Raw genomic sequence first — 57671 nt, forward strand, 5'->3', positions numbered from 1 at the left:
CGCACCGGCAGCATCAGGGAGCGGGCCATGCGCAGTCCGCCCGCCGCCCGCAGCCGCAGTGCCAGCCGCGCCGTGGCGCGCACGGGCGGGAACGGGGTGAACAGGGCCTCCAGGAGGCCGGGGCGCAGGTTCTGCCACACGTCGTGCAGCCGCCGCCACGCGGCTCCGTCGCCCGGCTCGACGGTGTCGAGGGACGCGGCGGTGATGTCGATGTTCCGGTCCAGGACGGCGCAGCTGCCGTCGGTGAGGGGGTGGGCCAGCACGCTGGGCGCGTGGCTCCAGCGCAGTCCGTGCTCCTCCGGGTGGAGCGCGGCCAGGACGGGCGAGGCGGCCGCGAGGGGGTAGAAGGAGCTGAACAGGTCGTTGACGAAGGCGGGGTCGACGCCCCGGTCGTGGCGCACGGCGCCGCCCGGTTCGGGCTGCTCCTCCAGCACCTCGACGCTCCATCCGGCGTCCGCGAGGATGTTGGCGGCGACCAGGCCGTTGGGGCCCGCGCCGATCACCACGGCGTCAGGCATGGCCTGCTCCGTCCGCCTCGGATCCCGAGGTCACCTGGCCCAGGGCGCGGCGGCCACTGCCCGGGGTCCGCGCCTCGGCCTCGCAGAGCTTGGCCAGGCGGGCCAGCATCGTACGGTGTCGCAGCTGGATCAGCGCCTCGAAGCCGACGTTGTGCAGCCGGCCGCCCGCGCCCCGCAGGGGATGCTCGTCCACGATCACCAGGCAGTGCTCGCCCCAGGGCCGCAGCTCGATCGCGATGCGGACCGTGCCCAGGACACCGGCGTGGGCCTCCAGCTCCAGCCGGGTGCCTTCCTCGCAGTAGCGGACGACCGTCTCGTTGTCCAGCCGCACCGGGCCGAGCCGGACCTCGTAGTGGATCGCCGCGCCGGTGCGCGGCCACTGTCCCCGCACGGGGTGGGACTCGGAGGTCCCGACCACCCACTCCGCGTAGCGGTCGCCGTCGGCGAGGACGTCCCACACGGCGCCCGGGCCGACTCGGATCAGGTGATGGCGAACGGCCACGGGTGCCTCCTGCTGCCTCGACCGGTAGTCCGTCGTCCACCCCGAGTGCCCCGCAACCCCTGGTTCAACAGCGCGGCGCCCCGGCGGCCCCGCCGCGGCTGCTGGTGCTGTCGGTTCTCGCGGGGGCCGCCGGACTCCTCATCGCCTGGTCCGAGCTGCCGGAGTGGACCCCGGGTGTGGCCGTCGTCCTGCTGCTGATCTTCGACGACGTGCTCCGTCGCTGGTCGAGGAAGCGAGAGCGGAGTCCCGGCGAGAAGGTCTGAGAGCGCTCTCAGAAGGGGCCCTTCCGCACCGCCACCTGTAACTCCCTCGCAGCTCACCGGCGTTCGAGCTGTGCACACACCACCGTCCCCGCACTTTTCCTGGCTTTACCTCTTGACGCCCTGGACGGCGTGGAGCACATTGGCGGCACTTTGAGAGCGCTCTCACCCCCCTTCCCCGAGAGGCCCCCACATGAGCGGAACCTCAAGCACCGCCCGCAGACCCCGCCCCTTCCGACGGGCGTTCGTCGCCGTCGTCAGCACGCTCGGCCTCGCGGCCGCCGCCTCCGCGGTCGCCACCCCGTCCGCGAACGCCTCCGCGCCGCCACCCCCGTCGGGCTGGACGCAGGTGTTCGTGGACGACTTCAACGGCGCCGCCGGCACCGGCGTCAACACCTCGAACTGGCAGTACGCGACCGGCAAGGGCTACCCGGGCGGCCCCGCCAACTGGGGCACCGGCGAGATCGAGACGATGACGAACAGCACGGCCAACGTCTCGCTCGACGGCAACGGCAACCTCCGGATCACGCCCCGGCGGGACGCCGCAGGCAACTGGACCTCCGGCCGCATCGAGACCAACCGCACCGACTTCCAGCCCCCGGCCGGCGGCACACTCCGCGTCGAGTCGCGCATCCAGGTTCCGAACGTCACCGGCGCCGCCGCCAAGGGCTACTGGCCGGCGTTCTGGATGCTGGGCGCCCCCTACCGCGGCAACTACTGGAACTGGCCCGCGGTCGGCGAGCTGGACATCATGGAGAACACCCAGGGCATGAACACGGTGTTCGCGACGATGCATTGCGGCACCTCCCCGGGCGGACCCTGCAACGAGACCAGCGGCATCGGCGGTTCGACGACCTGCCAGGGCACCTCCTGCCAGGCCGGCTTCCACACGTACCGGATGGAGTGGGACCGCTCGACGAGCGTCGAGGAGATCCGCTTCTACCTCGACGGCGTCAACTTCCACACCGTGCGCGCCAACCAGGTCGACGCGACGACCTGGAAGAACGCCACCGACCACGGCTTCTTCATCATCCTGAACGTGGCGATGGGCGGCGGCTTCCCGGACGCGTTCGGCGGCGGGCCGGACGCCGGGACGCAGCCCGGCCACGCGATGGTCGTCGACTACGTACAGGTGCTGTCGTCGGGCGGCGGCACCACTCCTCCCCCGACCGGCAACCGTGACGCCTACGGCACCATCCAGGCCGAGTCCTTCGACGGCCAGTCCGGCACCCTGACCGAGACGACCACCGACTCCGGCGGCGGCCAGAACATCGGCGCGCTGGCCAACGGCGACTGGCTGCAGTTCAAGGGCGTCAACTTCGGCTCCACGGCGGCCCGGCAGTTCAGCGCCCGGGTCGCGAGCGGCGCGGCGAACGGCGTCAGCGGGCTGGTCGAAGTGCGGCTGGACAGCCGGAGCAACGCCCCGATCGGGAGCTTCGCGGTGGGCAACACCGGCGGCTGGCAGTCCTGGCGGACCGTCCCGGCGAACATCGGTGGCGTGACCGGCACGCACGACGTGTATCTGACCTTCACCAGCGGGCAGCCGGCGGACTTCGTGAACGTCAACTGGTTCACCTTCGGGCGCTGACCCGGCCCGGGAAGGGGCTCCACGCGTGCGTGGGGCCCCTTTTCGCCGCCCTCAGCGCAACTCCGCGCGGAACGCCGCCGGGGTCTGGTCCGTGTGCTGGTGGAAGAACTTGGAGAAGTTGGCGGCGTCGGGGAAGCCGACCGCCACGCCGACCCGGCCGATCGGCAGTTCGGTGTGGGCGAGGAGCCGTTTGGCCTCCAGGACCACGCGCTTGTCGATGAAGGCCTTGGGCGTCTCGCCGGTCGCGGCGCGCACCGCGCGGACCAGGGTGCGGCGGGAGTAGCCGAGCGCGTCGGCGTAGGCGCTGACGCTGTGGTTGGTGGCGAAGTCCCGCTCCACGGCGTCCCGGAAGAGGGTGAAGGTGGAGTCGGTCCGCTGCCGCTGCGCCTCGGCCGAACTGGCCGCCAGGTGCGCGAGGCGCAGCAGGAACGCCGTCAGGGTGTGGCGCAGGACGGCGGTGTGCAGGCTGAGCGGGAGCGTGGCCGTGTCCTCGTACTCGCGCCGCAGCTGTGCGAGCGCGGCGTGCAGACCGGCGAGTTGGGCCGCGTCGGGGCGCAGCAGCGGCGGCAGGTCGTAGCGGTAGAGGCCGGTGGCCTCCACGGTCGAGCGGGGCAGGAAGCCGGGCTGCATGGTGAGCGCGGTTCCGCGGTACTCGCCGGTGCGCGAGAAGCGGTGGACCTGCCCCGGGCGGATCCACAGCAGGTCCCCGGCGCCGGCCTCGTACTCGGTGAAGTCGACCATGTGCCGGACCGGGCCCTCACCGAACAGCATCACGACGTGGAAGTCGATGCGGTGCACGCGCTCCAGCGGCGCGTCGGCGTGCCAGGTGCGGCCGGTGCCCATCGGGCCGACCTGCATGCCGACACCGCCGACGCTCAGCTCGACCGGGAAGGGGAACGTATCGATCCCGTCGCCGCCTTGGATGCTTCTGTCCGCCATGTCCGCCTCGTGCCGCCCGCTGGTGTCCCACTTTCACCACAGGCTGGCACACGCCGACCTTCCGCCGTAAAAGTCAGACTTTTAGTTTTGAACGCGTCAGACCAGCATCCCTGCTCCGATCGAGGACTTCTTGAAGATGAGCACGCAGACAGCGGACAGTTTCGAATGGACCGAACTCGACCGGCGTGCCGTCGACACCGCCCGTCTCCTGGCGGCCGACGCGGTCCAGCGGGCCGGCAACGGCCACCCCGGCACGGCGATGAGCCTGGCGCCGGCCGCCTACACGATCTTTCAGAAGGTGATGCGGCATGATCCCGCCGATCCCGAGTGGACCGGCCGTGACCGCTTCGTCCTGTCCCCCGGCCACACCTCGCTGACCCTGTACACGCAGCTGTACCTCGCGGGCTACGAGCTGGGTCTTGACGACCTGAAGGCGTTCCGCACGCACGGTTCCAAGACGCCCGGCCACCCCGAGTACGGGCACACCGCGGGGGTGGAGACCACCACGGGTCCGCTCGGCCAGGGCGTCGCGAACGCCGTCGGCATGGCGATGGCCGCCCGCTACGAGCGCGGCCTGTTCGACCCGGACGCCCCCGAGGGCGACTCCCCCTTCGACCACACGATCTGGGCGATCGTCTCGGACGGCGACCTCCAGGAGGGCGTCTCCGCGGAGGCCTCCTCTCTCGCCGGTCACCAGAAGCTCGGCAACCTGGTCTTCCTCTACGACGACAACCACATCTCCATCGAGGGCGACACCGCGACCGCGTTCTCCGAGGACGTGCTGAAGCGCTACGAGGCCTACGGCTGGCACGTGCAGCGGATCGAGCCGCAGGAGGACGGCGACGTCGACGTGCGGGCGCTGTACGCGGCGTTGCGCGCGGCTCGGTCCGAGACGGAACGCCCGTCCATCATCGCGATGCGCACGATCATCGCCTGGCCCGCCCCGAACGCGCGCAACACCGAGGCCTCCCACGGCTCGGCGCTGGGCGTGGACGAGGTCGCGGCCACCAAGCGCCTCCTCGGCTTCGACCCGGAGCGGTCCTTCGAGGTCGCCGACGAGGTGCTGGCCCACACCCGCCGGGCCCTGGACCGGGGCGCGGAGGCGCACACCGCCTGGGACAAGCGGATCGCCGCCTGGCGGGGCGACAACCCGGAGCGGGCCGCCACGTTCGACCGCGTCAGCAAGGGCGAGCTTCCCGAGGGCTGGCAGGACGCCCTGCCGGTGTTCGAGCCGGGCAAGGCCGTCGCCACCCGTGCCGCCTCCGGCAAGGTCCTCCAGGCGCTCGGCCCGGTCGTGCCCGAGCTGTGGGGCGGTTCCGCCGACCTGGCCGGCTCGAACAACACCACCATCGACAAGACCAGTTCGTTCCTTCCCGAGGGCAACCCGCTGCCGGAGGCCGACCCGTACGGCCGCACCGTCCACTTCGGCATCCGCGAGTTCTCCATGGCCGCGGAGATGAACGGCATCGCCCTGCACGGCAACACCCGGATCTACGGTGGCACCTTCCTGGTGTTCTCCGACTACATGCGCAACGCGGTGCGCATGTCCGCCCTGATGCAGCTGCCGGTGACGTACGTGTGGACGCACGACTCCATCGGCCTCGGCGAGGACGGCCCGACCCACCAGCCGGTGGAGCACCTGGCCGCGCTGCGGGCCATCCCGGGCCTGAACGTCGTACGCCCCGCCGACGCGAACGAGACCGCGGTCGTCTGGGCCGAGATCCTGAAGCGGCACAGCACCGCCCCCGCCCCGCACGGCCTCGCGCTCACCCGCCAGGGCGTGCCCACCTACGACCCGGACCCGGACGCGGCACGCGGCGGCTACGTGAGGTTCGAGGCGGAGGGCGGCACGCCCCAGGTGATCCTGATCGCCACGGGTTCCGAGGTGCACGTCGCCGCCGGGGCGCGCGAGCTCCTCCAAGCCGCCGGCGTGCCCACCCGCGTCGTGTCGATGCCGTCCGTGGAGTGGTTCGAGGAGCAGCCGCGTTCGTACCGCGACGCCGTGCTTCCGCCGTCCGTGCGGGCCCGGGTCGCCGTCGAGGCCGGGATCGGGCTGACCTGGCACCGGTTCGTCGGGGACGCGGGACGCATCGTCTCCCTGGAGCACTTCGGCGCCTCCGCCGACGCCGCAACCCTGTTCGCCGAGTACGGCTTCACCCCCGAGAACGTCGTCGCGGCCGCCCGGGAATCCCTCGCCGCCGCACGCGGTTGATCCGACCGCCCGAAGGAAGATGATCACTGTGACCGAAGCAACCGCGACCGCGGGAGCACTGGAGCGCCTGTCCGACGAGGGCGTGTCCATCTGGCTCGACGACCTGTCGCGCCGGCGGATCGAGTCCGGCAACCTGGCCGGGCTCGTCGCCACCAGGAACGTCGTCGGCGTCACCACCAACCCGTCCATCTTCCAGGCCGCCATCGGCTCCGGCGCGGGCTACGAGGAGCAGCTCGCCGACCTGGCGGTGCGCGGTGTGACCGTCGACGAGGCCGTCCGGATGATGACGACCGCCGACGTCCGGGCCGCCGCGGACGTCCTGCGCCCGGTGTACGGGGCGAGTGGCGGCCGGGACGGCCGGGTCTCCATCGAGGTCGACCCGCGCCTCGCCCACGACACGGCGGCGACCGTCGCCGAGGCCCGGCAGCTGGCCTGGCTGGTGGACCGCCCGAACGTGATGATCAAGATCCCGGCGACGAAGGCGGGCCTGCCGGCGATCACCGAGGTGATCGGCGCGGGTATCAGTGTCAACGTGACGCTGATCTTCTCGCTGGAGCGCTACCGCGAGGTGATGGACGCCTACCTCGCCGGCCTGGAGCGGGCGCGGGCGGCCGGCCTGGACGTGCGGGGCATTCACTCGGTCGCGTCGTTCTTCGTCTCCCGTGTGGACTCCGAGATCGACAAGCGGCTGACGCTGCTGGGCACGGACGAGGCCCTCGCCCTGAAGGGCCGGGCGGCCCTGGCCAACGCCCGGCTCGCCTACGAGGCGTACGAACAGGTCTTCGACGGGGGGCGCTGGCAGGCCCTGGAAGGCGCCGGAGCCAACCGGCAGCGCCCCCTTTGGGCCTCCACCGGTGTGAAGGACCCCGCCTACAAGGACACCCTGTACGTGGACGAACTGGTCGCCCCCGGCACGGTCAACACCATGCCGGAGGCCACGCTGAACGCCGTCGCCGACCACGGCGACGTCCGGGGCGACACCGTCACCGGCGGTTACGACCGGGCCCGCGCGGACCTGGCGGCCGTGGAACGGCTCGGCATTGCATACGACGAGGTGGTGCGGCAACTGGAGGACGAGGGCGTGGCCAAGTTCGAGGTGGCCTGGCAGGACCTGCTGGACGCGGTCACCAAGTCCCTGGACAGCAAGGGAGTTGACGCGGAATGAGCGAGGGCATCGAAGGCATCCCCCAGACGGCCGAACAGGAGACCAAGGGGACCAAGGAGGACAAGGAGGCCCGGGCGGCGCAGGAGGCGGCGGGGGTCGAGCAGACCGGGGTGAGCGGCACGGCGGAGGACGTCCCGTCCGCGGACCGCGCCGACGCCGACGCCGACTTCATCAACCCGCTGCGCGACGCGCAGGACCGCCGGCTGCCCAGGATCGCGGGCCCCTCCGGGCTGGTCATCTTCGGTGTCACCGGCGACCTGTCCCGCAAGAAGCTGATGCCGGCGGTGTACGACCTGGCCAACCGCGGCCTGCTGCCGCCGGGCTTCTCCCTGGTGGGCTTCGCCCGCCGGGACTGGGAGGACCAGGACTTCGCGCAGGTGGTGCACGACGCGGTCCGCGAGCACGCCAGGACCCCGTTCCGCGAGGAGGTCTGGCAGCAGCTCGCCGAGGGCATGCGGTTCATCCCCGGTGACTTCGACGACGACACGGCGTTCAAGCAGCTGCGCTCCGCCGTCGAGGAGCTGGACGCCTCCCGGGGCACCAGCGGCAACTACGCCTTCTACCTCTCGGTGCCGCCGAAGTTCTTCCCGAAGGTCGTCCAGCAGCTGAAGAAGCACAAGCTGGCGAGCGCCCCGGAGGGCTCCTGGCGCCGCGCGGTCATCGAGAAGCCGTTCGGGCACGACCTGAAGTCGGCCGAGGAGCTCAACGCGATCGTGCACGACGTGTTCGACCCGGAGCAGGTCTTCCGCATCGACCACTACCTCGGCAAGGAAACCGTCCAGAACCTTCTGGCGCTGCGCTTCGCCAACCAGATGTTCGAGCCGATCTGGAACCGGTCCTTCGTGGACCACGTGCAGATCACCATGGCCGAGGACATCGGCATCGGCGGCCGGGCCGGGTACTACGACGGCATCGGCGCAGCCCGTGACGTCATCCAGAACCACCTGCTCCAGCTGATGGCGCTCACCGCGATGGAGGAACCGGCCGCCTTCGACGCCGCCTCGCTGCTCACCGAGAAGCTGAAGGTCCTCAAGGCCGTGCGGCTGCCGCAGGACCTGGGGCAGGGCACCGTGCGCGGGCAGTACGCGGCGGCCTGGCAGGGCGGCACGAAGGTGCGCGGCTACCTGGAGGAGGACGGCATCGACCAGTCCTCCACGACCGACACCTATGCCGCGGTCCGGCTCCAGGTGGACAACCGCCGCTGGGCGGGCGTCCCCTTCTACCTGCGCACCGGCAAGCGGCTGGGCCGCCGGGTGACGGAGATCGCGGTGGTCTTCCAGCGGGCCCCGCACTCCCCCTTCGACTCCACCGCGACCGAGGAGCTGGGCTCCAACGCCATCGTGATCCGCGTCCAGCCGGACGAGGGCATGACGGTCCGCTTCGGCTCGAAGGTGCCGGGCACCTCGATGGAGATCCGGGACGTGACGATGGACTTCGCGTACGGCGAGTCCTTCACCGAGTCGAGCCCCGAGGCGTACGAACGGCTGATCCTTGACGTCCTCCTGGGCGACGCCAACCTGTTCCCCCGTCACCAGGAAGTGGAAGAGTCCTGGAAGATCCTCGACCCGATCGAGCAGTACTGGGCCACGCACGGCCGGCCCGCGCAGTACGCCTCGGGCAGCTGGGGACCCGAGGAAGCCGACGAGATGCTCGCACGAGACGGACGGAGCTGGCGCAGGCCATGAAGATCGACCTGACCGACACCACGGCAAGCAAGATCAACAAAGCGTTGGTGCAGGGCCGCCGCGCCATCGGCACGCCCGCCGTGGGCATGGTCCTGACGATGGTGATCGTCACGGACGAGGAGAACGCCTACGACGCGATCAAGGCGGCCGAGGAGGCCTCGCACGAGCACCCCTCACGAACCCTGGTCGTCATCAAGCGGCACGCCCGCACCCCGCGCGACCGCCAGTCCTCGCGCCTCGACGCCGAGGTCCGGGTGGGCGCCGACGCGGGCACCGGCGAGACGGTGATCCTGCGGACCTACGGCGAGGTGTCCGACCACGCCGACTCGGTGGTGCTGCCGCTGCTGCTGCCGGACGCGCCGGTGGTGGTGTGGTGGCCGGTGGACGCCCCCGAGGTGCCCTCCAAGGACCCGCTCGGGGCGCTGGCCCAGCGGCGGATCACCGACCTCTACGCCGTCGAGAACCCCCTGGAGACGCTTCAGGCCCGGGTCCGCTCCTACGCGCCCGGTGACACCGACCTCGCCTGGACCCGGCTGACGCCCTGGCGTTCGATGCTGGCGGCGGCGCTGGACCAGGCCCGGGCGCGGATCACCTCGGCGGCGGTGGAGGCCGAGGCCGAGAACCCGGCCGCCGAGCTGCTGGCCCGCTGGCTGGAGGCGCGGCTGCACGTCCGGGTGGACCGCGTGGTCACCGCCGGGCCGGTGGTGACGGCCGTGCGCCTGGGCACGGAGCACGGGGAGATCGTCATCGACCGCCCCGAAGGACCGCTGGCCACGCTGACCCTGCCGGGCCAGCCGTCGCGCACCCTGGCGCTGAAGGTCCGTGCCACCTCCGAACTCATCGCCGAGGAGCTGCGGCGCCTCGACGCGGACGAGATGTACGCCATCGCCCTGAACGGCGCGGCGACCGAGGAGACCCCTGCCCATGTCTGACTCCCCCTCCGACACCCCCCGGCTCACCCGGCGGCCCGAGTGGACCGCCCTGGAGGACCACCGCAAGGACGCCCTGCCGCAGCCGGATCTGCGTGAGCTGTTCGCGGCGGACCCGGGGCGCGCCGAGCGCTACGTCGTGCACGTGGGCGACCTGCGGATCGACTACTCCAAGCACCTGGTCACCGACGAGACGCTGGCCCTGCTGCAGGAGCTGGCCGCCGCCACCGACGTCTTCGGGCTCCGGGACGCCATGTTCCGCGGCGAGCGGATCAACGTCACCGAGGACCGGGCCGTGCTGCACACCGCGCTGCGCGCACCGCGGGACGCGGTGATCGAGGTCGACGGCGAGGACGTCGTCCCGGGCGTGCACGCGGTGCTCGACAAGATGGCCGCGTTCGCCGATCGCGTCCGCTCCGGCGAGTGGACCGGCCACACCGGCAAGCGGATCCGCAACGTCGTGAACATCGGCATCGGCGGCTCCGACCTCGGCCCGGCGATGGCCTACGAGGCGCTGCGGCCGTTCACCGACCGGGAGCTGACGTTCCGTTTCGTGTCGAACGTGGACGGCTCCGACCTGCACGAGGCGGTGCGCGACCTGGACCCGGCGGAGACGCTGTTCATCGTCGCGTCCAAGACCTTCACCACGATCGAGACGATCACGAACGCCACGTCCGCCCGCTCCTGGCTGCTGGAAGGTCTCGGGGGCGACGAAAAGGCGGTGGCGAAGCACTTCGTCGCCCTGTCGACCAATGCGGAGAAGGTCGCCGGCTTCGGCATCGACGTCGACAACATGTTCGAGTTCTGGGACTGGGTCGGCGGCCGCTACTCGTACGACTCCGCGATCGGCCTGTCCCTGATGATCGCGATCGGCCCGGACCGCTTCCGGGAGATGCTCGACGGCTTCCGCATCGTCGACGAGCACTTCCGCAACGCCCCCGCCGAGGCCAACGCCCCGCTGCTCATGGGCCTGCTGGGCATCTGGTACGGCAACTTCCACGACGCCCAGTCGCACGCCGTCCTGCCCTACAGCCACTACCTGTCCAAGTTCACCGCCTACCTCCAGCAGCTCGACATGGAGTCCAACGGCAAGTCGGTGGACCGCGACGGGAACCCGGTGGACTGGCAGACCGGGCCGGTGGTGTGGGGCACGCCGGGCACCAACGGGCAGCACGCCTACTACCAGCTCATCCACCAGGGCACCAAGCTCATCCCGGCCGACCTCATCGGCTTCGCCCGGCCCGTCGCCGAGCTGAGCGACGAACTGAAGGCCCAGCACGACCTGCTGATGGCCAACCTGTTCGCGCAGGGGCAGGCGCTCGCCTTCGGCAAGACCGCCGAGGAGGTGCGGGCCGAGGGCGTGCCCGAGGAGCAGGTGCCGCACCGCACCTTCCGCGGCAACCACCCGACCACGACGATCCTGGCCACCGAGCTGACCCCGTCGGTCCTCGGGCAGCTGGTCGCCCTCTACGAGCACAAGGTGTTCGTGCAGGGCGCCGTCTGGAACATCGACTCCTTCGACCAGTGGGGCGTGGAGCTCGGCAAGGTCCTCGCCAAGCGCGTCGAACCCGCCCTGACCGAGGGCGCTGACGTCCCCGGTCTCGACCCGTCCACGGCCGCGCTGGTGGCCGCCTACCGCAATCTTCGGGAAGTGAACTGACATGCAGATCGGTCTTGTGGGTCTCGGCAAGATGGGCGGCAACATGCGCGAGCGCCTGCGCAACGCCGGCCACACCGTCATCGGCTACGACACCAACCCCGAGAAGTCCGACGTGGCCAGTCTGGCCGACCTCGTCAACCAGCTGGAGGCGCCGCGCACGGTCTGGGTCATGGTCCCGGCCGGCGAACCCACCCAGCACGTCATCGACCGGCTGGCGGACCTCCTCAAGCCCTACGACACGGTGGTCGACGGCGGCAACTCCCGCTGGACGGACGACGAGAAGCACGCCGAGGAGCTGAGCAAGCGCGGCATCGGCTTCGTCGACGCGGGCGTCTCCGGCGGCGTGTGGGGCCTGAAGAACGGCTACGCCCTGATGGTCGGCGGCGAGAAGGAGTACGTCGACCGGCTCCGGCCGATCTTCGAGGCGCTCAAGCCGGAGGGCCCGTACGGCTTCGTCCACGCGGGCAGGGTGGGCGCCGGGCACTTCGCGAAGATGGTCCACAACGGCATCGAGTACGCCATGATGCAGGCCTACGCCGAGGGCTGGGAGCTGCTGGAGGCCGTGGACTCGGTGGACAACGTCCGCGAGGTGTTCCGCTCCTGGCAGGACGGCACCGTCATCCGCTCCTGGCTGCTCGACCTGGCGGTGGACGCCCTGGACGAGGACGAGCACCTGGAGGAGCTCCGGGGCTACGCCCAGGACTCCGGTGAGGGACGCTGGACGGTGGAGGCCGCGATCGACAACTCCGTACCGCTGCCCGCGATCACCGCCTCCCTCTACTCCCGGTTCGCCTCCCGGCAGGACGACTCGCCGCAGATGAAGATGATCGCGGCGCTGCGCAACCAGTTCGGCGGCCATGCCGTCGAGTCCGCGAAGAAGGCGTAGGACGTGGGTGATCTGCTGCTGGTCCGCCACGGCGAGACGGAGTGGAGCCGGAGCGGACAGCACACCAGCTTCACCGACCTGCCCCTCACCCCGCGCGGTGAGGAGCAGGCCACGTCCCTCGCCCCGCTCCTGGCGGACCGTACCTTCGCGCTGGTCCTTACCAGCCCGCTCGCCCGCGCGGTGCGCACCGCCGAACTCGCGGGCCTGACCGGGACCGTGCGGGACGCGGACCTGCACGAGTGGTACTACGGCGCCTACGAGGGCGTCACCACCGAGGAGATCCACCGCACCCGGCCCGACTGGGACCTGTGGACCGACGGCGGGCCGGCCGGCCCCGACGGCCGGCCCGGCGAGTCGCCCGCGGAGGTCGGCGAGCGCGCCGACCGGGTGCTGAGCCGGGCGGAGAAGGCACTGCCCGAGGGCGATGTGATGCTGGTGGCGCACGGCCACTTCCTCCGCGTGCTGACCGCCCGGCGCCTGGGGCTGTCCCCGGCGGAGGGGCGGCTGTTCCGGCTGGAGACCGGGACGGTCTGCCGGCTGTCGACCGAGCACGGCCGGCCCGTGCTCGCGGAGTGGAACACCAGGGCGTAACCGGCCCCGGCCGGAGGTGAGTTGACAGCCTCCGGCCGGTCGCGTCAGAGTCCCGGCTGATGGAGATCACCGACATGACACCCGCCGAGGAGCGGGTGTGGCGTGCCTTTCCGCGCGGGCAGGACGTGGACTTCCGGGACCCGGCCGGCGAGGACCCGGCGCGGGGCGCGGACTGGGGCCCCGAACGAACCGTGCGCGCGTCCGTGGTGCGGGCACTGCTGCTGAACGCCCCGCAGGAGGACGGGGAGACGGCCGCCCTCAGGCTGGCGGGCGCAAGGATCACCGGGACGCTGAACCTCCAGTACGGCGAGATCGACCACGCCGTGCGCCTCAGCGACTGCTGGTTCGAGGACGTGCCCGTGCTGTACGCGGCGCGGCTGCGCCAGCTGAACCTGCGCGGCTCGGTCCTGCCCGGCCTGGACGCCGCCACCCTGCGCGTGGAGGGCGTCCTGCGCATGTCGGACTGCCTCTTCGACGGGCCCGTCAAGCTTGGTGGCGCGCAGATCTCCGGCGCCCTGTTCCTGGACGGGGCCGACATCGGCGAACCGGCCCCGGGCCAGCCGGCGCTCCAGCTCAACCACGTGACCATCGGGGACGGCCTGTCGGCGCCGGGCCTGCGGACACGCGGCGAGGTGCGGCTGAACGGCGCCTCGGTCGCCGGGACGATCGACCTCAACGAGACCCGGCTGGAGGCCGGTACCGGAGAGATCGCCCTCGACGCGGAGACGCTCACGGTGGAGGGCGACGTCCTCCTGCGCAGTGCGTCGGTGCTCGGCTGGATCGGCCTGCGCGGCGCCCGCGTCGCGGGACGGCTCAACCTGTCGCACGCCGGCCTGGTGAACCCCGGGGGCCCGGCGCTGCGCGCCGGCAGCTGTGTCATCGGGGAACTCTGGCTGCGGGAGAGCCCCCCGTTGCAGGGCACACTCAACCTGCGCCGCGCCCAGGTGGACGTCCTGTGGCTGGAGCCGGAGGTGATCCCGGAGCGGGTCCTGCTCGACGGCCTCGTCTACACCTCGCTCACCCCGCACGTGCCCGCCGGGCGCCGCCTGACGATGCTGGAGCGGGACGGCGAGGGCTATGTCCCGCACGCCTACGAGCAGTTGACCGCCGCCTACCGGCGGATCGGCGACGACCACGCCGCCCGGCTCGTCCAGCTCGCCAAGCAGCGCCGCCACCGCGGCACCCTGCCCTGGTACGGCCGGCTGTGGGGCTATGTGCAGGACGCCAGCGTCGGTTACGGCTTCCGCCCGCTGCGGGCGGCGGGCTGGCTGCTGTCGCTGCTCGTGATCGGCTCCCTCACCTTCGCGCTGCATCATCCCCGGCCGCTGAAGGCGGACGAGGCCCCGCAGTTCAACCCGGTGTTCTACACGCTCGACCTGCTGCTGCCCGTGATCTCCTTCGGGCAGGAGGGCGCGTTCGCGCCCGCCGACTGGTACCAGTGGCTGTCCTACGCCCTGGTCGTCACGGGCTGGACGCTGGCCACCACCGTCGTCACCGGCATCACCCGGACCGTCAGCCGCCAGTGAGGGCCCGCACCGCGTGCTGCGCGGCCAGCCGCACCGGGGCGTTGGCGGCGCCGTAGCCCCGGTAGCCGCCGTCGCGCTGGACCAGTTCGAAGAAGACCCGGCCGACCGTGCGCGTGTAGCAGTGGCGGAAGACGCCGTGGGCGTCACGGTCGTAGAGGATGCCGAGGTCGCGGTAGGTCTCCAGCTCGCCGTCGGCCAACTCGAAGCGGGCGGCGAGGTCGTCGTAGTAGTTCGCCGGGACCGGCAGCGGGCTGCCGCCCGCGTCCCGGAAGCGGCGGGCCGCCGCGACCACGTCGTCGGTGGCCAGGGCGATGTGCTGGGCGTGGACGGTGTCGTCCGTGGGGGCGGCGCCGACGGTGAGGGCGATCCGGACGCTGCCGCCGGGGCTGGTGACGGCGCGGCTGCGCAGCAGTCCGTAGGGGTCGGCGACGTCCACGCTGCCCTGGGCGTGCAGACCGAGCACCCCGCGGTGGAAGAGGGCCGCCTCGTCGAAGTGGTGCCAGGGCTGGGTGAGGGCGAGGTGGTCGATGCACTGGACGCCCGCCTGCCCGGGCGGCCGGCCCGTGTCCTCGAAGTCGGCCCGCCAGCCGGGCCGTTCCGGGCGTCCGGCGGCGCAGAAGAACAGCTCCGTGCCGTCGGGGGCGGCGACCGCGTCCAGCGGGGCGTCCCCGGGTGACCGGCGGCGCGGCAGTACGGGCGCGAGCAGCGCCTCGGCGCGCCGGGCCGCCGTGGCCGGGTCCGGTGACTCCAGGCCGATCGCGGCGAGCCGGGTGCCGTCCCGGCGGACGGCCGGCCCGGTGTTGACCAGGATCCGGGCGTCGCCCTGCTCCCACAGGGCGACGGGCTTGCCCCGGTGGCGTGCGGTGCGGGTGAAGCCGAGGGCGCCGAGCAGCGCGGCGAGGGGCTCGGCGTCGGGCGTGACCAGTTCGGCGAAGGCGACACCGGTGGGGACGACGGGGCCCGGCAGGGGCACCTCGCCCAGCTCCTCCTGGAGGAGCAGCAGGGAGCGCCGGGCGTCGACGGCGGTCGGTCCGGCCTCGGCCTGCCGGAACACGTCGTTGAAGACCTCCAGCGACAGCGGGCCGTCGTAGCCGGTGGCCAGCACGCGCCGCACCAGTCCCGCGACGTCGAAACCGCCCTGGCCGGGGAAACAGCGGTAGTGGCGGCTCCACTGGAGCACGTCCATGGCGAGCAGCGGGGCGTCGGCGAGCTGGAGGAAGAAGATCTTCTCGCCGGGGATGTCCGCGATGCCGTCGGTGCCGGTGCCGCGGGAGAGGATGTGGAAACTGTCCAGGCAGGTGCCGAGCGCCGGGTGCCCGGCCGCCTCGACGATGCGCCAGGCGTGGTCGTAGGTGCTGACGTGGCGCCCCCAGGCGAGGGCCTCGTAGGCCACCCGGACACCGGATTCCCGGGCCGCGTCGGCGAGCCGGCTCAGCTGCTCGGCGGCGAGGGCGTCGTCGTCCACCGCCTGCGGGGAGACGCTGGAGCAGACCAGGACCGTGTCGGCGCCGAGCCGGCGCATCAGCTCGAACTTGTGCCGGGCCCGCCGCAGGTTGCGGGCGAACTCGGCCTCGGGGACGGCCTCGATGTCCCGCATCGGCTGGTAGAGGTCGATCCGCAGACCGAGGTCGGCGCAACGGGCGCGGACGTCCTCGGGGGTGAGGGGGCTGGCCAGCAGGTCGTTCTCGAAGATCTCCACCCCGTCGAAGCCGGCCCGGGCGGCGGCGTCGAGTTTCTCGGTGAGGGAGCCGCTGAGGGAGACGGTGGCGATGGACGTACGCAACGTCGGTACCTCTCTCTAGTTCGAAGCCCCGACGGCCCCGGCCAGTCCGGTCAGGTCCGCCAGCATCCGCGCGGCGTCGGGTTCCCGGCCGGTGAAGAGGCGGAACGCGTCGGCGGCCTGGAAGGCGGCCATGCCCCCGCCGTCGAGGGTGGCGCAGCCCAGGGCCCGGGCGGTGCGCAGCAGCTCGGTCTCCAGGGGCCGGTAGACCACCTCGGCGACCCACAGACCGGAGTGGAGCAGCTCGGCGGGCAGGGGCAGACCGGGGTGGGCCGCCATGCCGGTGGGCGTGGCGTGGACGATGCCGTCGGCGTGCGCCAGCAGCTCGGCCTGCCGGTCCGGGGGCGCGGCGGCCGCGCGTCCCTCCCCGAAGGCGCGGTTCAGCGAACCGGCCAGGGCGGCGGCCCGCTCGGGCAGGGCGTCGACGACGGTGACACGCTCGGCGCCGAGGGTGAGCGTCGCATGGGCGACGGCGGCGCCCGCGCCACCGGCGCCCAGTTGCACGACCCGTTCCAGTGGCGCGTCGGGCAGCCCGCGTGCGAAGGAGGCGGCGAAGCCGGTGACGTCCGTGTTGTGGCCGACCGCGCGGCCGTCCTCGAAGACGACGGTGTTGACCGCGCCCAGCGCCTCGGCCTGCGGGGCGAGCGCGTCCAGGTGATCGATGACGAGCTGCTTGCAGGGGTGTGTGATGTTGAGTCCGTCGAAGCCCAGGTCGCGGGCGGCCCGCAGCAGATCGCCCACCGCCTCGGGCGGCACCCCGAGGGTGTCGATGTCGATCAGCCGGTAGACCAGGCGCAGGCCCTGCCGACCGGCCTCCCGCTCGTGCAGCGCCGGACTGAGCGACGGGCCGATGCCGGAACCGATCAGCCCGACGAGATACGACCTGCTGGGCACGCGCGCCTCCCGAGCGGCTCACTAATGTACGAACCAGTACGTTAGCTATATCAGCCGGGGACGAGCCCGGGAAGACCCCCACGGCCGGACGGGCCCCTGCTTCTAGAATCACCGGCACCGGCCCCTCCGCCCTAAGGAACCTGATGACCAGCGTCGAAGAACCGGCACGGCCTGGCGAGCGCATCCGTGACGCGGCCCGCACCCGGGCCGAGATCCTCGATGTCGCCACGCAGGAGTTCGCGCGGGCCGGCTACGACGGGGCCCGGGTGGACGAGATCGCCGCCCGCACCCGCACCACCAAGCGGATGATCTACTACTACTTCGGCGGCAAGGAGCAGCTGTTCACGGCCGTGCTGGAGCGCGCGTACGGCGTGATCCGGCAGGCCGAGCAGCAGCTCGACGTCGATCACCTGGACCCGGTGGCGGCCATCCGGCGCCTGGCCGAGCTGACCTTCGACCACCACGAGCAGCACCCCGACTTCATCCGCCTGGTCAGCATCGAGAACATCCACGGGGCACAGCACATCGCCGGCTCCGAGAAGCTCGGGAAGATGGGCTCCCCCGCCCTGGACGTGATCCGCCGGATCCTGGCGTCGGGCCAGGAGTCGGGGCTGTTCACGGCCGACGTCGACGCCGTCGACCTGCACGCGATGATCTCCTCGTTCTGCTTCTTCCGGGTCTCCAACCGGCACACCTTCGGCGCGCTGTTCGGCCGCGACCTGCTCGACCGGGGGCAGCGCGCGCACTACCGCGCCATGCTGGGCGACATGGTGATCGCGTACCTGACGGCGGAGCGGACGGCGGACTGAACGCCCGGAGCGCGACCCCTTGACACCGGCGGCGCTCGGGCGCAGCATCTCGGCCATCCCTACTAACTACCCAGTGGGTTAATTAGCCGCGATCCGGCTCGTCCCCCTTCTGCCCACCGTTCTCACTCCGCCCAGGGTGGAGTCCGCCAAGGAGCCGCCGTGTCCGTCCCCGCCATGCCCTCAGGGTCCGCCGCCCCGCCCGGTCAGCCCAGGAAAGCCGCGACCGCCGCCTGGATCGGCAGTGCCCTGGAGTACTACGACTTCTTCATCTACGGCAGCGCCGCCGCGCTGATCTTCCCGGAGGTGTTCTTCGACGAGTCCGACCCGGCCACGGCGACCCTGCTGTCGCTGGCCACGTTCGGTGTCGCGTACGCCGCCCGCCCGGTCGGCGCACTGGTGCTCGGGCACTTCGGCGACCGGGCCGGCCGCAAGAAGATCATGGTCTTCACGCTGATGCTGATGGGCCTGTCGACGTTCCTCATCGGCTGTCTGCCGACCCGGGACCAGGTCGGCGGCCTCGCCCCCGTGCTGCTGGTGCTGTGCCGGGTGCTGCAGGGCATCTCGGCGGCCGGTGAGCAGGCCAGCGCCAACTCCATGACGCTGGAACACGCGCCACCGGGCCGGCGCGGCTTCTTCACCAGCTTCACCCTCAGCGGCACCCAGGGCGGCCAGCTGCTCGCCACACTGGTGTTCATCCCGGTCGCCGCGATGCCCGAGGACCAGTTGCTGTCGTGGGGCTGGCGGCTGCCGTTCTGGCTGAGCGTCGCGGTCGCCGTCGTCGGCTGGGTCATCCGCCGCAAACTGGACGAGACACCGGCCTTCGCCCGGCAGGCCGCGGCGGAGGGTGTGGCCAGGATGCCGCTCGTGGTCCTGCTCCGCGAGCACTGGGCGGACGTGCTGCGGGTGATCGCGGCTGCGCTGGTCGCCTCGGTCAGCACGATCTTCACGGTGTGGGCGCTGGCGTACGCCACGAGCGACGCGGTCGGCATGTCGCGTACGGCCATGCTGTGGGTGGGCGCCCTGGCCAATGTCGTCGCGCTCGCCGCGATCCCGCTGTGGGCGACGCTGTCCGACCGGATCGGGCGCCGCCCGGTGTTCCTGATCGGCGCGGCCGGCAGCTCGGTGACGATGTTCCTGTACCTGTGGGCGGTCTCCACGGGCTCCTACCCGCTGACGTTCCTGACGGGCATCCTCTGCTTCGGCGTGGTCTACAGCGCCGCGAACGGTGTGTGGCCCGCTTTCTACGGCGAGATGTTCGCGACCCGGGTCCGGCTGTCCGGTGTGGCCGTTGGCACGCAGATCGGTTTCGCGGCGGCCGGGTTCGCGGTGACGTTCGCGGCGCAGATAGCGGGGCCGGGCGGTGACGACTGGTCGGCGGTCGCCTTGTTCACCGCGGCGCTGTGCGTGCCGCCGGTGATCGCGGCGGTGTCTGCGCGGGAGACCCACCGGGTTCCGACGGAGGCGTTGGGGGAACGCGCCGAACCCGGGGTCGCGCGGCCGGAGAAAGTGACGGCGTAGGGGCGGGTGCGGGTGCCTGTACAGGTGCGGGTGCGTGGGGGCTGGTCGCGCAGTTCCCCGCGCCCCTTGAGTGTTCTCGCCCGATCACGAACCCTTCCTGCACCACGATGGGGGTCTGAGGCGGCCCGGGCGGGGTATGCCGGATCTCATCTCGACCAGCGAGACGGGAGAAGAGCCATGGCACAGCTGCGACAAGAGGTCGATCCGGGCGAGGCCGGGCTGGATCCGCAGGTGCTGGGCCGTCTGGACCGGCACTTCGCCCGGCTGGTCGGCGACGGGCGTCTGCCCGGGTTCCTCGTCTCCGTCGCCCGGGCCGGCCGCGTCGCCCATCTGACGACGCACGGCCTGCGCGACATCGCGGCCGGGCTCCCGGTCGAGCCCGACACGCTCTGGCGGGTCTACTCCATGACGAAGCCGGTCACCGCGGTCGCCGCGCTGCTGCTGGTGGAGGAGGGCCGGCTCTCGCTGGACGACCCGGTCGCCGGCCACCTGCCCGCCTTCGCCGACCCCCGGGTCTACGTCGGCGGCTCCGGGGCGGACGTCGAGACCCGCCCGGCAGAAGGCCCGATACTCGTCCGGCATCTGATGACCCACACCTCGGGTCTGACCTTCGGCTTCTACCACTCCCACCCCGTCGACGCCCTGTACCGCGCGGCCGGCCTGGAGTCGTCGGTGCCGCCGGGCGCGGACCTGGCCGAGACCATCGAGGTGTACGCGAGCCTGCCGCTGCAGTTCGAGCCGGGCACCGAGTGGAACTACTCGGTGGCGAGCAACGTCCTGGGCCGGATCATCGAGGTCGTCTCCGGGCAGCCGCTGGACGTGTTCTGCGCCGAGCGGATCTTCGGGCCGCTCGGCATGACGGACGCGGGCTTCCACGTCACGCCGGCACAGGCGACCCGGCTGTCCGAGATGTACGGGGAGAAGGAGGGCGGCGGCATCGAGCCGGTCCCGGGGCTCCCGCTGCACGGCCGACCGCGGTTCCTGTCGGGCAGCGGCGGCATGGTGTGCTCGGCCCATGACTACCACCGCTTCATGGAGTTGCTGCGCCGCCGGGGCGAACTCGACGGTGTGCGGCTGCTCGCCCCGCGGACCGTGGAGCTCATGACCCGCAACCACCTGCCCGGCGGCGCCGACCTGCGCGCCTTCGGCAGCCGCCCCGCCCACGACGAGCCCGGCAACGAGGGGCTCGGCTTCGGCCTCAACTGCTCCGTGGTGATCGACCCGTCCCGCACCCCGGTGCCGTCCGGGCTCGGCGCCTTCGGCTGGAGCGGCGTGGCCACGACGACGTTCTGGGTGGACCCGGGCCGCGACCTGACGGTGCAGTTCATGACGCAGGTGCGGCCCAGGACCTCCCACACGGTCTTCAAGGACCTGAAGCGGCTGGTCCACGAGGCCCTGTCGGACTGATGCCCGCTACTGATCGACGCGCAGCGTGAACTCCACGCCTTCCCCGGCGAGTTCCCGCAGCCACTGCCCGGAGCGGGTGGCCGTCTCGGCTGCGCGGTTCAGGCCCGGAGGCAGGGAGCCGTCCAGGACGTGCCGGACGCCCAGCGCGAGGGTCCGCGAGACGCAGCGGGCCATCGCGCTCTCCTCGGCGTCGCCCACCAGGTCGAGGAGGTAACCGCCCTTCCACGACCGCCCCGACTCGGCGCGCACGTCCAGCGACACGGCGAGGACGACCCGGTCGTGGTCGTCCTCCGTGGTGGGGTAGGCGGCGGCCAGTTCCCCGGCGAGGGCGGCGATGCGCCCGTCGTCGCCGGTCTTGAGCTCCTCGAAGACGCCGTCCCAGGCGCGCAGCCAGCCCTCCAGACGCAGGGTGCCGCGCACGAACGTCCGCGCCGTCCAGGCGTCCGGCAGCCCGTACTGCGCGACGAACGGGACGCTGTCGCGGTTGGGATACACCTCGAAGGTCTCCCCCTCGACGACATGCCGCCGGGTCGCCTCCCAGGGTCGCTCGGCGACCGTCTGCGCACCGCCCTCGATGTAACGGGCCGGGGAGCGCAGGGCGCCCAGGACACCCGCGGGTGCCCAGCTGAAGCGGTACGTGAAGTCGTTGGGGACGGCGGGGACTCCGCCGCAGTACGACGTGAGGGTGTACGAGGCGGGCACCTCGTCGCCGATCGCCTCACGGGCCCGGGCGACCAGGTCGTGGGCGAACAGGTGGTCGATGCCCGGGTCGAGCCCGGCCTCGGTGAGGACGACGAGCCCGGCCTTCACCGCGTCGGGCACCTGCTCCAGCACGGCGTCCGACACATAGCTGGAGCACGCGAAGTGCGCTCCCCGCCGTACGCACTCGGCGAGCAGCGGGGCGTGCTCCGGCGCGGGCAGCATCGACACGACGACGTCGCCCGGCGCGAGTTCGGAGGCGAGCGCGGGCAGCGTGTACGCGCGGGGCTCGGCCCGCCCGGTGAGGCCCAGCCGGCCGAGGGCGTCCGCGGCACGGGCCTCGGTGCGGTGCCAGAGCCGGACGCGCCCGGCGGTGCCGCACAGCGCGGCGAGACCGCTGCCCGTGGACAGTCCGGCGCCGATCCAGTGGACGGTGCCGCTCGCCGCCGCCGGTTCATTCGCCATGGGGCTCCCCCTTGTCGAGGCCGTGTGCACGGGACGCTTCACGGAACCGCTCCAGGCAGCGCCCCCAGGCCCCGGAGACACCGAAGTCGAGCAGGTGGGGCAGCAGGGCGGCCGAGAAGTCGGCGCTGGACTCCCGGGGCAGCAGGGAGGGCAGGTTGTCGATGGCGATGAGGTCGAGCGGCGGCTCGTCGCACAGCCGGCGGACCGGCTCGTCCCAGTCGGTGGTCTCGTCGTACACCGGAAGGACGTTGAGCGGGGAACCGACGTCGCAGGTCACGTCGCACAGGGTGCGCAGGCGGCGGCCGGGGGTGTCGAGGTCCTGCTCGCGGAGGAAGGGCGGGACGGGGGTGGTGGCGAGCACCGCGTTCACCATCACGTCGTGCCCCAGCAGCGCGGGGCGGTCCAGGTCCCGGGTCTCGGCGAGGTCCCAGCAGGTCGGGTCGACGCCGGCGGTGGCGAAGGCCGCGCGGGCGCCCCGGCCGCTGCGGCCCAGGGCGCCGATGACGAGGCCGGTGAACCCGGCGTCGTGGGCGGCGGGTTCCAGCGTCGCGTCCAGTTCCTCCTTGGTGGTCGGCGTCAGCGGGGCCCGCAGCCGCCCCCGGTGCCGGAGCACGGCCAGGGCGGCGCCGAGATAGCCCGCCCAGAAGCCGAAGGCCGCGAGGCGCCGCCCGCTGTCGTCCACCAGGTACTCCAGGTCGAACAGCGCCCCGCCCCCGGCGGCGAACCGGCCCAGCAGCTCCGCCGCTCCCGGCTGCCCTTTGTAGGCGTGGCCGAAGAAGATGTGCCGGTGCGTCAGTCCGGAGGGTTCCCCGGGCAGTTCCTTCAGGCCGAGCACGACGGCGTCCCGCGGCGCCGCCGTCGCCCAGGAGCCCGCGCGGGCGACCCGGCAGCCGGCCGCCTCGTACTCCTCGATCGGGAAGATCCGCTGCGGGGACTCCTCGACGGTCAGTACCACTCCGTTCCCGACGAGCCGCCGGGCGTCGTCGGGCACGATCGGAGTGCGTCGCTCGGTCGTTCGGGCCTCGTGGCGCAGCCACAGATGGAGCTCGGTCATACCAGGTGGGCCTCCGGCGTGAGGCGTCGGCCGCTGCGGGCCGGCGCTTCTGGGGCGGACGTCCACGAAGCGTACGCGGCCCGCCTGCGGGTCGCGTACGGATTCGCCCAGGTCACGTCGGGGAACCCGGACCGGCCGAGGTGGTCAGGAGGAGCTGACCACCGCGTCCAGGTGCGGCAGGTGGTGGTCGAGGCGCTCCCGCTTGGTACGCAGGTAGGTGATGTTGTTCTCGCACGGCGGGATCAGCAGCGGGACCTGCTCGGCGACCTCGATGCCGTGGTCCACCAGCGCCTCGCGCTTGCGCGGGTTGTTGGACATCAGGCGCACCGACCGCACGCCGAGGTCCTCCAGGATCCGGGCGGCGACACCGTAGTCGCGGGCGTCGACCGGCAGGCCCAGGGCGAGGTTGGCCTCGACGGTGTCGAGACCCTCGGCCTGCAGGGCCATCGCGCGCAGCTTGGCGAGCAGGCCGATGCCGCGGCCTTCATGCCCTCTGAGGTAGACCACGACGCCCGCGCCCTCGGTGACGACCGCGCGCAGGGCGGCGTCGAGCTGGTCGCCGCACTCGCAGTGCTGGGAGCCGAAGGCGTCGCCCGTCAGGCACTCCGAGTGCAGTCGGATGAGGACGTCGTCCGTGCCGATCTCGCCATAGACCAGCGCGACCTGTTCGTCGCCGCGGTCGTGGTCCATGTAGCCGATCGCCTGGAATTTCCCGTACACAGTGGGCAAGGGGGCATTCACGACGCGTTCCACGCCGGTCCGCTGCGGTGCCTTCTTGCCGAGTACGCCAATGTTGTCTGTCATGATTCTCGAGTTCCTAAGCAGAGACGAAAGGCCGTGACGTTATGAGTGATCTGGTGCCGGCGGACACCACGGAAGACGTACGGACGCGGGGCGCCGGTGTCTCACGGCAGGTCGCGGTGCTTCCCGTGGGGAGCTTCGAGCAGCACGGTCCGTACCTTCCGCTGGCGACCGACACGCTCGTCGCCTGTGCCGTCGCGCGGGAGATAGCCGGCGCGTACCCGGTGCACCTCCTTCCTCCGGTGACGATCTCGTGCTCGCACGAGCACGCGGCCTGGCCGGGGACCGTCAGCATCTCCTCGGTGACCCTTCATGCGGTGGTACGGGACATTGCGGCTTCGCTGCGCCGGTCCGGGGTCGACACCCTGGTGGTGGTCAACGGGCACGGCGGCAACTACGTACTGGGCAACGTGGTTCAGGAGTCCTCCGCACGCGGCGAGCGGATGGCGCTCTTCCCGGCCGCGGAGGACTGGGAGGCGGCGCGCGAGCGGGCGGGGGTGGTCACCTCGCTGCTCACCGACATGCACGCGGGGGAAATCGAGACCTCCATCCTTCTGCACGCTCATCCTGAAATGCTCCGACCTGGTTATGAGAAAGCTGATTTCGTCGCTGACGACCGGCGTCATCTGCTCACCCTCGGCATGTCCGGCTATACCGATTCCGGTGTCATCGGTCGCCCTTCGCTGGGTTCGGCGGAAAAGGGGAAGGAACTGCTGGCGAGCTTGGCGGATTCCTTCGGGGCGTATTTCTCGATGCTGACCTCCGACGCGTAGTCACCCTGCGGCCCGGGAGCGGGTTCCGGGGCCTGCGCGGTTGCCCGGGGCCCGGCCCGCAGGCCCGCGTACCAGCGCGCGACGAGCACGATCAGGCCGGGCAGGCTGGCCACGAGGCTGAGCACCCCGTAGACGACCGCCACGGCCAGTCCCCGGCCCGCGCCCAGGCCCGCGGCGCCGAACGCCCAGGCGGTGACGCCCTCCCGGGGCCCCCAGCCGCCGACGTTCAGCGGCAGGCCCATCGCCAGCAGGGCGAGGACGGCGAGGGGCAGCAGGACGGCCACGGAGGCGGCGGTCCCGGCGACCCGGGCGGCGAGTACGAACATCGCGACGTAACCTGCCAGCACCACCACGGAGGAGACAACCACCCCGGGCCCGTTCCGGCGCGACAGCAGCCCTTCGCGGGCCTCGGCGAGGACCGCGCGCAGCCTGCGGCCCCGGGGAGAGGGCGCCGGGCGGTTCATGCGCAGGGCGAGGACGACGGCGAGCGCGCCCAGGGCGGCCAGGGCCGCGAGCGGGGCGATGTGCCGGGCCTCGGACAGCACCGGGGACGGCATGACCAGCAGGACGACGGCGCCGACCGCGAACAACGCGACCTGCCCGGCGGTCCGTTCGAGGACGACGGCCTTCACGCCCCGGCGCAGATCACCCTCGCTCTGCCCGTGCCGCACGGCCCGGTGCACATCGCCGAGGACGCCGCCGGGCAGGGCCGCGTTCAGGAACAGCGCACGGTAGTAGTCGGCGACGGCCGGCCCGAACGGCAGCCGGATCCTGAGCCCCCGGGCGACGATCGCCCACCGCCACGCGCTGAACACGGTGGTGACGAGCCCGATGCCGAGCGCGAGCAGCAGCGACACGGCGTCGATCCGCCGCAGCCCGTCCAGGAACACACCGGTACCGAGCCGCCAGAACAGCACCGCCAGGATGGCGACCCCGGCGATGGTGCCGAGATGCGTACGGACCGCGGGGGTGCCGAGCCGGGCGAGGGCGGTACGGATGGGGCCGCGGGAAGGGGTGACGGCACCGCCCGTGCCGGTGCCGTCTGTGCCGGTACCGATCGGACCGGCGCTGGTCGGGCCGGTGGCCTCCGGGCCCGTGCCGTCCAGGCCGGCGCCGGTCGGGCCGGTTCCGGCTGTGTCGGTGCCGTCCAGGACGGCGACACCCGGGCCCGCGGCATCCGGGCCGGTTGTGTTCGGGCCGGTCCCGTCCGGGCCGGTGGCCGGCGACGGGACCTCGGCCGGCCGGGCCGGGCCGGGCGGGTTCGAGGCGGCGGGGGCGCTTGTGTCACCCACGGCCGGGCGCGGCACGGCCGTGTCCGACCGGGCCGTGCCCGCCGCTCCGGGCACCGGCACCACACAGGTGCCGCCGCCGGTCGCGGGACGGCTCCCGGTGGGCGTTGTGCGCGGGCGCGTTCCCGTCGCCTGGGGGGTCATGACGCTCCGTCCACCGGGCGGGACAGGGCCAGGAGGTCGACGTGGTGGACGGTGACGCGCAGCTCGCCCGCGGCCAGTTCCGCCAGTCGCTTGCTCAGGTAGACGTCGGCTTCGGCCCGCAGCTCGGGGCGCTCCTCGACGGCGGCGCCGACCCAGCCGCGCAGCCACTGCTCGGTGAGCGCGGCCTGCTCGGGCCCGAGGCGCCAGGGGCTCGGGTGCAGCCGTACGGTCGCGCCCTGCTCGGAGAACGCCTCGGCCGCCGCCGTGACCGCGTCGGGGCCGAGCAGGCCGTCGCGGCGCTGGTGGTCGTTGAACGCCTGGGTGAGCTCCGCGTCCAGCGGGTGCGACGGGGTCAGTTCCACGCGCCCGGCGACGGACAGGGTCAGCAGGGCGGGGCAGCCGGCTCCGGCGCACGCGGCGGCGAAGGTGCCGATCTCCTCGCGAGTGAGGACGTCCAGCAGGGCGGACGCCGTGACCAGGGACGCGCCCTGCAGGGCGTCCGGGGTGAGACGGGCGATGTCACCGCGCCGTGTCTCCACGGAGACCCGGCTGCCGTCGGCGGCCGAGCGCGGGGAGGCGACGGCGGCGAAGTGCAGCAGGTAGGGGTCGCGGTCGTGCAGGACCCAGTGCTGGGCGCCGTCCAGGCGGGGCGCGAGCCAGCGGCCCATCGAGCCGGTGCCGCAGCCCAGGTCGTGGATGACGACGCCCGACCGGCCCGGCAGGTTGGCGAGCCGGATCCGCAGCGGGTCGAGCAGGTCGTGCGCCCGCGCGGCGGCATCGGCCGACTCCCGCAGCTCCAGCCACTCGGGGGCGTAGCGGGGCGGATCGTCCGGGCCCGCCTCACGCAGCTTGACCGTCGGCCGCGAACCGGGCTTGCCGCTGGGGCCGGCACCGGGGATGACGCCCCCGGAGGCCTGCCCCGGGCCGAATTCGACGCTGGAGCCCAGGCCCGGAGTCATGCCGTCCGTCACTGCCGTGACCTCCCTCGGCCCGGGCTGAGCCGGAATCGCCCCGCTCTGCTGGGTGGTCGTCGCCGGGTTCGTCATGCTGACCTCCGGGGTTCGGTCGGGAGTCGGCGCAGTACCGCCGCCAGGCTCTGTGCGGTCGTCGCCCAGCCGTCGAGGGCGGCGCGGCGGCTGCGGGCGGCGGCCTTCAGCCGGCGCCGCACGTCCGCCTCGCCGAACCAGCCGCGCAGTTCGGCGGCGAGGGCGGCGGGGTTCTCCGGCGGGACGAGAATGCCGGGGACGCCGCCGTCGGGCGCGCGGCCGACCGCCTCCGGCAGGCCGCCGACGTCCGTTGCCATGACCGGGATGCCGCGTGCCAGGGCCTCGGTCACCGCCATGCCGTACGTCTCGGCGTAGGAGGTGAGGACCATCAGGTCGGCGGTTGCGTAGCTGGCGTCGAGCGCGGGGCCGGATTTCGGTCCGGCCAGCTCCAGCCGGTCCTGCAGGCCGTGCCGGGCGATGAGGGACCGAAGATGGGCGACGTACTCCGGGTCCTGGGTGAGCGCGCCGACGCACACGCAGCTCCAGGGCAGTTCGCGGATCGCGGCCAGCGCCTCCACCAGCCGGTGCTGGCCCTTGCGCGGGGTCACGGCGGCCACGCACAGCAGGCGCGACACACCGTCGGTGCCTGGGGCGAGCGGCGCGATGTCGGCGCCGGGGGCCGCGACGTGGACCCGCTCGGGCGGCAGGCCGTGGTGGGAGACCAGGCGGCGGACCGCCCAGTCGCTGGTGCCGATCACCGCAGGCACCGCCCGCAGCACCGTCCGCTCCTTGGCGTCCAGTTCGGCCGCCACCGCCGCGTCCAGTCCCGTCTCGTCGCCGAGCGGGAGGTGGACGAGGACGGCCATGCGCAGCCGTTCCGCCTCGGGCACCACGATCTCCGGCACACCGCAGGCCACCAGCCCGTCGAGCAGGACGGCGGCCCCGTCGGGCAACGCGCTCAGGGTGCGGGCGAGTTCCGTGCGGGCGTCGGCCCCCGGCCGGGGCCAGTCACCGGCCACGGCGTGCTTGGTCACCTGCCAGCCGAAGCCGGGCAGGTCCAGGCACACCCGCCGGTCGTAGGCGTTGCCGCCGCTGGGCGCCGCCGGGTCGTCGACGCCGCCCGGCAGCACGAAGTGCACGGTGCGCAGGGACATGGGAATGATCTCGGCGTTCTTCAGGGAAGCGTGCTGCACGGGAACATAATTCAGCCGCGCCGGCGCCGGACCCATGTGTTCGGGCCGCTCGATGGTCGTGTCGGTCACAACGCACGCTCGTAACTCGCCCAGGCGATGTGCGACTCGTGCAGCGTGACGGTGAGGCCCGCGATGCCCTTGGCCCCCTCGCCCAGCGCCCCCTTGTGGATGCGCTCGGCGAGCCGGTCGGCGATGACCTTGGCGAGGAACTCCGTGGAGGTGTTGACTCCGGCGAAGTCGGGCTCGTTGTCGAGGTTGCGGTAGTTCAGCTCGCTGACGACCGCGCCCAGTTCCTGGGTGGCCAGCCCGATGTCGACGACGATGTTGTCCTCGTCCAGCTGCTCGCGCCGGAACGTGGCGTCCACGAGGAACGTGGCCCCGTGCAGGCGCTGGGCCGGTCCGAAGACGTCGCCACGGAAGCTGTGGGCGATCATGATGTGATCGCGGACGGTGATGCTGAACAACGGACGACCCTCCAGGTGCGGCGCGTCTGCTCCCCCGCTCTCGGTGCCGGGGATGCCGAGTAGTACGGCTCGTTGCCTTCCCCTGTTCAGCCGTCCGTACGTCTTTTCTCAGGTCAGGCGCTCTTGTCGTGGCGAACTCGTACCGGATGGAACGAATCGTCAGCCGATGCGTCAATCGCTCTCGTCGTAACGGACGCGGTGGCACAGCGCGGGGACTTCGCCGGAGACCAGCTTGGGCAGCACGTCCGGCAGGTCCTCGAAGGGGGACTCGCCCGTGATGAGGGCGTCGAGCGCGGGGTCGGCGAGCAGGTCCAGGGCGACCGCGAGCCGGTCGGCGTAGGTGCGGTTGGGGCGGGCCGGGGAGACGGTGCCGACCTGGCTGCTGCGGATGACGAGCCGCCGGGAGTGGAAGGCCTCACCGAGCGGGAGGCTGACCTGCCGGTCGCCGTACCAGCTGAGTTCGAGGACGGTCCCCTCGGCCGTGAGGAGTTCCAGGGACCTGGCGAGGCCCGCTTCCGTGGCGCTGGCGTGCACGACCAGGTCGCGGTCCCCGTCGGCCTCCTGCGGGGTGGCGAAGCCGACACCGAGCGCCTCGGCGATCTTCGCGCGGGACGGGTCGGCGTCGACGAGCTGGACGCGGACGCCGGGGAACCGGGCGAGGAGGGCGGCCACCGAGCAGCCGACCATGCCGCCCCCGACCACGGCGATCCGGTCGCCGACCAGGGGCGCGGCGTCCCACAGGGCGTTGACGGCGGTCTCCACGGTCCCGGCGAGCACGGCCCGTTCGGCGGGCACGGTGTCCGGGACGGGGGTGACCGCGGTGGCCGGCACGACGTAGCGCGTCTGGTGCGGGTAGAGGCAGAACACGGTGCGGCCGGTGAGTTCCCGGGGCCCTTCCTCCACCACGCCGACGTTGAGGTAGCCGTACTTCACCGGGGCCGGGAAGTCGCCCTCCTGGAACGGTGCGCGCATGGCGGTGTGCTGGCTGACGGGCACGCCGCCGCGGAAGACGAGTGTCTCGGTGCCGCGGCTCACGCCGGAGAACAGCGTACGGACCAGCACCTCGCCCTCGCCGGGCGCCGGCAGGGTGACGTCCCGGATCCCGCCTCGCCCAGGCGAGTCGATCCAGAACGCCCGTGCGGTGTGCTTCATCGAAGTCCTCCTGAACGATCGGGAAGCTGCTTGCGTACCGAGGGGTGCACAGGCCGCGCACAAGGTAGCGGCGTTGATCGACTCTGTCACACGGCCGGAGGGTGTTCGGTGGCCCTGAACAACACGTACGACGCGAGGCTCCAGCAGGAGACCGCCCTGGGGGCGGGAGTGCAGGTCCTGCTGCTGGCCCTGATCGGCACGGCGATCGGGATGGGGCCGGCGGGCTGGCTCACGGGCCTCGCGTTCGCGATCGCCACTTGGGCGGTGCTCTCGCGGGCCCTGCACCGTTCCCGGCTGCGCTCGTTCGGCGCTGCGAACCGTGTCACCCTCGGCCGGGCCACCCTCGTCGGCGGGGTCACGGCGCTGGTGGCCGACTCCTTCCAGAGCTCGCCGCCCGTGTCGCTGCTCGTCGGTATGACGGCGGTGGCGCTGATCCTCGACGGCGTCGACGGCAAGGTCGCCCGCCGCACCGGCACTTCGACGCCGCTGGGCGCGCGCTTCGACATGGAGGTCGACGCGTTCCTGATCCTGGTGCTGAGCGTGTACGTGTCGATGCAACTGGGCCCGTGGGTACTGCTGATCGGCGGCATGCGGTACGTCTTCGTCGCCGCGGCGCGGGTGTGGCCCTGGCTGACCGCCGCGCTCCCGCCGAGCACGGCCCGCAAGACGGTCGCCGCGCTCCAGGGTGTGCTCCTGCTGGTCGCCGGCGCTGATCTGCTGCCGTACGCGGGCAACTTCGGCGTGGCGGCCCTGGCGCTGGGCCTGCTGGTCTGGTCGTTCGGGCGTGACGTGCTGTGGCTGTACCGGACCTCGCGCGTCGAGGAGCCGGTGGCGCCCCGCCAGGTGCGGGAACTCGTCGCCGGCTGACGGCGGGCGGGGCGGGAGCGGTCAGTCGTCGAACCGCCCGCGCGCCCCCTCGATGTGACCGAGGTACCGGTGGGTCCAGCCGCACATCGCGTCGACCGTGGCGCGCAGGGCCCGGCCCGGCTCGGTCAGGGTGTACTCGACCCTGGGCGGCACGGTGGGGTGCACCTTCCGGTCGACCAGGCCGTTGCGCTCCAGCATCCGCAGGTTCTGGGTCAGCATCTTGTGGCTGACGCCCTCGACCTCGTCGCGTACTTCACTGAAGCGCAGGGTGCGTTCGCCGAGGGCCTCGATGATCAGAAGCGCCCATTTGTTGGCCACGTCGGAGAAGATCTCCCGCGCCAGGGAGTCCGCCCGCCGCAGGTCCGCGTTCTCCGGCAGGTCCCTCAACTGCTTGGTCACCATCTGGTTCCCCCGTTACCGAGAAGTGCGTTCTTCCAGGTCGGCGGTCACTCTCCTACGGTTTCCCAGTAACCGCAAGAGAGCGCGAGTTCGCGCTCGACGGAAGGACACCGACTGTGACCACCATCGACGTCTACGACCACGGCATCCCGGCCGAGAGCCACTTCGGCTACGCGCAGGCGATCAGGTCCGGCGATCTGATCCATGTCTCCGGGCAGCTCGCGTTCGACGAGGCCGGCGGCTTCCGCCCCGAGGACGACGTCACCGCCCAACTGGATCTGACCTACGCCAACCTCGACAGGGTCCTGGCCCACTACGGCGCGACGCGCAACCAGATCGTGTCCCAGACGCTGTACGCGGTGGACCTGGTGCGCAACGCCGAGGTCGTGGGGAAGGCGAACCGGGCGTACTTCGGCGCCCACCGCCCGGTCAGCACGGCCCTGGGCGTCACCGAACTGACGTTTCCCGGGCAGCTCGTCGAGATCAGCTGCGTGATCGACATGAAGCTGCCCGCCTGAACGGGCCGGTCAGCGACGCGTTCCGGTGCCGACCAGGGTCCGCTCGTACGGGTCGAGCAGCACGCCCCGCACCTTGGCCGAGACGCCGACGATGATCCGCTGGTGGGCCAGCGGCACGACCGCGTCCGTGCCGAGGATCGCCGCCTCGGCGGCCATGGCGGCGTCCTGCCGCTCTCCGGTGCCGTCGGTCCCGACGGCCTCGGCGACGGCCCGATCGGTCTTCTCGTCGCACAACCGGGCCAGGTTGTAGCCGCCGTCGCAGGTGTAGTCGCTGCCGAGGACTCCGACGGGGTCGCCGGTGTCCAGGAGGCTGTTGCGGGCGCCGATGAACGCGTCGAACTTCCCGGCGAGGGCGTCGCTCTCCAGCCGTGAGTACTCGCGCACCTCCAGCTTCACCGTGAATCCGGCCTTCCCGAGCTGCTGTTGCACGACCTGGGCGACCTCGGGGAGCTCGGGCCGGTTGTCGTAGGTGGCCAGGGTGATCGAGGTGCCGTCGGGCCGGGCGGGCTCGGCACGGCCGGCCGGCTTCACCTGCTTGCTCTCCGCCCAGGTGACGGCGGGTCCGAAGATTCCGGCGCCCGGGTCGGCGTACCCCTCGAAGACGCCCTTGACGAGGGCGGAGGGCGCGATCGCCGCGCGGGCGGCGGCGCGCATCTCCGGGTCCTTGAAAGGCCCGGACTCCGTGTTGAGCTGCAGGCTGGTGGTCCGGGTGGTGCCGGCTTCCCTGAGCGTCGCCTTGTCGAGGGTGGCGGCCTGGGCGGCGGGGATGGCCTCGGCGATGTCGACGTCGCCGGTGCGGACGGCGTTGGCGCGGGCGGTGCCGTCCTTGACGAAGCGCACGTCGATGCCGGTGGCGTGGGCGAGGCCGTCCCAGTAGTCGTCGTAGCGGTCGAGGGTGGCGGAGCCGCCGCCGTCGACCTCGGTGATCTCGAAGGGCCCGGTGGCGGTGCCGACCGGGGTGGGGTTGCCCTTCTTCCGGTACGCCTTCGGGGCGAGGATCGCCAGGCTCGGACCGGCCAGGCGCATGGGCAGGACGGGGTCGGGCTCGCGGGTGGTGATGCGGATGCCGCGCTCGCCGTCGGCCTGCGCGTCGAGGGTGACGCCCGCGAGGGCGGCGGGGGCGGGCTCGGCCTCGGTGGCGTGGGTGAGCGCGGCGGCCACGGCGGCGGGGGTGACGTCCGTGCCGTCCTGGAAGGTGGCCTCGCGCAGGGTGAACCGCCAGGTGCGGTCGTCCTCCCGGCGCCAGGACCGGGCGAGCGCGGGAACCGCGGCGCTGTTGGCGTCCAGGGCGGTGAGCCCTTCGGTGACGCCGAGGCGGCTGAGCAGTGTGGCATCGGCCCCGTACGGCGAGAGGTTCTCGGCGGGCGGGAAGGCGAGGGCGACGCGCAGTCGCGCCCCCGACGGCCCGCCCTGAGACGACGACTCCCCGCCGGGGGACACGAAACAGCCCGCCAGACACGGCGCGAGGACGAGGGCGGCGAGGAACCGGAGGCGGGCCTTGATGCTCGGATGACGCACTTGCACAGCATATGCATCAAGCGGAACACGCCGGTCAACCGGGTGACCGGGGCCAGGGATGCCCGAAATCCCATACGGAGCAGGAGATTTGACACGGGTGCGGACCACTCCTTAAACCTATCCACATGACATCCATTTTCAAAAGGGTGGGACAGCCGTGAGGGTCGCGTTCGTCGGCAAGGGTGGCAGCGGCAAGACCACGCTGTCCGCGCTCTTCTCCCGCCACCTGGCACGCTCCGGCGCACCGGTCCTGGCCATCGACGGCGACATCAACCAGCACCTGGCCGAGGCGCTCGGCGGGGTGGAGGAGTCCGCCCCTCCCCTGGGCGCGCACCTGCCCGAGATCAAGGACTTCCTGCGGGGCGACAACCCCCGCATCCCCTCCGCCGAGGCGATGATCAAGACGACGCCGCCGGGCCGCGGGTCCCGTCTCCTGCGTCCGCTCGGCGACGACGAACTGCACGCGCGGCACGTCGGCCGGGCGGGCGGCGTCCCCCTGATGGTGACGGGCGAGTTCGACGAGTCGGACCTGGGCGTGGCCTGCTACCACTCCAAACTGGGTGCGGTGGAGCTGTACCTCGGCCACCTGCTGGACGGCCCCGGCGAGTACGTCGTGGTCGACATGACGGCGGGCGCGGACGCCTTCGCGTCAGGCCTGTTCACCCGCTTCGACATGACGTTCCTGGTGGCGGAACCCACCCGCAAGGGCGTCTCGGTGTACCGCCAGTACCGCGACCACGCCGAACAGTTCGGCATCCGCATCGCGGTTGTCGGCAACAAGGTGACCGGCGAGGACGACCTTCTCTTCCTCAAGGAGCAGGTGGGCGACGACCTCCTGACCCACCTGGAGCAGTCCCCCTGGGTGCGCGCGGCCGAGCAGGGCCGCACGGCGCCCGGGCCGGATGCCCTGGCGTCGTTGGAGCCGCACAACCGTCACGCCCTCGGCGTCCTGCGCGAGGCGGTCGATTCCCACCCCCGCGACTGGGACCGCCTCCACCGCCACGCGGTCGAGCTCCACCTGCGCAACGTCCGGGCCTGGGCGGATGCGCGGACGGGGGAGGATCTGGCGGGGCAGGTGGATCCGGAGTACGTCCCGGGGCCGGCCGCCCCGGCCTGAGGAGCACCACACCCATCACGGCTCTCTCCTGCTGGCCCGCCCCTCCGGCCTGCTGACCCGCCCCACCGGCTACTCGATCCCCGTGGCATCGAGTAGCCGGACCACGTCCTTGCGCCCGTACCCGAGCAGTCGGGCGCGATCAGCGGCCATCAGCACCAAGTGCGCGACGGTCTTCGCCGCGTATCCGTCCTTGTTGTCCGCGTCGAACCATTCCTGGGGCTTCTCGACACCCAGGCTGTTCATCACCAGCCCGTGCTCCCGGCGAACCTCCGCGACGGTCCCGGCGACCGCGTCCATGAGCGTCTTCCCCGGCCGCTCGCACTCCAGGGCGAAGTCACCCCGGTCGACCGGCACACACCCCTCCGGCGGACGTGCCCGCAGCCCCGCATACCTCTCGTCCCCGAACCCGGAGGCCCGGAACTCCTCGTGCACCAGACAGAACCGATGGAACCCGGACGGAACCGGAGGCGGTGGAGGCGAGTACTCCCACCCGGCGTCCTCGTACAACTGCCGCTTCACCTCTTCTTCTTCCGCATGAGTCACGGTGAAGCCGTTGGCCTCGTTGCGCCCGGTCGTCGTGCCGTCGGGGTTGCGGTGGAAGTGCAGGCCCATAGTGTGCTCCGCTGCCGTGATGTCGATGGACGAGAATCCCCCGTCACCAGCTCGAACGGCCCGCGAAGCCGACCCGTGCCCATTCTCCTGAGCCCCACCCGATCGCGTGAAATCCGGTGGCGTGGGAACTGGCCGACTTCGGCGGGTTGGGGCGTTGTTACGCTCCTCCGGTGAGGATTCCGAGCCCCGCAGAGATCCAGGCGCTGCACGAGAAGCACGCGCCCACCGCCGAGGCGTTCACGCTCGTGCACACGCACTGCGAGATCGTCTGGGGGATCGCTGAGCAGCTCCTCTCCGCGCCCCACCTGGCTCATCTCGACGCCGAACTGGTCCGCGCCGGCTGCCTCCTTCACGACATCGGGGTCTACCGCCTCTATGGCGACGACGGGCGGCTTGACCACGGGAACTACGTCCGGCACGGACTGCTCGGCCACGAGATCCTCGAGGCGGAGGGCTTCCACGAGACCCTCCGCCGCTTCTGCTCCCACCACACCGGAGTGGGACTCACGCGGCACGACATCGTGCGCCAGGGACTGCCTCTCCCTCCCGCCGACTATCTGGCGGTGACGCAGGAGGAGAGGCTGGTGATGTACTCGGACAAGTTCCACACCAAGTCCCGGCCGTCAACGTTCCTCTCCCCCGACGAGTACGCCGCCCATGTCCGCCGGTTCGGCGAGGACAAGGTGATCGCTTTCCAGGCACTGCGCGCGGAGTTCGGCGAGCCGGACCTCACCGGGCCCTTGCCGGGCTTCGGGACGGAGGAAGACGCGACGGCGGCCGCGGTTCGGGGGTAGCAGGCCGCATGGCCGGAAGGCCGTGGCGGCCGGTTCCTGTGCTCTCACGGCGGCTCGGTGAAGGCACCGAACACGACGAACGCCCCGTGCATCGCCAACCACACGAGGAAGGCGCACGCCATCGCCGTCGGCGAGCAGGCACAGGGAGCGGAGCGTTGACCGTACCGGCCGGCAGCAGCGCGCCGACCTCGAGAAGGCCGTGCGAAGTTACGGCGGCCTCTGGGACACCGAACGCGGGCGTCGCGCACTGCGCGACGCGGGGCACGACCCGCAGGACAAGCACACGCGGAGGATCCTCCGAGACCTCGCGAAGGAGGGCCTGCTGGTGAAAGTGGAGGACCGGCCCGTCACATACCGCCTTGCGCAGCCCGATTAGGAGAAGGCGGGTTCCCCGTTCATCGGGCACCGACGGAAAAGCGGCTCGGACCAGGGGCATGCCCGCCTGCCGCGGGTGCCGATCCTGAGCTCGGCACCCGCCCGGTGCGGCCTACGTGAACACCCAGTGGCGCTCCACACGCGCCAGCTTGACGAACCGCTCCTTCTCCGCGGCCCACGGGTACGGAAGGCGCAGGCGGCGCAGGTCGTCCATGGAGACGACCACAGCGTTGAGCTGCTGCGCCACGCTGAGCACCGCCTGCGGAGAGGCCGACGGAACGGTGACGATCAGCCCTTCCTGGACGGCCCGTTCCAGCAGCTCCTGCTCGTCGTACTCGACGAGGTCCACGAGGTCCGTGCCGATCACGGCCACCACATGGTGCTGTGCGTAGCGACGTCGGATTTCGTGCAGAGCCGAGCCAAGAAGCCGCATGCTCGGGGGCCGGGGAGAGGCGGCGCTACGGCCTGCGGTCATGATTCCGCGGCCGTCGACCACCAGTGCCGGAGCCCCCTCGCCCGCCGGTTCCTCCCACGTCTCCGGCTCGGTCCTCGATGCCCCCGTTTCCGGCGGGGCGGACGAGGCCGGGCGTGGGGCGGGCTCGTCGATGCGCCGCAGCAACCGCTCCAGTTCTCTGTCCGCCCCTTGTGCGATCGGCGTCCCGTCGGGGCCGAAGCAGTCCAGTTCCTCGTCCAGCATGACGGTGCCCGTGTGACGTGCTGTGGCGTGCACCTTCAGGATGCCGCTGCGGTCGTAGTGATAGTCGACATCGAACACGTTGCTCGACGGCTCCGCATTCGGCTGCGGTACCGGGAGTTCCAGCCGGGCCAGGGGAAACGTCCGCTCGTCGTCCGCGGCTCGTTCTCCGTCACCTTCCACGATCTCGAGGACGACCTTGGACGCTCCGCGCACCGCCGGCATGGCACTACGGGTTCCCCGTGCCGGAAGCGTCGAGTACCGAGGGATGAGCGGGGCGAATCCTCTCCGGCCTCCCGCCTCGAAGGACAGACCGAGGTCGTGGCTCGTGGCCACCGAAATGGCCGTCTCGGGGATCAGACCGTCGATCTCGGCAGCGGTGATGGCGGCTCCCCTCGCGACGGCCGTCATCGGTTTGCACAAGCGCGAGTCGACCACGGCTGCCCCGAGAACGCGCTCGACCTCGGTCCTGACCAAAGGGATCTGAGAAGTTCCGCCGATCATCAGCACGGCGTCCAAGTCCTCGGCAGCAAGGCCGACATCACGCAGGCACTCCTCCAGAGGGACGAGCGCACGACGAACCAATGGCTCCACCGCCTGTTCGAACTCCTCCCGGTGGATCACCACGGGTCGCAGACCTCCGAGCGGCTCGAACAGCACCTGATCCGTCTCGGGCTGGGACAGCGCGATCTTCGTCAGCTCGACATGGCGTCTCCACCGACGTGCCTCCTGCCGGGTCAGCCTCTCCGGATGGCTCCCCAGTTTCCGCCTACTCCGGGCCAGTCCGCGGCCCGGCTGGACAGCCGCTACGACGCTCTCGGTAAGGCCTTCCAGAACATCTGGATGCGCCTGCAGTCCTTCGACGTGAAGGACGCCGAAGCGGAGGCAGCCCACGAGGAAGTGACCGCCCTCTGCGCTGAGCTGGACGGCTGAAAGCCGGACATCGCCCGCCCGCCCCGCCGGTGGCGGACCGGCGCGCTTCCGGGTTCCCCGACGTCCGCGGCGCCCTCGTCTCGGCCGACCGAACCGGCGGTCGGGGCGACCCTCCCCGCGCGGTCGTGGACCGGGGCCGACCCGACCTCGGAATCCGTCCGCCCGGGGATTCCGGAACGCCGGTAGGCGGGCGGCGTCGCGGGGGAGAATGGCCGGCATGACGGTTGAAGGCCCCTCCATCGACTCCACCAGGCCGAGCATCGCCCGCGTCTACGACTACCTGCTCGGCGGCAAGGACAACTACGCAGTGGACCGGGAGGTCGGCGACGTGTTCTTCCGCGACCTCCCCGGCTCGGTGGCCATCGCCTTCGCCAACCGCGCGGCCCTGACACGGGCGATCACGCAGATCGTGACGACCACCGACGTACGGCAGTTCATCGACTTGGGCAGCGGTCTGCCGACCGCCGACAACGTCCACCAGGTCGCGCAGCGGCACGCCCCGGAGTCCCGGATCGTGTACGTCGACAACGACCCCCAGGTGCTGGTCCACGGCTGCGCGCTGCTGGAGCAGAACGACCGGACCCGGGTCGTCCGGGCCGACGTACGCGACCCCGATGGCGTCCGCACCCACCCGGACACCCTGGAACTGATCGACTTCGACCGCCCCGTCGCCGTCGTCCTCAGCGCCGTCCTCCACCACGTCAACGACGAGGAGGACCCGGCCGGGATCGTCCGCCACTGGCGTGACCACGTGCCGTCCGGGAGCCACTTCTTCGTCAGCCACTTCCGTTCCGGCGACAACCCGGAGACCGCGGAGGCCGAGCGGGTCCTCCAGCAGACCTTCGGCCGCGGCCGGTGGCGCACCGACGAGGAGATCGCCTCCCTGCTGGAGGGTCTGGAGATCCTCGACCCCGGGATCGTTCCCGCGCCCCTGTGGCGTCCCGACACGACGGCCAACCGTTGGAGCGCCGACGGCGCGCAGCCGGAGCTCAGCGTCTGGCAGCACCTCATCGTCGCCGGGCTGGCCCGCAAGGCGTAGCCGCCCCCGGCGGGCGGCGATCCGTGGGGTGCTGGACCCTGGCGGGGGTCAACACGGGCGGGACAAGGGAGTTGGACTCTCGACGGCGCCAAAACGGCTGATATCGCCTGAGTCTCGGCGCGGGAGGCCATGGTGGCAGGCGCAACCGGTGACCATTCCACTGCCAAGGTGTGGGCACTGATCGGCGGAATCGCATCCGTGCTGTCGATCCTGGGCTGGCTGGGCTTGAACAATGTGGGCGAACTGAAGGACTTGCTGGCCGACTCGCTCCCCTCCAGTTCCAGCCCGGACCCGTACACGTCTTCGCCGACCGACCGCATCCCCGATGACTCCGACACCGGTGAGTGGAGCGCTGACGAGTCCGGCCTCGAGCCGTCGACACCCACTCCGGATCCCACCGAAGAGGCGTTCGAGGCCATCTCGGTCGGCGACTGCCTGGCGGTCCACGACACGGGCCGCGGGGGCACCACCAGCGTCGACTGGAGCGTCGGTGCTCCGCCGGCCCCCGTGTCCTGCGCCGGCGAGCAGGCGCAGGTCCAGGTGACCGCCATCAACACGGCCTGCCCCAAGGCTATGGCAAGTCGCACTGGAGCTACCGGTCCGCCACCGCCGGCGACACCACGAAGCTCTGCCTCACCCGCGTCTACCACGCCAACTACTGCATGCTCGGCCGGCAGTCCGGCGACTCGATCTCCCTCGCCCTGATGACGGCCGTGGCCTGCCGACGCGAGCCGGTACCCGTCCCGTACAACCAGATCATGCACCTCACAGGCGTCTACCGCGCCCCGGCGGGCGCCGACGCGAACAACTGCCGCCGGGCGGCAGGCGACCAGACGCGCTACGGGGCCGCCCTGGTGGACGACCGCGCCACGCTGCTGTGCACCACGATCTACCAGGGCAGCCGACCGACAGCTCGGTCCCCCCCAGCCGCTCGAGTACGCTCGCGGAAAGGCCGGTTCAGGCCCGTCTCCGTCGTCGTGACGGCCGTCGAGCCCGGGTTCACCGAATCGGACGGCGTTGTCACCCGAAAGCCCTCACCCTGTGCTATTTCATCCCCCTTCTCCTGGGTGCCGCATACCGTGGACCCGCCGCCCGAACACCTCTCGGCACAACAGGGAGCGGCGGCGACACGCAGGTCACGGGAGACGGAGGAAGAACGGAACGACACAGGCCGCCGCAGGGAGCGAGCTGGACGAACGGGTGCCGGGGCGCCGGTGGACCGTGCGTCCGGACCCCGTCGGCCGAGGCAGCGCGGAGGTGCGCGTCTCGTGCAGCCGACCCGCGTGTGCCGAGCGGCGTCTGCCCTCCGCGGCGGCAGGCCGTACGGCCGCGGTGGCCCACCTGAAGGCGCACCTGCGCGCCACCCCCGCCCCCAGAGCCGACACCGACTGCGCCTGCCGGGCCGACGGCTGCCGCGCCCACCTCCCCGACACCGGCAGGCATGCGCGTACCGAACAACCCTGGCGGTGCGGCGGACCGATCGTCCTGGCCGTGATCACCGACCGGGCAGGACGCTGGTGGCAGGCCCTGGAGTGTTGGTCACAGTGTGCCGCCGCCACTCCGGGGGCCCAGACCGCGACCACCTCCCATCCGTCCGCACCCCGGACCGCCGGCCGCCCGGCCCCCGCGGCGGCGGGCACCGGCGCGGGCAGGCCGCAGTTCTCCGACCAGCAGGTCACCACCCGGACGGGATGTCCGGCGCCCCTCCCCGTACCCGCACCCCGCCCCGTACCCGCGCGGCGCCGCCGCCCGCCGGAGGCGAGGATCGGCCGACGTGTCATTCCGCGCGACCTGCGGCCCCTGTCCCTGCGGGACGAACTCACCGCACTCGGTGACCTCTTCCGCGCCTACCAGAAGCGCCCCGAGCCCGACCTGGCGATGCTGGCCGATCTCCAGGAACGCAAGGCCCGCGCCTTCCTCACCTGGTCCGATGTCAGTTGCGACATCACCCTGCGGCCGGAGGCCCAGCGCGCCGAGCAGGCCGCCACCGTCATCCGACGCCAGCACCAACACCGCACCGTGCGTCCCGGACGGCGACGAACCGGGCGTGGCGCGCCTGCTGAGCGTATCGGCGCAGTGGGAGTACGCGCGCGCCGTCCTCGCGCACGTGGCCGGCCACACACCGCTGCCCGGAGCGGAAGCACGGCCGCTGGTGCTGATGCTGACCCTGCGCACGGCCCGCACCGGCAACCTTGTCGGCCAGGACGTCAACGCGCTGGGCCTGACCGACCCTGAGGACCTGGTCGAGCAGCTGACCGGCTGCGGCTGGCTGTCCCTCCCCGGCGCAGTCGGCGACCTGCTCGCCTCCCGGCCGGAGAACCCCACCCCGGTCACCGTCCCCTCCCTGGTGCCCGACGAGGGCGGGACGGGCCCGTTCACGTTCGGCAGGAAGACACGGCCCAAGCTCTCCGGCTGGGCCCAGAGAGTCGTCTCGGACAAGAAGCTCCGCAAGGCCAAGGCACCCGCCGGCGCCCGGCTGCTCGCCGTGACGCTGGCCACGTGGACGAACGAAGCAGGACGCCTCGGGCCCGGCGGCCGGGGCGTCACCCTGAACGCCCTCACCAACCGGGTCCCGGTCGGCGCCGGCGAACTGCGGGACCTGATCGACCGACTGACCGCAGCGGACTGGCTCACCGACGCCGCCCTCACCGACGCCGCCCTCACCGACACCCACCTCACCGGCCGACTGCCCGAACGCGTCCTCCCCCTCACCTGCCCCCTGCTGGATTGAGCTCCCGCCCGCCCTCGTCCGCACCCGTGGGCGGGGCGCCGTCGACCCGCCCACGGATTCACCACCACTCCACGTCGGTGGTTCGGTCGTTCTCCCGGTCGGCGAGCTCGGAGACCGCCACGCTGACGGTGGTACGTCGCTCGGAGCAGCGGACGAGGAGGCTGCCTCGGCAGTCACTGCTTCCCGGCGGGCCGGCCGCCCACCGTGCCCGTCCTCAGTCGACCTCCCGCACGCGTGCAGCGGTCCGCTCGGCGAGCTCGCGGACGCCCTTGGCTGCGTTGTCCGAGAGCTCGCCGAGTACGGCGTCGGCGGCGGTGAGGAGGGCACGGGCCTCCTCGGGGCGGCCCGCGTCGGCCAGGGCGAGGGTGAGCCGGTAGTGCTCCTCGGCGATGAAACGGCCGAGGTTGACCCGTTGCCAGTAGCGCAGTGAGTCGTCGCCCGGAGTCGCCAGGGCCTCGCGCACGGCGGCCAGGCTGTCCACCGCCTGCGGCAGCCGACCCCCCTCCCGTTCCCGGCGGGCGAGGGTGTGCCGGGCCGAGGCCCGGTCCCATGCCGACTCCTGAAGGGCGGCGTACAGGCGCTGGGCGCGCAGCGCCTGGGGAAGGTCGCCGAGTTCCTCGAAGTCCTGGGCGAGCGCGCTCAGCGGAGCCGTGGCCAGGGTGTGGGGCGCTTCAGGGCGGCGGAGTCTGCTCTGGTCCATGACGATGCTGTCGAGTTCGCGGATCAGCGTCACCCGCGCGAGTTCCGTCATTCCCTGGTCCCGCGCCAGGTCGGTCCATGTGGAGACCTGCTCGTCCGACGGGTCCGTCCCGAACATCGACTCGTCGAGCTCCCGCGCCCACTGTCGCAACTCGTCCGCGCTCGCACCCGGTTCCGGCATACCGCCCAGGCCGCACGCCGTGTCGAAGTCCGTCTTCCGGACCTCGAGCAGCAGCGGCAGATCTCCGGTATCTCCGTGGAGCCCCACCAGCACGGCCGCGAGCCGCAGTTCGTCCGTCATCGAGGACCGTGTCTCGTGCCGCAGCAGATGCCGCAGCAGCTCCAGATCGCCCTCGGCGCGGTCGAACTGCGCGGCCCGCAGGGTGAGCCGGCGCCGGACCGGGTCCTCGGCGACTTCACGCCATGCCGTGTGGCCGCCCTCCCGCAGGCGGGCGAGATCGGCGCGGCCCGCCGCGAGCACGGGCTCCCACAGCGGGGGACCGGCCGGGCCCAACCGGTCGTATGCGCACCCCTCATCCGCATTGAGCAGGACGAAGTCCGGTTCGGTGCGCAGCAGGGCGGCACGTAGTCTGCCCACCAGCTCGACCGGGGAGCATTCCGGGAAGCCCAGCGCCGCACGGAGCTCGGCCCGCTCCTCGTCGATTCCGTAGTGCTCACGGATCTCGCCCTCGGTCTCCGCGACGCACGCCAGGATCTTCTCCTCGCCGTCGTCCGTCGACAGACGTGTGTAGCCGCGCCAGCCGGGCAGCCCGATCACGACCTCCAGGGCCTCATCGACACTGGAGCCGATGATCCCCGCAGCGCCCTCCGAGTCGGCGTAGAGCACCGAGCCGTCCGCGCACACGAAGTACGTGCCGCCGGTGTCGTCCCCGGCCACCGTCTCCAGCGGTCCGCCCGAGGCGAGGCGGACCTCCTCGACATGGCCGTGGGCGGCGCGGTCCAGGTCGAAGTCGAAGGGGAAGGCTGCCAGTTCGGCCAGGCGGCGGTCCTGCCGCAGCAGCCGTAGCGCGTGATCGGTCATGTCGCGGAAAGTAACACCGTCCACTGACCGCGGACTCGCGGCCCCTGCAGGAAGCGGGCTCGCCCTGTCCCTCGGTGTCGTCGGTCCGCACCGGTTCGTCGGCGCGGGGCGGAAGGTGGAGCCGGATGCCCTCGTAGGCGACCCCGCCTTGGGGCGGAAGGCCGACGACGGCCTGCGCGGTGCTCTCCCGGCATGTCAGGTCGGTGACCTTCCAGTCGTTGATGGTCACCGCGTACTGGCGCGTGCTCATCACGGTCATCTTGAACGTGTCCGAGAACTCCATGCGCCCACTGGAGGTTTGCGCCTCGTTGTACCGCTGCGGAGCGTGCTCCAGGAACGGCGCGTAGGCGAGCGGACGGCCGCCCAGGGACTCGAGGTAGGAGAAGACGTCCGAACTGGCCTTCATCTTCCGGGCCTCATCGTCGGTCAGCGTCCGGTCGAGCACCATCGCCCACTCCCGGGGCTCACTCTGCTCGGGCTGTACCGACAGCGTGAACGGCAGCTGGGAGGCGTCGTACGCCTTGCTGAGGTGTTCTCCTTGGTGACGCTCGGCCCGGTCATGACGTAGGCCAGCAGCGCCCCGCCCAGTCCTCCCAGCACAGCGCTCACCGCCGCCACCGTCAACCACAGCCTCCTCTTACGCCGGGAGGCGTCGGCAGGCACGCCGAGCACTTCGGGGAGAACCGTCCGGAGACCGTCGTCACCCCCGCTGCCCCTGCCGGTGGACACCGAAGACGGAGGCGGCACGTCCGGAGGTCGCGTCGGTGAGGGCGGTAAGGGGGCGGGCGGTGCGGTACCGTCCGGGGTCCCGTTCTGCTGTGCCGACCCCGAAGTGGGGCTTCCCCCTGTGTTCCCTGTGGTGCTCGGCCGGGGTTCCGGTGTCCCGCCCGCTGGCGCGGTCGCCCTCATGCCGTCCCCTCACGCCGTGGTATGTGGTGTTCGCGCTCGGCTGCCCGATGCGGGGGCCCCGTGCAGAACCCCCGTCGTGCACCAACCGTCCCTCGCCACCCATAGGGACAACGGCGTTGCCTGTCGGCCGAGTTGACACCTCCCGTTCCAGCCCCACACCGGCACTCCGCCCCCCGTACAGCCCTCTCCCCTACAGGCGTCGCTGCTGGTGACACGCCGGTCGTCGCCTCCACGCTGGCCGCATGCACAGTCCTTCCTCCCAGCAGCACCGGCCGGTCTCCCCCGGTACCGTCTCCCCCACCGAGTTCGCCATGGCGTTCACCTCGACCCCACGCGGCGCCCGCTTCGCCCGGCTCATCGTCGCGCAGTGTCTGGACTCCTGGGGCCACCCCTACGACAGCGACGTCAACGAGACGCTGACCCTGATCGCTGCGGAGTTGTGCGCCAACGCCGTACGGCACGGGCACGTCCCCGGACGGGACTTCCACGTCCGGCTGGCCGCCGAGGCGGACGACCGGCGGCTGCGCCTGGAGGTCTCCGACACCCGCGCGGAACGCCTGCCCGCCGCCACCGCTCCCACGGACCCCGAAGGCGAGTCCGGCCGGCTCCTCCTCGTCGCCGCCTTGGCCGACGACTGGGGCGTCACCGACCGCCGTGGCGGCCCTGGCAAAACGGTGTGGGCGTCCGTGAACGTGACCTGCCCTTCCACGACATGAAGCCGTCCGCCCCGTCGACGATCCGGCTCCACCGGCGGGTGTGCTCGCGGTGGCCGGACGCCGGTCGACGGGTGTTCCTCGTCGTTCAGGAAGGGCAGGTGCAGATCACCGATGGCCAGGGGTACGAGGTCCGCGTCGAGCGCTTCGGCGCTCGGGGCGAAGGTCTCGGGGGCCATCTGACGACGGCGGACCGAGCACGCACGCGTGCCTGCCCTCGCGCTTACCGCGCCCGCCTGCACACCCGCGCCCCCTTATCCCAACGCGGCGCCGATCGCGCGACGAGACGCTAGGGTTCGGTCTCAAGGGGAGGACATCGAGCGGCCGTTGTGCCGCTCGCCGAAGCATCGCGCGGAGACGGAAGCCGGGGCCCGCGCCCCGCAGCTCGGCCGCCGCGGAACAGTCTGGGGGAACGCGCCGTGACAGACGCGCCGACGCACGCTGCCGACACCGGTACGGACGAAGCCGACGACGCCGCCGACCGGAAGGTCGTCGAGCAGGAACAGTCCGAGATCAAGGACTTCGTCAAGGGTCTGAGCGCGGACGACATCAAGTCGGGCAACTGGTTCACCAAGCTCGCCGCTCACGCCATGAACGCGTACACCGAGAAGGTCGACTGGCAGTACTTCCAGGACCGTTACGAGGGTGTGCCTGCGGACGTCATCGTGGATCAGCGGATCAAGATGGCGTCCCGGTACGCCGCGCTCGAAGGCGGGCTCTCCGCCGGGGCGTACACCGCAACCGTCGCCGCCACCATCGGCACCGCCGGGGGAGCCTCCCCCGCGACCGTCCCCGCGGCCGTGGCGACCGTGATGGTCGACGTCGCGTTCATCTCCCAGCTCCAGCTCCGCCTGGCCTACGACATCTCCGTCCTCTACCGGGTACCGATCGACGTGCACGACCCCGAGGACCTGTGGAAGCTCATCCGCGTGGCCTTCACCATCAAGAGCGGGGAAGCGGCCAACAAGACCGTGACCAAAGCGATCCCGGTCATGGTGCGACCGTTGGTCAAGCGGTTCTACTCGGGATCGGTGCTCACCGCCGGGAAGGCGCTCCCCGTCGTCGGGAAGCATCTCCTCCAGCGCAACGTCATCAAGATCGGCATCCCTCTGGTCGGCGTCCCCCTTGCCGTCCTGCTGAACCGCTACACCACGCTCGTCGCCGGCCGGCACGCGCGGGCCGTGTTCCGGAACGAGGCGCGGGTGATCGAACTCGCCGAGGGACTGAGCGAGCGCAGCCGGCACCCGCAGTTGATGCTGTGGGTCGCGTGGCTCGTCCTCAGGACGAACGCGAAGACCAAGATCGCCGATGACGAAGCACTGCTGATGCGGCACCTCGTGAGGCTGGTCAGGGAGCGGCACGAGGTGGTCGACGAGAAGCTGGCGAACGTCGTCGACATCGACCCCGCCGAGGTGTGGAAGCGCGTGGACGCCGAGCCGGGCGATCTCGGCGACGTTCTCGACGCGGCGGAACGCGTGGCCACCGTGGACGGTGACGTCGACTCCCGTGAGAAGGCGGTCCTCGCGGAGCTTCGGGAGCGGTGCCACCGGGGCTGACCCCGGCGTGCGGCAGCACTCTCGCGCCGCTCCCCGTCGCGACCCCGCGTCCGTGTACAGGGTGGGGCGGTACAGGCGTCGCTCCTGGTGACACGCCCGGCCCGGCCGCAACGCTGACCGCATGCACACACCGCTTTTCCCTCCCCTCGGAGCCGCGGGGGCCCGTGAGTTCGCGATGTCGTTCACGTCGACCCGACGGGGCGCCCGCCTCGCCCGGCTGTTCGTCGCGCAGTGCCTGGACTCCTGGGGCCACCCCTACATCAGCCACGTCAACGAGACGCTGACCCTGATCGCTGCGAAGTTGTGCGCCAACGCCGTACGGCACGGGCACGTCCCCGGACGGGACTTCCACGTCCGGCTGGCCGCCGAGACGGACTGCAGGCGGCTGCGCCTGGAGGTCTCCGACACCCGCGCGGAACGCCGGCCCGCCGTCACCAGCCCCACGGCCCCCGACGCCGAGTCCGGCCGGGGCCTCCTCCTCGTCGCAGCTCTGGCCGACGACTGGGGCGTCACCGACCGTCGCTCCGGCCCCGGCAAGACCGTGTGGGCGGTGCTGAACACCGCGTCGAGCAGACCGCCCGGCACCCGTCCGCAGACGCAAGCACCGGTCTCCCCGGAGCGCCCCGTCGGACTGCCGCCGAGCCGGTGACAACCGGCCCCACGCCCACGACGGCAGCGCACCGAACCGACGGCGCAAGGTATGTGCGGTCGGGGCGATCCTGTTCAGTTGGCTCGAGGCCTACCCGGCATCACTTCTCGTGGCCTCGGATCCAGTCGGCTCCATGGACCTCGTGCCTGTGCTCTCGCCCTTCTTGCCCGCCTCGATGGAGGCGTGGCGCCGCCGTAGAAGCTCGGCACGCTCCTCGTCCGGAATCGTCATCGACTCGGCGAGCACGGCGGCGAGCGCGTCCACTTGAGTGGTGTCGATGTCGGCGCGGAAGAGCCACCGGATGCTTTCGTCGCGCGTGATGAGGTCGATCGCCAGGCACTCACTCTGGTCCTGTGTCGCTGCTCGGACGTATCGCGCTCGGTCGATCGGGATTTCCTGACGGATCTCGCCCTGCTCGAGGAACGCTTTCGTCTGGGTGATGATGATGCGGCGGTCGGTGACGGCGACCAGTGTCTTCGCCGCGGCCTTGTCCCTCGTTGCCGCCAGTTTCTCCTTCGCCCCGCCGATGATCGCGAAGATCGAGCCGAGGGCGTCGAGCTGGTCGTGGAAGCCGAGGACACGCAGGGTCTCACCGAATCCCGGGCCCGATGTCAGTGACTCGGCCTAGCCTTCTCTCCGTGTCCGTTCACCCCGCACCGGACCGCGCGCGGACAGGACGGAGGGCGCAGCAGCGCGGGCACCGCATTCGGTCCACGCCCCGCGCGCTGACCTGCTCGGGTTCGTCGTCCACGAGGACCTGGACGGCTTCACCGACGCCCAGTACGACCACATCCGTACGGCACTGACCGACGAGTTCGCCCGCCAGTGCCAGGAGTTCCGGTCGGCCATCGCGCTCGCCGCGTGGGAGAGCGAGGGCTGGCTGCTGCTCTTTCCGGACGCATTCCCTCACGTCCGCCCGCGCTGGAAGGTCCCCGACCGTCTGCTCGACAAGGACACCGGCCGAATCAAGGACGCCAAGGAGGAGCTGAAGCGAGGGCTCGGCTCACCGGTCTTCCGGGAGAGCGACGGCCCCACGGTCGCCCGCGAGGCGCTGCGGCACCGGCTGATCCCGTCCCCGCGTGGCACCAACCGCTCGTACGCGGACTTCGTCGGCGATCTCGCCGGCTGGAGCTGACCACCGGTCACGAGAAGGCAGGCATACGGTGTCCTTCATACCGTTGCCTGTCAGCGGTCGTGGACTGTCAGCGCCAGGGGGCGCGTGTCCCGCCGGTGGAGGACGAGCTCCGGCCGAACGGATCGGTCGCAGCCCGCGAAGGCCCCGCCGTCTCACCTGGGGCGTCGGAACAGCATCAGCAGAGAGAGCCCGCCGATCACGGCCGTCACCGGCCACATCCTGAGCGCCGACGGTCCCAGTGCTGTCAGCGCGGCGAAGCCGTAGACAGCGGCCGACCATCCCAGCAGTGCGTGGAAGGCGGCGGGCAGCGCTCTGGACCACCGCAGGGCGAACGCCGCGGCCACCGCGATCGCGGGGTACAACCACTTTTTCTCCACGGCGGGCCCGCTGAGGAACACGTACTGGACCAGGTCGCGGTACCAGGGTGCGGCCTCCTCCCGCGCGGCGAGTTCGGCGGGCCATGGCCAGGACAGGCGGACTTCATCGGCGAGTTCGAGAGGGAGCTGCCAGCCTGTGGTCAGCAGGACGGTCCACAGCAGTGCGCTGAGGGCGGCGGCGTGACCGAGACGGCTGGGCTCGCCTGTGCCGAACCGGGGAGTTCGGTTCGCGGGCGCTCCGCCGCCCCGTGATGTCGGCGCACTCCGCCTCGGGACCGGACGCGGCTTCGAGGGCTGATCAGGCGCACGCCGGGGGCGCGGCGGCGCGGGCTGGAGGTGCGTCGCGGTCCGGGGGCGGAGGTTCGCGGGTGCCTGGTTCTGCTCGTCCAGGCGTCGCTGACGTGCCTCGCGCATGCGTCTGAGCTGTTCATCTCCCATGATTCCCGGGTGCTCCGTGTTCATTCGTTCGATCGCAGGCGCCTGCGTGGTCGGCCCTGGGGAGGGATGGGGCACGGGCAGCGCCTGTGAAGTCGGCAGGGTGTGCGGGGCGGGCGACTACCGGGAGCCGGAGCCGGAGACCGCCCGGCGGGCACGGAGAGCCTGCTGCATCTGTTCCGTGGTCGCCGAGTCCTTGGCATCGCCGTGGTACTCCAGCGGGTCGACGCGGCGGGCTTCGTCACCGCAGACCGGACAGTCCGGGCGTGGTCCGGTGCGCACCCAGATGCTCTGGAAAGCATGCTGGCCGGGCACGTTTTCCATGACCTTCGGGAAGAACCAGTGGTCAGGTTCCATGGCCATCAGCACCATCGGCAGGTGCTCCGCAAGGGGTTTCGCCAAGAAGCGAGTGATCCGGTCCTGCGCATCGTCGTGGAGCAGCGCCAGGGCGATCTTCGCGCCGGACGAGGAGACATGCTGGATGTCGGGCAGGAGTCCGGGGACCGCGAAGCTGCGGCCGGTTCCGTAATCCGTGGGCGGCCGCATTCCCAGGTTCCCCAGCGTCTCGCGGACACCCCCGGTCGAACACGCCCAACACGGCAGCGACGGCCTGGAGAAGACCACCTCGCCGCCGGCCGCACCCTCGTAGAGCCCGACGAAGACGGCGGGCTTGCCGAACCAGTAGGCCAGATGGTTGAGACGCTGCTGGGCGGCGTTGTCGTCGGTCGCGGCGATGATCAGATCGACGTTCGGCAGCGTCTTCCTCCAGTGCTTCGGCTTGATGTCATCGACGCTCGCCTTCCAGGCCCGCGTCCTGATGCCGGGGTGGACGTTCCGCAGGTGACGAGCCGTTGCGTTGGCCTTCGGCGAGCCGATGTCATGGGCGGTGAACAGTGAGCGGCCGATGTTGGCGGCTTCGACGCGATCAGGGTCCACGACGGTCATCCGGCCTACGCCGGACCTCACGAGCACGTCGGCGAGATAGGAACCGACCGATCCCGCGCCCACCAGCAGGACGTGGCGGTCGGCCAGAGCCGGCGACAGGAGGCCGCCGGTACGCGCGAACAGCGCCTGTCCGAGGGACGTGCGGCCGGTGAGACCGAACCACGCGCCGACCCGGCCCAGCATGCCGCGCCGGGCGGGACGGCCGGGCACCGCCGAGGCACCCGGTGCCGCGGGTGTGCCGGGCGCCGGCCGAGTGCCGGGATCCGGCAGAGCACCGGACACCGGCATCGTGCCGGTGTCCGGTCCCGTCGCGCGAGAGGCGGCGGCCTCGCGGGCGACTGGCCATGCGTGCCCGGCCGGGGCAAGCGGCCGGTGACCTCCCTCTGCCGGTGCCGCAGCTGCCTCCGGTGCCGCTTCCACTGACGCTTCCCCACCTTCCGGGGCCGGGGGCGTCGTCGCCGTGCCGTTCGCCTCCCGACCCCCCGGCGACGGCAGCCCGTTCACCCCGTTCATCGTGCGGAGCACGGACTGGAGCGCACCTGCCAAACGGTCGACGGGAGGGGACGCGAGGTCCCACGGCAGCGCGCGCACGCCAGCTCCGTCAAGACTGTCGAGGGCGTACACCACGGGCGCGGTGAAGGGGAAGTGCGCCGTCACGAAAAGGTGCCGGCAAGGCCCGAACAGATCATCCGGAAGCGGCACGCTGACGCCCTGGACGTCGTCGAGCACCTGCACCGTGCTCTCGGGGAAGGGCAGACCGGCCCGTTCGACGGCTGCGCGCAGGGGGATGCGGATCGGGCGCATTCGCTCCAAGGTGAACCGGGGGCCGTCGAACGTGCCGCAGAAGAACGAGATCCGGACCCCCGGGGATGTGCGCAGTTCGTGCGGCCCGAGCGCACTGCCGCCGTCGTGCGTGACGATCGGCCCGATGTACCGGCCAAGCTCCGGATTGGCCTCGAGGGCCGTGGCGAACTCGTGCCGGTCCTGATAGGAGGGCTGGGGCGTTCGGGCGGGGTGGGAGTGCACGATGCCCTTGAAGCGTTGCACACCGGACTGCTCGCGCTGGGTGATCTCGTCGAGCAGCCACTGCGAGTTCTGGTACTCGATGCGGGTCACACGGGCGGTGGGGTCATGGATGAACGAGGTCACCACGTCCTGGCCCCGGAGCCCGAGCAAGGCGCCTCCCTGCTCGGGCTGCACGGCCCCGAGGGTTCCGTCCAACGCGTCGAGGACGAAGTCGAAGATGCGGACAGGCAGCATGCAGGGGTCTCCTCAGCGGCTGGGGCAAAGCCCGGGGAACTCCGGCAGTCCGCGACCGCGGACTGCCGGACCTTCTCACGGCGGTGCTCTGGGAACTCGCTGCGGGCCCCTGTGGCTTCAGCCGTGCTGTCAGCGGTACGGAGATCTGCCGCGTCACTGATTGTGATTGAAGGGGAACGAATGCCCCATCTGTACGAAGTCGACACCCAGTGCCCACACGGCCGACCGCGAGTACGCGGTCTCCAGGTCGGGCATGCCACTGCCGGAGCTGCTGCTCAGGCAGATCTTGCCGCTCTTGTACAAGTGGTTGCCGTGCTGGTCGAGCTTCGGAACGCTCTCCAGCGGTGGATCGAGCAGCCGCACGTCGTACTGCGTGCCGTTGAACGTCGCGCACATCACGTAGGTGTTCCCGAACTCCGTCGCGATGCTGTACACCCACCCCTCCGCGCCGGGGGTGTCCTCGTAGTAGGCGTTGGCGGGCAGCTTTCGCCGTGCGACCCGCCGCTCCTCCGCCAAGCGCTGTGCCTTGCTGAGCACCGCGAACGTGCCATGGGGGACCTTGGACAGCGGTGCGTCCCCCTCATCGCCGGTGCCCAGGCGGACCCGGCCGGTCCGGTCCACGTACACCTGCTGGTCGGGCACGGTGGGCGCCTCGGAGTTGCGTCGCTGGCTCGCGAAAAAGCTGTCGCGAACGGCGTTGAGGTCGTACATGTCTGCCACGAGCGGGTCGCCTTCTGCTCGAAGTGATGGAAAGGGGGACGCGGCCGGTGTCCGGGCGTCCGGGACGGCCCTGCCGTCAGGCGCGCAGTGCCGGGTATCGGGTCAGGCAGTTGCGCAGGATCCGGGTGTCGTCCCCGTGGGGGCCGAAGATCGTGACGTGATCGGTGAGCAGCGCGTCGAACAGTCTTCGTGCGGCGGCGACGTCACCTGCGGCATAGCTCCAGTGCGCTTGGTCGAAGCGTGCCTCCAGAAGCGTCCGGTCATCCGCGCTGTTCTCGCCTCTTACCGATGCGAGCAGTTCGCCCAGCTGAGCGGCTGCCTCCGCGGGGCGGCCGCACTCGCCGGTGTAACGAGCGAGATTGAGCCGGCAGAGGACGGCGATCGGGTCACCGGCGGGCAACCGCGACATCAGCTGGGTGCGCAGCATCGTCAGCAGCGACACCGCCTGGTCGGGCCTGCCCGCCTCCTGCATGGTCCGCCCGAGGTTCAGCGCGATCAGCCAGGTGACGCGGTGGTCGGCGGAGAGGGCGCCGACAGCCTTTCGGAGGAGCTCCTCCAGTCGCTCGGTGCGTTCGTGCGGGCTAGCCACGGACATGGCGCCTCGAAACTCGGCCTCGATCCTGTGCACGGCTCCGACCCGGTCAGCGGCTCCACGGCGCGACCGTCGCCCTGGAGCTGCGCGCACGGAGACGATCCCGTCGAGGCGGGCGAGCACTTCGGCCGTGCCTGTGGGGCGGTCGGCGGGAGACTTGGCGAGCAGGTCCCTGACCAGGTCGTCCAGCGGGACGGGAACGTCGGGTCGTTCGGCGCGGAGGGAAGGGACGGGGGCCTCTCGGTGCGCATTCCAGTAGTCGGTGAAATCGGCCGCCTCGGAGAAAGGTCCTCGGCCGGCTATCGCCTCGAAGAGGATGCAACCGATGGAATAGAGGTCGGATGCGACGCTGGGAGCCGCACCGGTGAAGAGCTCCGGCGGTGTGTAGGCGGCAGTTCCCACGAAGTAGCCGTGCTGAGTGAGGCCCGTGTCGAGGAAGCCGGATTCCCTTGCGGAAAGAGGGCGAGCGATACCGAAGTCGATCAGGACGAGCCGTGACTGTGCGCCGCGGGGGACGGAGACTCCCGAGACCGGGCAGAGCATGAGGTTGGCGGGCTTGAGGTCGCGGTGTACCAGGTCCCGCGCGTGGACCATGGCAACCGCCTCGCACAACTGCGCTATCAGCGAGACCACTTCGGACACCGAAGGCCGAGGGCGGGCGGCGAGGTACTGCTGGAGGGTGAGGCCGTCGAGGAACTGGGTGATCAGGTACAGGCAGTAATCCTGACCGGACTGTTCCACACTCACGTCGTAGATCTTGACGATGCGCGGGTCGTCGATGGCCGCGAGCACTTTGGCTTCCCGAACGAAGCGCTGGGCGAGTGCGTCGCCGGGCGTTCGGACCCGGAGGGACTTGATCACCACTGTGCGATTCAGCAGCAGGTCCCTGGCTTTCCAGACTTCAGCCATCCCCCCCGAAAGCCGTTCACGAAGCTCGTATCTGGCCGGTTCTGTGCTCGGCACTCCCACTTTCGCCCCCCGACGAATCTGGCGCGAAAGGCACTGTGACATGTCGTCAGGTTTATGACCATCCGTTTGCCTGAAATTTCACCCTAGAGGGTGATGGGCTCCCCGTGGTGCACGACAGGACCTCGGCACCCACAGGGAGCGCCCGCTTGAAGGCGTCTTCCGGCCGTGGTCGTCCTCCGGCCTCCGCGTCCGCCTGATGGGGCTCCGGCACCGCAGCCGGCCGCTGTGGGAGCGCCCGGCTGAAGTCCGGCAGTCGACCATGCATGTCCGAGAACTCCATGCGCCCACTGGAGGCCTGATCCTCCAGGTACCGCTGCGGAGCGTGCTCCAGGAACGGCGCGTAGGCGAGCGGACGGCCGCCCGGCGACTTCAAGTAGGAGAAGACACCCGGACTGCTCTTCAGGGACTTCATCTTCCGGACTTCGTCGTCGGTCAGCGTCCGGTAGAGCACCATCGCCCGCTCCCGGGGCTCACTCTGCTCGGGCTGCACGGACACCGTGAAGGGTGCCTGGGAGGCGTCGTACGCCTTGTTGGAGTCACCACAGCCACGTCGCCATCCGCCAGGGCGCAGGCATCCGCTTCGCCAAGACCAGCCGCATCCTGGCTGAGCTCGCCGGCGGCCACGCGGACCGCACCTGGGACAAGCGCATCCGCGAACTCATCCGCCCCGGCCTGCTCGCCCTCGACGGCTTCGCGATGCGGCGGCTGACCGCACCCCAGGCCGACGACCTCTACGAACTCTTCAGCGAGCGACGGAACCGGTGCTGATCATCACCAGCAACCGGGCGCCCGGCGACTGGTATCCCCTCTTCCCCAACCCCGTCGTCGCCGAGTCGCTGCTGAACCGGCTGCTCAGCGCCAGCCACCGGGCCATCATGAACGGCCCCAGCTACCGGCCCGACAAGCGACCGAAGAATCTCGCCGACAAACCCGGCACACCCTCGAAAGGCTGATCAGATCACCGGCGGCCCCGCCTCGATCCGGCGCATTACCGGGGGCAGGCGGTCCAGATCGGGGCACGTCTGGACCTGCCGCTCGTCCCACCAAGTGGCGCCGGCGTCACGCAGCGGACCCGAGGTCCAAGCGAAGCCCGCGCGCTTCGGCTTCACCGTTTTGTACAGCGGGAGAGGTTCGCAAGGTTGCCGAAGAGCGGCATGAGACCCGTAAGGTCACGGGAATGACGGACGATCAGCAGCAGGAGCAGGCCGTGGCGGGCGCCTGGGCGAGGATCGAGAAGTGGCTGGAGCAGCACGCTCCGCGCTCCTACCGGATGCTTCCTGTGCCCGCCCCGGAGGCCGACATCCGTGAGGTCGAGCAGGAACTCGACCTCACCGTCCCACCAGGCCTCAAGGCGTTCTACCGCCTCCGCAACGGCACGGGTCACCCCGGCGATTTCGGCTGGACACCCGAACCCGAAACCGGACTCCCCCCACAAGGACAGGAGACGGCCTGGCTGTTGCCGAGAAAGCATGGGATTCCTCCCGTGCAGCATCTGCCGTACTGGGATGAAGGCCCTCACACGATCGGTATGCCGGACGACCCCATGGTGCGATACCTGGCGTTCGCCGCGACCGACCGCAGCGGTCTGTACGGGCTGTTCACGGACTGCACACCAGGGCCGGGGTACGGACGGATCGGCACCTTCGAAGAGGCCGGCATTCCCAAGCTGGGCGTGTGGCCGTCGTTTGCCGACTACCTCATCGAAGTCGCCGACGCCCTGTACGAGAACCGGGGTGTGGAGTACGCGGACGGACACCAGGACACGAAGGTGCCCGGTCTCGTCGATCAGGCGCTGGTGTGGGACGGGCCGGCACATCCGCGGGATCCGGACTGGACGCGCTTCGCATAGCACCGTGGCCGGAGCACCACAGGGTGCTCCGGCCACAGGCTTGGTCAGTCAAGGGTCAGGTCAGCCGACCTTCTTCCACGCGCAGACGGTGTCGGCGTTCTTACAGTGTTCGAAGCCGGGATCGCTGATGAAGAACCCGTCCTTGTCGAGCAGCCGCATCTGGGGAACGAACTTGATGCCGAGGTCGCGGAAGGCGCCGGTGTTCTGATCCGTGGGAACGGAGGCACGGCCACACTTCTCGTTCCACTTCGGGCCGGTGTAGCCGTCACGGTTCTCGGCAAGCAGTCCCCACGTGCCGCCGGTCATGGGCTTGGTGTAGAGCTGTGCGCACTCCTTACCAGAAGCAACCTGGTTCGGGCCCTTCGGCATGCCGCCGCTCTGGTACGTACTCGCGGGCGCGTACTCGTCGCACGATCCGTCGGGCGTGGCGGGGTTGGGCTTGAAACCGCTGGTTCCCGTGGGGCAGACGATGCCGCGGCTGTCGTCGTTGGTCCAGTCACCGCCGTCCGGATCGGCGTTGTTGCCGGGGCCGAGGTAGGTGACGAGGGAGTCCCACTTCCGGCTGCCGGGGTGGGAGGGGAGCTTCTCCTGCAGCAGCCAGTAGTAGGCACCGGCCGCCGGGTACAGGTTGGTGTCCACCGTCCAGGTGGGCTTGAAGTACGGGAAGACACAGCCGGTCTTGATGCTGCCTCCGGCGATGTCGTCACAGCGCGGCGCCAGTTCCCGGACACGGACGTCGCCGCTGGTGCCGAGGCTGGTCTGCGCGTGAGCGTTGCCGGCGTCGACGGAACCGAGGAGGCTCCAGCCGAGGTCGAACTGCTCCTTGCCGGTGCCGTTCCAGATCGTCTGACTCTTCGCTGTCATGGCGTACGGGGCGCCGACTTCGCCAATCGCCCAGTGCGGCGTGGTGTTGAGGCCGTCGTTGCTCGACCACTTGACCTGCGAGCTGGTGCAGTCCTTGCAGTTGTCGCCCGGTTGCCAGGTGAGGTGAACGCCCTCGGTCGCGGCGTCGATCTGCGTCGGGACCACGGTGAGCTGCTGGTCGAACTCCGCACGGTCCGTGCCGGTGTCCGACTTCCTGTTGTACAGCTTGATCTGCTGGGACAGCGCGAACGTGGCGGTGCCGAACCTCGGCAGGTCATCGGCGTCGACGAAGATCAGGGTCGCGTAGCCGACGTTCTTGAGGCACGCCTCGCCCCGGTTCATGTAGTCCTTGCCGTCGGGTTTCGCGGCGCACCACGAGACGAGATCGGCGCCCCGAAGAGCTTGCCTCATCGCCCTCTTGGCGACCGCCGCGTCTTCGGCAGTCGGCGCGTCACGACTGATCTCGATGCACACCTTCCGACCGTCTGCGTCCGGGGCGGAGCATCTCCGGGAGGTGTCATCCCCGCGCAGTCCCCTGATCGGGCCGGGATCGGTACGCGTGAATTCGACCGGGGTCTGCGCGAGCGAGTCGATGCCGGACGTGGCCTGTGGTGCCGGGAAGGTGACGTACGGCTTCTCGGCCGGGGGGACGTTGATCTTGAAGGTGGAGTACGGGGACCAGTCGCTCTCGTACGCGTTGCTGGTGACGTCGTACCCGGAGGAGCGGACCGCGTAGGTGACACCGTTCTTGAGCTTGCCGGCCGGAACCTTGACGGAGGCCGGTTTGCCGGCGGTCACCTCTCCGGAGACTAGGACGCCCCACTGGTTCTCGTCGGTCAGCTTGACGACCGTGGCCGTGGGCTTGCCGCTGGAATCGGTGGTGTGGACCTCGAACGTGGCGGTGGTCTTGTGACCGCTGGGGGCGGTGACCGTGTTGCGTAACGTCGGTGTGGTGGTTTCGGTCTGCCACACGTTGTTGGTCTTCGTGAACGGCGGGCCGACTTCGGGGCCGTTGGGAGTGTTCGGCTCGGCGGCCGCGACGGTCCGTGCGCCGGGACCGTGAACGGCGGGAGGGCTGTCGGAGCCGACCGCATGGCTGATGCCGGGGGCACCGGACCCGATGACGATCGCGAGGATCGCACCGATGGTTAAGCGACGTCTTCTTGCAGTGGCGGGTATCAACCTGCGACCTCTCTCTTGGAGAACAACAGTTCGACACCATCAGTCCGTGGCGGCGCGGGCCATGGCCGAGATCACGGTTTGAGCGAGGCGGGAAAGAGATGAGCCACCAGGAATCCCGTACGCATCGCCTCGAAGGCCGCCATCGCGAACAGGGGGGCGGATGCGTCCCGGAGCCATCAAGGTGGTCTCGACAAGTCACGGAGGCGAACAGCGCTTTGCCTTACACCACGGTCGCCGGCCCCGCTGCGAAGTTGGCGTCGGCATCGACGGGGTCGGCGACGGTCCAGGC

General features: G+C 71.3%; 50 protein-coding genes and 4 pseudogenes (1 of these 54 running past the window's edge). 27 read left to right on the forward strand and 27 right to left on the reverse strand.

The features are described from left to right. Positions 1-518: the 5' end (the start) of a phytoene desaturase family protein gene (locus tag HNR57_RS02225; protein WP_184555057.1), read on the reverse strand. The gene continues 1102 nt to the left of window position 1, outside the view; the window shows 518 of its 1620 coding nt (coding positions 1-518); the start codon lies at positions 516-518; its stop codon lies beyond the left edge, outside the window. Further along, positions 511-1020 (reverse strand): SRPBCC family protein, encoded by a 510-nt coding sequence (locus HNR57_RS02230; protein WP_184555060.1) that lies wholly within the window; start codon positions 1018-1020, stop codon positions 511-513. Before HNR57_RS02230 ends, HNR57_RS02225 begins: the two co-directional genes overlap by 8 nt. A 104-nt stretch (positions 1021-1124) precedes the next feature. Here HNR57_RS02230 and HNR57_RS02235 point away from each other — a divergent pair, with 104 nt between their 5' ends. Both HNR57_RS02235 and HNR57_RS02240 read left to right on the forward strand, forming a co-directional pair. Beyond that, positions 1125-1283: a hypothetical protein gene (locus tag HNR57_RS02235; RefSeq protein WP_184555063.1), complete on the forward strand. Its 159-nt coding sequence runs from the start codon at positions 1125-1127 to the stop codon at positions 1281-1283. 190 nt (positions 1284-1473) lie between these two features. Then, positions 1474-2868 (forward strand): glycoside hydrolase family 16 protein, encoded by a 1395-nt coding sequence (locus HNR57_RS02240; protein ID WP_184555066.1) that lies wholly within the window; start codon positions 1474-1476, stop codon positions 2866-2868. A 51-nt stretch (positions 2869-2919) separates the two neighbouring features. Here HNR57_RS02240 and HNR57_RS02245 read toward each other — a convergent pair whose 3' ends face one another. Then, positions 2920-3807 (reverse strand): helix-turn-helix domain-containing protein, encoded by an 888-nt coding sequence (locus tag HNR57_RS02245; protein WP_184555069.1) that lies wholly within the window; start codon positions 3805-3807, stop codon positions 2920-2922. Between the two features lie 136 nt (positions 3808-3943). Here HNR57_RS02245 and tkt point away from each other — a divergent pair, with 136 nt between their 5' ends. From tkt to HNR57_RS02285, 8 genes are read left to right on the forward strand one after another with little or no spacing between them, the layout of a single operon-like run. Further along, positions 3944-6019 (forward strand): transketolase, encoded by a 2076-nt coding sequence (gene tkt, locus HNR57_RS02250; RefSeq protein ID WP_184555072.1) that lies wholly within the window; start codon positions 3944-3946, stop codon positions 6017-6019. Between the two features lie 19 nt (positions 6020-6038). Beyond that, a complete protein-coding gene (gene tal / locus HNR57_RS02255; RefSeq protein WP_184555075.1) occupies positions 6039-7184 on the forward strand; it encodes a transaldolase in 1146 nt (381 codons plus the stop codon). Further along, entirely contained in the window at positions 7181-8869 is a 1689-nt protein-coding gene (gene zwf, locus HNR57_RS02260; protein ID WP_184555078.1) for a glucose-6-phosphate dehydrogenase, read from the forward strand. Before tal ends, zwf begins: the two co-directional genes overlap by 4 nt. Next, positions 8866-9801 (forward strand): glucose-6-phosphate dehydrogenase assembly protein OpcA, encoded by a 936-nt coding sequence (gene opcA, locus HNR57_RS02265; RefSeq protein WP_184555081.1) that lies wholly within the window; start codon positions 8866-8868, stop codon positions 9799-9801. The genes zwf and opcA overlap by 4 nt, the downstream gene beginning before the upstream one ends. Next, positions 9794-11458: a glucose-6-phosphate isomerase gene (gene pgi, locus HNR57_RS02270; protein WP_184555084.1), complete on the forward strand. Its 1665-nt coding sequence runs from the start codon at positions 9794-9796 to the stop codon at positions 11456-11458. The genes opcA and pgi overlap by 8 nt, the downstream gene beginning before the upstream one ends. Before the next feature lies 1 nt (position 11459). Then, positions 11460-12344, forward strand: a complete 885-nt coding sequence (gene gnd, locus HNR57_RS02275; protein ID WP_184555087.1) for a phosphogluconate dehydrogenase (NAD(+)-dependent, decarboxylating) — start codon at positions 11460-11462, stop codon at positions 12342-12344. A gap of 3 nt (positions 12345-12347) precedes the next feature. Then, positions 12348-12935, forward strand: a complete 588-nt coding sequence (locus tag HNR57_RS02280) for a histidine phosphatase family protein (protein ID WP_184555091.1) — start codon at positions 12348-12350, stop codon at positions 12933-12935. A gap of 59 nt (positions 12936-12994) precedes the next feature. Next, the gene (locus tag HNR57_RS02285; RefSeq protein ID WP_184555095.1) at positions 12995-14461 is read left to right on the forward strand and encodes a membrane-associated oxidoreductase; all 1467 of its coding nucleotides are present in this window, start codon (positions 12995-12997) and stop codon (positions 14459-14461) included. Here HNR57_RS02285 and HNR57_RS02290 read toward each other — a convergent pair. After that, a complete protein-coding gene (locus HNR57_RS02290; RefSeq protein WP_184555099.1) occupies positions 14448-16244 on the reverse strand; it encodes a bifunctional sugar phosphate isomerase/epimerase/4-hydroxyphenylpyruvate dioxygenase family protein in 1797 nt (598 codons plus the stop codon). The genes HNR57_RS02285 and HNR57_RS02290 overlap by 14 nt on opposite strands. A 15-nt stretch (positions 16245-16259) precedes the next feature. Then, the gene (locus HNR57_RS02295) at positions 16260-17135 is read right to left on the reverse strand and encodes a shikimate dehydrogenase (RefSeq protein WP_184555102.1); all 876 of its coding nucleotides are present in this window, start codon (positions 17133-17135) and stop codon (positions 16260-16262) included. Between the two features lie 143 nt (positions 17136-17278). Between HNR57_RS02295 and HNR57_RS02300 the strand changes: the two genes are divergently transcribed. The 3 genes from HNR57_RS02300 (at position 17279) to HNR57_RS02310 (ending at position 20869) form a co-directional block, all read left to right on the forward strand. Beyond that, on the forward strand, positions 17279-17944 hold the full coding sequence (locus tag HNR57_RS02300) for a TetR/AcrR family transcriptional regulator (protein ID WP_184555104.1): 666 nt from the start codon (positions 17279-17281) through the stop codon (positions 17942-17944). A 159-nt stretch (positions 17945-18103) separates the two neighbouring features. After that, positions 18104-19462 carry an MFS transporter gene (locus HNR57_RS02305; protein ID WP_184555107.1) on the forward strand — a complete coding sequence of 453 codons (1359 nt, stop codon included), beginning with the start codon at positions 18104-18106 and terminating at the stop codon, positions 19460-19462. Between the two features lie 177 nt (positions 19463-19639). Further along, the gene (locus HNR57_RS02310; protein WP_184555110.1) at positions 19640-20869 is read left to right on the forward strand and encodes a serine hydrolase domain-containing protein; all 1230 of its coding nucleotides are present in this window, start codon (positions 19640-19642) and stop codon (positions 20867-20869) included. Between the two features lie 6 nt (positions 20870-20875). On the opposite strand, the gene HNR57_RS02315 is transcribed toward HNR57_RS02310, so the two are convergent. The 3 genes from HNR57_RS02315 to ribA form a co-directional block, all read right to left on the reverse strand. Next, a complete protein-coding gene (locus HNR57_RS02315; protein ID WP_184555113.1) occupies positions 20876-22033 on the reverse strand; it encodes a saccharopine dehydrogenase family protein in 1158 nt (385 codons plus the stop codon). Beyond that, positions 22023-23087, reverse strand: coding sequence for a saccharopine dehydrogenase (locus HNR57_RS02320; protein ID WP_184555117.1), 1065 nt, complete (start codon positions 23085-23087; stop codon positions 22023-22025). Before HNR57_RS02320 ends, HNR57_RS02315 begins: the two co-directional genes overlap by 11 nt. A 144-nt stretch (positions 23088-23231) precedes the next feature. Further along, positions 23232-23891 carry a GTP cyclohydrolase II gene (gene ribA, locus HNR57_RS02325; protein ID WP_184555121.1) on the reverse strand — a complete coding sequence of 220 codons (660 nt, stop codon included), beginning with the start codon at positions 23889-23891 and terminating at the stop codon, positions 23232-23234. Between the two features lie 41 nt (positions 23892-23932). On the opposite strand from ribA, the gene HNR57_RS02330 reads away from it, so the two are divergent. Further along, the gene (locus tag HNR57_RS02330; RefSeq protein WP_184555124.1) at positions 23933-24661 is read left to right on the forward strand and encodes a creatininase family protein; all 729 of its coding nucleotides are present in this window, start codon (positions 23933-23935) and stop codon (positions 24659-24661) included. Positions 24662-24819: 158 nt separating this feature from the next. On the opposite strand, the pseudogene HNR57_RS39350 reads toward HNR57_RS02330, so the two are convergent. The 5 genes and pseudogenes from HNR57_RS39350 to HNR57_RS02350 form a co-directional block, all read right to left on the reverse strand. Further along, a pseudogene (locus HNR57_RS39350) lies at positions 24820-26094 on the reverse strand (lysylphosphatidylglycerol synthase transmembrane domain-containing protein); the annotation flags it as partial. After that, the gene (locus tag HNR57_RS02335; protein WP_184555127.1) at positions 26091-27140 is read right to left on the reverse strand and encodes a class I SAM-dependent methyltransferase; all 1050 of its coding nucleotides are present in this window, start codon (positions 27138-27140) and stop codon (positions 26091-26093) included. The gene HNR57_RS02335 and the pseudogene HNR57_RS39350, both read right to left, overlap by 4 nt. Then, on the reverse strand, positions 27137-28342 hold the full coding sequence (locus tag HNR57_RS02340) for a glycosyltransferase family 4 protein (protein WP_184555130.1): 1206 nt from the start codon (positions 28340-28342) through the stop codon (positions 27137-27139). Before HNR57_RS02340 ends, HNR57_RS02335 begins: the two co-directional genes overlap by 4 nt. Next, a complete protein-coding gene (locus HNR57_RS02345; RefSeq protein ID WP_030843501.1) occupies positions 28339-28737 on the reverse strand; it encodes a 6-pyruvoyl trahydropterin synthase family protein in 399 nt (132 codons plus the stop codon). Before HNR57_RS02345 ends, HNR57_RS02340 begins: the two co-directional genes overlap by 4 nt. Positions 28738-28908: 171 nt before the next feature. Then, on the reverse strand, positions 28909-29889 hold the full coding sequence (locus HNR57_RS02350; protein ID WP_184555132.1) for a zinc-dependent alcohol dehydrogenase: 981 nt from the start codon (positions 29887-29889) through the stop codon (positions 28909-28911). Positions 29890-29997: 108 nt separating this feature from the next. Between HNR57_RS02350 and HNR57_RS02355 the strand changes: the two genes are divergently transcribed. Next, positions 29998-30756: a CDP-alcohol phosphatidyltransferase family protein gene (locus tag HNR57_RS02355; protein WP_184555135.1), complete on the forward strand. Its 759-nt coding sequence runs from the start codon at positions 29998-30000 to the stop codon at positions 30754-30756. A gap of 21 nt (positions 30757-30777) precedes the next feature. Here the strand turns inward: HNR57_RS02355 and HNR57_RS02360 are convergent, their stop codons facing one another. After that, the gene (locus HNR57_RS02360; RefSeq protein WP_184555137.1) at positions 30778-31158 is read right to left on the reverse strand and encodes a winged helix-turn-helix transcriptional regulator; all 381 of its coding nucleotides are present in this window, start codon (positions 31156-31158) and stop codon (positions 30778-30780) included. Between the two features lie 113 nt (positions 31159-31271). On the opposite strand from HNR57_RS02360, the gene HNR57_RS02365 reads away from it, so the two are divergent. Further along, positions 31272-31673 (forward strand): Rid family hydrolase, encoded by a 402-nt coding sequence (locus tag HNR57_RS02365; protein WP_184555140.1) that lies wholly within the window; start codon positions 31272-31274, stop codon positions 31671-31673. A gap of 9 nt (positions 31674-31682) precedes the next feature. Here HNR57_RS02365 and HNR57_RS02370 read toward each other — a convergent pair whose 3' ends face one another. Continuing rightward, positions 31683-33197 (reverse strand): ABC transporter substrate-binding protein, encoded by a 1515-nt coding sequence (locus HNR57_RS02370; protein ID WP_184555142.1) that lies wholly within the window; start codon positions 33195-33197, stop codon positions 31683-31685. A gap of 151 nt (positions 33198-33348) precedes the next feature. Between HNR57_RS02370 and HNR57_RS02375 the strand changes: the two genes are divergently transcribed. Then, complete coding sequence (locus HNR57_RS02375) at positions 33349-34308, forward strand: ATP-binding protein (protein ID WP_184555145.1); 960 nt, start codon at positions 33349-33351, stop codon at positions 34306-34308. A 69-nt stretch (positions 34309-34377) separates the two neighbouring features. Here the strand turns inward: HNR57_RS02375 and HNR57_RS02380 are convergent, their stop codons facing one another. After that, on the reverse strand, positions 34378-34920 hold the full coding sequence (locus HNR57_RS02380) for a hypothetical protein (protein WP_184555147.1): 543 nt from the start codon (positions 34918-34920) through the stop codon (positions 34378-34380). A gap of 170 nt (positions 34921-35090) precedes the next feature. Between HNR57_RS02380 and HNR57_RS02385 the strand changes: the two genes are divergently transcribed. Then, on the forward strand, positions 35091-35714 hold the full coding sequence (locus HNR57_RS02385) for an HD domain-containing protein (protein WP_184555149.1): 624 nt from the start codon (positions 35091-35093) through the stop codon (positions 35712-35714). Between the two features lie 487 nt (positions 35715-36201). Here HNR57_RS02385 and HNR57_RS02390 read toward each other — a convergent pair whose 3' ends face one another. Continuing rightward, positions 36202-37977, reverse strand: coding sequence for an Hsp70 family protein (locus HNR57_RS02390; RefSeq protein ID WP_313672937.1), 1776 nt, complete (start codon positions 37975-37977; stop codon positions 36202-36204). Between HNR57_RS02390 and HNR57_RS02395 the strand changes: the two genes are divergently transcribed. From HNR57_RS02395 to HNR57_RS40530, 3 genes are all read left to right on the forward strand, one after another. Next, entirely contained in the window at positions 37925-38755 is an 831-nt protein-coding gene (locus tag HNR57_RS02395; RefSeq protein ID WP_184555153.1) for an SAM-dependent methyltransferase, read from the forward strand. The genes HNR57_RS02390 and HNR57_RS02395 overlap by 53 nt on opposite strands. 129 nt (positions 38756-38884) lie before the next feature. Further along, positions 38885-39460: a hypothetical protein gene (locus HNR57_RS02400; RefSeq protein WP_184555155.1), complete on the forward strand. Its 576-nt coding sequence runs from the start codon at positions 38885-38887 to the stop codon at positions 39458-39460. Positions 39461-40802: 1342 nt separating this feature from the next. After that, positions 40803-41486 (forward strand): hypothetical protein, encoded by a 684-nt coding sequence (locus tag HNR57_RS40530; protein ID WP_313672938.1) that lies wholly within the window; start codon positions 40803-40805, stop codon positions 41484-41486. Between the two features lie 214 nt (positions 41487-41700). Here HNR57_RS40530 and HNR57_RS02410 read toward each other — a convergent pair whose 3' ends face one another. Then, positions 41701-43227, reverse strand: coding sequence for a hypothetical protein (locus HNR57_RS02410; protein ID WP_184555157.1), 1527 nt, complete (start codon positions 43225-43227; stop codon positions 41701-41703). A gap of 1151 nt (positions 43228-44378) precedes the next feature. Here HNR57_RS02410 and HNR57_RS02415 point away from each other — a divergent pair. Beyond that, on the forward strand, positions 44379-44852 hold the full coding sequence (locus HNR57_RS02415; RefSeq protein ID WP_246554141.1) for an ATP-binding protein: 474 nt from the start codon (positions 44379-44381) through the stop codon (positions 44850-44852). On the opposite strand, the pseudogene HNR57_RS39355 reads toward HNR57_RS02415, so the two are convergent. Continuing rightward, positions 44848-45028, reverse strand: a pseudogene (locus HNR57_RS39355) (FMN reductase); the annotation flags it as partial. The gene HNR57_RS02415 and the pseudogene HNR57_RS39355 overlap by 5 nt on opposite strands. 240 nt (positions 45029-45268) lie before the next feature. Here HNR57_RS39355 and HNR57_RS39360 point away from each other — a divergent pair. Beyond that, a complete protein-coding gene (locus HNR57_RS39360; protein ID WP_184555159.1) occupies positions 45269-46405 on the forward strand; it encodes a hypothetical protein in 1137 nt (378 codons plus the stop codon). A gap of 121 nt (positions 46406-46526) precedes the next feature. Beyond that, positions 46527-47054, forward strand: a complete 528-nt coding sequence (locus HNR57_RS02425) for an ATP-binding protein (RefSeq protein WP_246554143.1) — start codon at positions 46527-46529, stop codon at positions 47052-47054. A gap of 90 nt (positions 47055-47144) precedes the next feature. On the opposite strand, the gene HNR57_RS39365 is transcribed toward HNR57_RS02425, so the two are convergent. Continuing rightward, positions 47145-47318, reverse strand: coding sequence for a hypothetical protein (locus tag HNR57_RS39365; protein WP_246554147.1), 174 nt, complete (start codon positions 47316-47318; stop codon positions 47145-47147). Here HNR57_RS39365 and HNR57_RS39370 point away from each other — a divergent pair, their 5' ends adjacent. Further along, the gene (locus HNR57_RS39370; protein ID WP_246554149.1) at positions 47319-47672 is read left to right on the forward strand and encodes a hypothetical protein; all 354 of its coding nucleotides are present in this window, start codon (positions 47319-47321) and stop codon (positions 47670-47672) included. Between the two features lie 669 nt (positions 47673-48341). On the opposite strand, the gene HNR57_RS02435 is transcribed toward HNR57_RS39370, so the two are convergent. The 5 genes from HNR57_RS02435 to HNR57_RS02455 form a co-directional block, all read right to left on the reverse strand. Beyond that, positions 48342-49004: a hypothetical protein gene (locus HNR57_RS02435; protein WP_221341964.1), complete on the reverse strand. Its 663-nt coding sequence runs from the start codon at positions 49002-49004 to the stop codon at positions 48342-48344. Between the two features lie 117 nt (positions 49005-49121). Beyond that, a complete protein-coding gene (locus HNR57_RS02440; RefSeq protein ID WP_184555165.1) occupies positions 49122-51206 on the reverse strand; it encodes a ThiF family adenylyltransferase in 2085 nt (694 codons plus the stop codon). 153 nt (positions 51207-51359) lie between these two features. Continuing rightward, the gene (locus tag HNR57_RS02445) at positions 51360-51926 is read right to left on the reverse strand and encodes a hypothetical protein (RefSeq protein WP_184555168.1); all 567 of its coding nucleotides are present in this window, start codon (positions 51924-51926) and stop codon (positions 51360-51362) included. A 76-nt stretch (positions 51927-52002) separates the two neighbouring features. After that, positions 52003-53481, reverse strand: a complete 1479-nt coding sequence (locus HNR57_RS02450; protein ID WP_184555171.1) for a serine/threonine-protein kinase — start codon at positions 53479-53481, stop codon at positions 52003-52005. Positions 53482-53539: 58 nt separating this feature from the next. Further along, entirely contained in the window at positions 53540-53941 is a 402-nt protein-coding gene (locus HNR57_RS02455) for a hypothetical protein (RefSeq protein WP_184555174.1), read from the reverse strand. Between the two features lie 92 nt (positions 53942-54033). On the opposite strand from HNR57_RS02455, the pseudogene HNR57_RS02460 reads away from it, so the two are divergent. Beyond that, positions 54034-54440: pseudogene (locus HNR57_RS02460) on the forward strand (ATP-binding protein); the annotation flags it as partial. Here the strand turns inward: HNR57_RS02460 and HNR57_RS40535 are convergent. Continuing rightward, positions 54441-54560, reverse strand: a pseudogene (locus HNR57_RS40535) (LLM class flavin-dependent oxidoreductase); the annotation flags it as partial. Between the two features lie 104 nt (positions 54561-54664). On the opposite strand from HNR57_RS40535, the gene HNR57_RS02465 reads away from it, so the two are divergent. Beyond that, the gene (locus HNR57_RS02465; RefSeq protein WP_221341965.1) at positions 54665-55336 is read left to right on the forward strand and encodes an SMI1/KNR4 family protein; all 672 of its coding nucleotides are present in this window, start codon (positions 54665-54667) and stop codon (positions 55334-55336) included. Between the two features lie 60 nt (positions 55337-55396). On the opposite strand, the gene HNR57_RS02470 is transcribed toward HNR57_RS02465, so the two are convergent. Beyond that, a complete protein-coding gene (locus HNR57_RS02470; RefSeq protein ID WP_184555177.1) occupies positions 55397-57382 on the reverse strand; it encodes a hypothetical protein in 1986 nt (661 codons plus the stop codon). Positions 57383-57671 lie beyond the last annotated feature (289 nt).

It is taken from the genome of Streptomyces paradoxus (genome assembly GCF_014202475.1).
GTDB lineage: Bacteria > Actinomycetota > Actinomycetes > Streptomycetales > Streptomycetaceae > Streptomyces > Streptomyces paradoxus.

Coding starts and splice junctions, on each gene's coding strand:
- HNR57_RS02240 (WP_184555066.1), top strand. CDS start 1,474: ATGAGCGGAACCTCAAGCACCGCCCGCAGACCCCGCCCCTTCCGACGG.
- HNR57_RS02350 (WP_184555132.1), bottom strand. CDS start 29,889: ATGAAGCACACCGCACGGGCGTTCTGGATCGACTCGCCTGGGCGAGGC.
- opcA (WP_184555081.1), top strand. CDS start 8,866: ATGAAGATCGACCTGACCGACACCACGGCAAGCAAGATCAACAAAGCG.
- HNR57_RS02425 (WP_246554143.1), top strand. CDS start 46,527: ATGCACACACCGCTTTTCCCTCCCCTCGGAGCCGCGGGGGCCCGTGAG.
- HNR57_RS02335 (WP_184555127.1), bottom strand. CDS start 27,140: ATGACGAACCCGGCGACGACCACCCAGCAGAGCGGGGCGATTCCGGCT.
- HNR57_RS02435 (WP_221341964.1), bottom strand. CDS start 49,004: ATGGGAGATGAACAGCTCAGACGCATGCGCGAGGCACGTCAGCGACGC.
- gnd (WP_184555087.1), top strand. CDS start 11,460: ATGCAGATCGGTCTTGTGGGTCTCGGCAAGATGGGCGGCAACATGCGC.
- tkt (WP_184555072.1), top strand. CDS start 3,944: ATGAGCACGCAGACAGCGGACAGTTTCGAATGGACCGAACTCGACCGG.
- HNR57_RS02395 (WP_184555153.1), top strand. CDS start 37,925: ATGGCCGGCATGACGGTTGAAGGCCCCTCCATCGACTCCACCAGGCCG.
- ribA (WP_184555121.1), bottom strand. CDS start 23,891: ATGACAGACAACATTGGCGTACTCGGCAAGAAGGCACCGCAGCGGACC.
- HNR57_RS02310 (WP_184555110.1), top strand. CDS start 19,640: ATGGCACAGCTGCGACAAGAGGTCGATCCGGGCGAGGCCGGGCTGGAT.
- HNR57_RS02455 (WP_184555174.1), bottom strand. CDS start 53,941: ATGGTGCTCTACCGGACGCTGACCGACGACGAAGTCCGGAAGATGAAG.
- HNR57_RS02360 (WP_184555137.1), bottom strand. CDS start 31,158: ATGGTGACCAAGCAGTTGAGGGACCTGCCGGAGAACGCGGACCTGCGG.
- HNR57_RS02330 (WP_184555124.1), top strand. CDS start 23,933: ATGAGTGATCTGGTGCCGGCGGACACCACGGAAGACGTACGGACGCGG.
- HNR57_RS02315 (WP_184555113.1), bottom strand. CDS start 22,033: ATGGCGAATGAACCGGCGGCGGCGAGCGGCACCGTCCACTGGATCGGC.
- HNR57_RS02415 (WP_246554141.1), top strand. CDS start 44,379: ATGCACAGTCCTTCCTCCCAGCAGCACCGGCCGGTCTCCCCCGGTACC.
- HNR57_RS02400 (WP_184555155.1), top strand. CDS start 38,885: ATGGTGGCAGGCGCAACCGGTGACCATTCCACTGCCAAGGTGTGGGCA.
- HNR57_RS02380 (WP_184555147.1), bottom strand. CDS start 34,920: ATGGGCCTGCACTTCCACCGCAACCCCGACGGCACGACGACCGGGCGC.
- HNR57_RS02410 (WP_184555157.1), bottom strand. CDS start 43,227: ATGACCGATCACGCGCTACGGCTGCTGCGGCAGGACCGCCGCCTGGCC.
- HNR57_RS02245 (WP_184555069.1), bottom strand. CDS start 3,807: ATGGCGGACAGAAGCATCCAAGGCGGCGACGGGATCGATACGTTCCCC.
- pgi (WP_184555084.1), top strand. CDS start 9,794: ATGTCTGACTCCCCCTCCGACACCCCCCGGCTCACCCGGCGGCCCGAG.
- tal (WP_184555075.1), top strand. CDS start 6,039: ATGATCACTGTGACCGAAGCAACCGCGACCGCGGGAGCACTGGAGCGC.
- HNR57_RS02390 (WP_313672937.1), bottom strand. CDS start 37,977: ATGCTCGGCCTGGTGGAGTCGATGGAGGGGCCTTCAACCGTCATGCCG.
- HNR57_RS02285 (WP_184555095.1), top strand. CDS start 12,995: ATGGAGATCACCGACATGACACCCGCCGAGGAGCGGGTGTGGCGTGCC.
- HNR57_RS02300 (WP_184555104.1), top strand. CDS start 17,279: ATGACCAGCGTCGAAGAACCGGCACGGCCTGGCGAGCGCATCCGTGAC.
- HNR57_RS02465 (WP_221341965.1), top strand. CDS start 54,665: ATGACGGACGATCAGCAGCAGGAGCAGGCCGTGGCGGGCGCCTGGGCG.
- HNR57_RS02440 (WP_184555165.1), bottom strand. CDS start 51,206: ATGCTGCCTGTCCGCATCTTCGACTTCGTCCTCGACGCGTTGGACGGA.
- zwf (WP_184555078.1), top strand. CDS start 7,181: ATGAGCGAGGGCATCGAAGGCATCCCCCAGACGGCCGAACAGGAGACC.
- HNR57_RS02320 (WP_184555117.1), bottom strand. CDS start 23,087: ATGACCGAGCTCCATCTGTGGCTGCGCCACGAGGCCCGAACGACCGAG.